Annotated in this window: 54 protein-coding genes and 1 pseudogene (2 of these 55 only partly in view); 30 read left to right on the top strand and 25 right to left on the bottom strand. The window is 72.6% G+C overall.

What is annotated here, in order from left to right; genetic code table 11:
* The 4 genes from ACFYPJ_RS11960 to ACFYPJ_RS11945 all read left to right on the top strand — a co-directional run.
* Positions 1–405, top strand: partial view of a gluconokinase gene (locus ACFYPJ_RS11960; protein WP_389014311.1) — the 3' portion only. The gene continues 114 nt to the left of window position 1, outside the view; only the last 405 of its 519 coding nucleotides appear in the window; its start codon lies beyond the left edge, outside the window; its stop codon occupies positions 403–405.
* 78 nt (positions 406–483) lie between these two features.
* A complete protein-coding gene (locus ACFYPJ_RS11955) occupies positions 484–1,881 on the top strand; it encodes a GntP family permease (protein ID WP_389014309.1) in 1,398 nt (465 codons plus the stop codon).
* Positions 1,882–1,894: 13 nt separating this feature from the next.
* A complete protein-coding gene (locus tag ACFYPJ_RS11950) occupies positions 1,895–2,659 on the top strand; it encodes an SDR family oxidoreductase (RefSeq protein ID WP_389014306.1) in 765 nt (254 codons plus the stop codon).
* 13 nt (positions 2,660–2,672) lie between these two features.
* A complete protein-coding gene (locus tag ACFYPJ_RS11945; RefSeq protein WP_389014303.1) occupies positions 2,673–3,698 on the top strand; it encodes an L-idonate 5-dehydrogenase in 1,026 nt (341 codons plus the stop codon).
* 103 nt (positions 3,699–3,801) lie between these two features.
* Here ACFYPJ_RS11945 and ACFYPJ_RS11940 read toward each other — a convergent pair whose 3' ends face one another.
* The 3 genes from ACFYPJ_RS11940 to ACFYPJ_RS11930 all read right to left on the bottom strand — a co-directional run bounded on the left by ACFYPJ_RS11940 (position 3,802) and on the right by ACFYPJ_RS11930 (position 6,496).
* Positions 3,802–4,437, bottom strand: coding sequence for a cytochrome b/b6 domain-containing protein (locus ACFYPJ_RS11940; RefSeq protein ID WP_389014300.1), 636 nt, complete (start codon positions 4,435–4,437; stop codon positions 3,802–3,804).
* On the bottom strand, positions 4,421–5,287 hold the full coding sequence (locus tag ACFYPJ_RS11935) for a molybdopterin-dependent oxidoreductase (RefSeq protein WP_389014298.1): 867 nt from the start codon (positions 5,285–5,287) through the stop codon (positions 4,421–4,423). Before ACFYPJ_RS11935 ends, ACFYPJ_RS11940 begins: the two co-directional genes overlap by 17 nt.
* A 201-nt stretch (positions 5,288–5,488) precedes the next feature.
* A complete protein-coding gene (locus ACFYPJ_RS11930; RefSeq protein ID WP_389014295.1) occupies positions 5,489–6,496 on the bottom strand; it encodes a hypothetical protein in 1,008 nt (335 codons plus the stop codon).
* Between the two features lie 375 nt (positions 6,497–6,871).
* Here ACFYPJ_RS11930 and ACFYPJ_RS11925 point away from each other — a divergent pair, with 375 nt between their 5' ends.
* From ACFYPJ_RS11925 to ACFYPJ_RS11895, 7 genes are all read left to right on the top strand, one after another.
* Entirely contained in the window at positions 6,872–7,765 is an 894-nt protein-coding gene (locus ACFYPJ_RS11925) for a DMT family transporter (protein WP_389014292.1), read from the top strand.
* Positions 7,766–7,843: 78 nt separating this feature from the next.
* Positions 7,844–8,365, top strand: coding sequence for an NUDIX hydrolase (locus ACFYPJ_RS11920; RefSeq protein ID WP_389014289.1), 522 nt, complete (start codon positions 7,844–7,846; stop codon positions 8,363–8,365).
* A 122-nt stretch (positions 8,366–8,487) separates the two neighbouring features.
* Positions 8,488–8,880: a YidH family protein gene (locus tag ACFYPJ_RS11915; RefSeq protein WP_389014287.1), complete on the top strand. Its 393-nt coding sequence runs from the start codon at positions 8,488–8,490 to the stop codon at positions 8,878–8,880.
* Entirely contained in the window at positions 8,877–9,188 is a 312-nt protein-coding gene (locus ACFYPJ_RS11910; RefSeq protein WP_389014284.1) for a DUF202 domain-containing protein, read from the top strand. The genes ACFYPJ_RS11915 and ACFYPJ_RS11910 overlap by 4 nt, the downstream gene beginning before the upstream one ends.
* Before the next feature lie 211 nt (positions 9,189–9,399).
* Positions 9,400–9,699: a hypothetical protein gene (locus ACFYPJ_RS11905; RefSeq protein ID WP_389014281.1), complete on the top strand. Its 300-nt coding sequence runs from the start codon at positions 9,400–9,402 to the stop codon at positions 9,697–9,699.
* 155 nt (positions 9,700–9,854) lie between these two features.
* On the top strand, positions 9,855–10,877 hold the full coding sequence (locus tag ACFYPJ_RS11900; protein WP_389014279.1) for a phosphotransferase family protein: 1,023 nt from the start codon (positions 9,855–9,857) through the stop codon (positions 10,875–10,877).
* A 6-nt stretch (positions 10,878–10,883) separates the two neighbouring features.
* Positions 10,884–12,101: an acyl-CoA dehydrogenase family protein gene (locus ACFYPJ_RS11895; RefSeq protein WP_389014276.1), complete on the top strand. Its 1,218-nt coding sequence runs from the start codon at positions 10,884–10,886 to the stop codon at positions 12,099–12,101.
* Between the two features lie 132 nt (positions 12,102–12,233).
* Here the strand turns inward: ACFYPJ_RS11895 and ACFYPJ_RS11890 are convergent, their stop codons facing one another.
* From ACFYPJ_RS11890 to ACFYPJ_RS11880, 3 genes are read right to left on the bottom strand one after another with little or no spacing between them, the layout of a single operon-like run.
* A complete protein-coding gene (locus ACFYPJ_RS11890; RefSeq protein WP_389014273.1) occupies positions 12,234–12,827 on the bottom strand; it encodes a TetR/AcrR family transcriptional regulator in 594 nt (197 codons plus the stop codon).
* A gap of 27 nt (positions 12,828–12,854) precedes the next feature.
* Positions 12,855–14,522 (bottom strand): class I adenylate-forming enzyme family protein, encoded by a 1,668-nt coding sequence (locus ACFYPJ_RS11885; RefSeq protein ID WP_389014270.1) that lies wholly within the window; start codon positions 14,520–14,522, stop codon positions 12,855–12,857.
* Positions 14,519–15,283, bottom strand: coding sequence for an SDR family oxidoreductase (locus ACFYPJ_RS11880; protein WP_389014267.1), 765 nt, complete (start codon positions 15,281–15,283; stop codon positions 14,519–14,521). Before ACFYPJ_RS11880 ends, ACFYPJ_RS11885 begins: the two co-directional genes overlap by 4 nt.
* A gap of 235 nt (positions 15,284–15,518) precedes the next feature.
* On the opposite strand from ACFYPJ_RS11880, the gene ACFYPJ_RS11875 reads away from it, so the two are divergent.
* Positions 15,519–16,784, top strand: coding sequence for an exo-beta-N-acetylmuramidase NamZ domain-containing protein (locus ACFYPJ_RS11875; RefSeq protein ID WP_389014264.1), 1,266 nt, complete (start codon positions 15,519–15,521; stop codon positions 16,782–16,784).
* A 125-nt stretch (positions 16,785–16,909) separates the two neighbouring features.
* On the opposite strand, the gene ACFYPJ_RS11870 is transcribed toward ACFYPJ_RS11875, so the two are convergent.
* The gene (locus tag ACFYPJ_RS11870) at positions 16,910–19,714 is read right to left on the bottom strand and encodes a penicillin acylase family protein (RefSeq protein WP_389014261.1); all 2,805 of its coding nucleotides are present in this window, start codon (positions 19,712–19,714) and stop codon (positions 16,910–16,912) included.
* 253 nt (positions 19,715–19,967) lie between these two features.
* On the opposite strand from ACFYPJ_RS11870, the gene ACFYPJ_RS11865 reads away from it, so the two are divergent.
* Both ACFYPJ_RS11865 and ACFYPJ_RS11860 read left to right on the top strand, forming a co-directional pair.
* The gene (locus tag ACFYPJ_RS11865) at positions 19,968–20,570 is read left to right on the top strand and encodes a hypothetical protein (RefSeq protein WP_389014259.1); all 603 of its coding nucleotides are present in this window, start codon (positions 19,968–19,970) and stop codon (positions 20,568–20,570) included.
* Between the two features lie 254 nt (positions 20,571–20,824).
* Positions 20,825–21,562, top strand: a complete 738-nt coding sequence (locus tag ACFYPJ_RS11860) for a 3-keto-5-aminohexanoate cleavage protein (protein WP_389014256.1) — start codon at positions 20,825–20,827, stop codon at positions 21,560–21,562.
* A 201-nt stretch (positions 21,563–21,763) separates the two neighbouring features.
* Here the strand turns inward: ACFYPJ_RS11860 and soxR are convergent, their stop codons facing one another.
* Positions 21,764–22,225 carry a redox-sensitive transcriptional activator SoxR gene (gene soxR, locus ACFYPJ_RS11855; protein ID WP_389014253.1) on the bottom strand — a complete coding sequence of 154 codons (462 nt, stop codon included), beginning with the start codon at positions 22,223–22,225 and terminating at the stop codon, positions 21,764–21,766.
* 120 nt (positions 22,226–22,345) lie between these two features.
* Here soxR and ACFYPJ_RS11850 point away from each other — a divergent pair, with 120 nt between their 5' ends.
* Complete coding sequence (locus tag ACFYPJ_RS11850; RefSeq protein WP_389014251.1) at positions 22,346–22,807, top strand: MaoC family dehydratase; 462 nt, start codon at positions 22,346–22,348, stop codon at positions 22,805–22,807.
* Positions 22,808–22,856: 49 nt separating this feature from the next.
* On the opposite strand, the gene ACFYPJ_RS11845 is transcribed toward ACFYPJ_RS11850, so the two are convergent.
* The 3 genes from ACFYPJ_RS11845 to ACFYPJ_RS11835 all read right to left on the bottom strand — a co-directional run bounded on the left by ACFYPJ_RS11845 (position 22,857) and on the right by ACFYPJ_RS11835 (position 25,182).
* Positions 22,857–23,480, bottom strand: a complete 624-nt coding sequence (locus ACFYPJ_RS11845; RefSeq protein ID WP_389014248.1) for a TetR/AcrR family transcriptional regulator — start codon at positions 23,478–23,480, stop codon at positions 22,857–22,859.
* A 74-nt stretch (positions 23,481–23,554) separates the two neighbouring features.
* Complete coding sequence (locus tag ACFYPJ_RS11840; protein ID WP_389014245.1) at positions 23,555–23,842, bottom strand: YiaA/YiaB family inner membrane protein; 288 nt, start codon at positions 23,840–23,842, stop codon at positions 23,555–23,557.
* Positions 23,843–24,030: 188 nt separating this feature from the next.
* Complete coding sequence (locus ACFYPJ_RS11835) at positions 24,031–25,182, bottom strand: acyl-CoA dehydrogenase family protein (RefSeq protein WP_389015072.1); 1,152 nt, start codon at positions 25,180–25,182, stop codon at positions 24,031–24,033.
* A 135-nt stretch (positions 25,183–25,317) separates the two neighbouring features.
* Between ACFYPJ_RS11835 and ACFYPJ_RS11830 the strand changes: the two genes are divergently transcribed.
* Entirely contained in the window at positions 25,318–25,962 is a 645-nt protein-coding gene (locus ACFYPJ_RS11830; protein WP_389014243.1) for a TetR/AcrR family transcriptional regulator, read from the top strand.
* A 175-nt stretch (positions 25,963–26,137) separates the two neighbouring features.
* Entirely contained in the window at positions 26,138–26,932 is a 795-nt protein-coding gene (locus ACFYPJ_RS11825) for an ArsR/SmtB family transcription factor (RefSeq protein WP_389014240.1), read from the top strand.
* 53 nt (positions 26,933–26,985) lie between these two features.
* Here the strand turns inward: ACFYPJ_RS11825 and ACFYPJ_RS11820 are convergent, their stop codons facing one another.
* The 4 genes from ACFYPJ_RS11820 to ACFYPJ_RS11805 form a co-directional block, all read right to left on the bottom strand.
* Entirely contained in the window at positions 26,986–28,068 is a 1,083-nt protein-coding gene (locus ACFYPJ_RS11820) for a Zn-dependent alcohol dehydrogenase (protein WP_389014239.1), read from the bottom strand.
* 15 nt (positions 28,069–28,083) lie between these two features.
* Positions 28,084–29,472: an aldehyde dehydrogenase family protein gene (locus tag ACFYPJ_RS11815; protein WP_389014236.1), complete on the bottom strand. Its 1,389-nt coding sequence runs from the start codon at positions 29,470–29,472 to the stop codon at positions 28,084–28,086.
* Between the two features lie 199 nt (positions 29,473–29,671).
* Complete coding sequence (locus ACFYPJ_RS11810) at positions 29,672–30,289, bottom strand: TetR family transcriptional regulator (RefSeq protein WP_389014233.1); 618 nt, start codon at positions 30,287–30,289, stop codon at positions 29,672–29,674.
* A gap of 191 nt (positions 30,290–30,480) precedes the next feature.
* Complete coding sequence (locus ACFYPJ_RS11805; protein ID WP_389014231.1) at positions 30,481–31,122, bottom strand: hypothetical protein; 642 nt, start codon at positions 31,120–31,122, stop codon at positions 30,481–30,483.
* A 199-nt stretch (positions 31,123–31,321) separates the two neighbouring features.
* Here ACFYPJ_RS11805 and hmgA point away from each other — a divergent pair, with 199 nt between their 5' ends.
* From hmgA to ACFYPJ_RS11790, 3 genes are read left to right on the top strand one after another with little or no spacing between them, the layout of a single operon-like run.
* Positions 31,322–32,638, top strand: a complete 1,317-nt coding sequence (gene hmgA / locus ACFYPJ_RS11800) for a homogentisate 1,2-dioxygenase (protein ID WP_389014229.1) — start codon at positions 31,322–31,324, stop codon at positions 32,636–32,638.
* 26 nt (positions 32,639–32,664) lie between these two features.
* Positions 32,665–33,414, top strand: coding sequence for a GntR family transcriptional regulator (locus tag ACFYPJ_RS11795; RefSeq protein ID WP_389014226.1), 750 nt, complete (start codon positions 32,665–32,667; stop codon positions 33,412–33,414).
* 42 nt (positions 33,415–33,456) lie between these two features.
* Positions 33,457–34,629 (top strand): type ISP restriction/modification enzyme, encoded by a 1,173-nt coding sequence (locus tag ACFYPJ_RS11790; protein WP_389014224.1) that lies wholly within the window; start codon positions 33,457–33,459, stop codon positions 34,627–34,629.
* A gap of 85 nt (positions 34,630–34,714) precedes the next feature.
* Here the strand turns inward: ACFYPJ_RS11790 and ACFYPJ_RS11785 are convergent, their stop codons facing one another.
* The gene (locus tag ACFYPJ_RS11785; RefSeq protein ID WP_389014221.1) at positions 34,715–35,428 is read right to left on the bottom strand and encodes a TetR/AcrR family transcriptional regulator; all 714 of its coding nucleotides are present in this window, start codon (positions 35,426–35,428) and stop codon (positions 34,715–34,717) included.
* A 64-nt stretch (positions 35,429–35,492) separates the two neighbouring features.
* Here ACFYPJ_RS11785 and ACFYPJ_RS11780 point away from each other — a divergent pair, with 64 nt between their 5' ends.
* Together ACFYPJ_RS11780 and ACFYPJ_RS11775 are read left to right on the top strand one after the other, a co-directional pair.
* On the top strand, positions 35,493–36,506 hold the full coding sequence (locus ACFYPJ_RS11780) for an ATP-binding cassette domain-containing protein (protein WP_389014219.1): 1,014 nt from the start codon (positions 35,493–35,495) through the stop codon (positions 36,504–36,506).
* Positions 36,503–37,285, top strand: coding sequence for an ABC transporter permease (locus ACFYPJ_RS11775; protein WP_389014216.1), 783 nt, complete (start codon positions 36,503–36,505; stop codon positions 37,283–37,285). Before ACFYPJ_RS11780 ends, ACFYPJ_RS11775 begins: the two co-directional genes overlap by 4 nt.
* Positions 37,286–37,544: 259 nt before the next feature.
* Here the strand turns inward: ACFYPJ_RS11775 and ACFYPJ_RS11770 are convergent, their stop codons facing one another.
* Together ACFYPJ_RS11770 and ACFYPJ_RS11765 are read right to left on the bottom strand one after the other, a co-directional pair.
* Positions 37,545–37,820 carry a hypothetical protein gene (locus ACFYPJ_RS11770; RefSeq protein ID WP_389014213.1) on the bottom strand — a complete coding sequence of 92 codons (276 nt, stop codon included), beginning with the start codon at positions 37,818–37,820 and terminating at the stop codon, positions 37,545–37,547.
* A gap of 495 nt (positions 37,821–38,315) precedes the next feature.
* Complete coding sequence (locus ACFYPJ_RS11765) at positions 38,316–39,122, bottom strand: SGNH/GDSL hydrolase family protein (protein ID WP_389014210.1); 807 nt, start codon at positions 39,120–39,122, stop codon at positions 38,316–38,318.
* Positions 39,123–39,492: 370 nt separating this feature from the next.
* Here ACFYPJ_RS11765 and ACFYPJ_RS11760 point away from each other — a divergent pair, with 370 nt between their 5' ends.
* Both ACFYPJ_RS11760 and ACFYPJ_RS11755 read left to right on the top strand, forming a co-directional pair.
* Positions 39,493–40,587, top strand: coding sequence for a DUF5925 domain-containing protein (locus ACFYPJ_RS11760; RefSeq protein WP_389014208.1), 1,095 nt, complete (start codon positions 39,493–39,495; stop codon positions 40,585–40,587).
* A gap of 185 nt (positions 40,588–40,772) precedes the next feature.
* On the top strand, positions 40,773–41,543 hold the full coding sequence (locus ACFYPJ_RS11755) for a DUF72 domain-containing protein (protein ID WP_389014205.1): 771 nt from the start codon (positions 40,773–40,775) through the stop codon (positions 41,541–41,543).
* A 78-nt stretch (positions 41,544–41,621) separates the two neighbouring features.
* Here the strand turns inward: ACFYPJ_RS11755 and ACFYPJ_RS11750 are convergent, their stop codons facing one another.
* Positions 41,622–41,993, bottom strand: a complete 372-nt coding sequence (locus ACFYPJ_RS11750; RefSeq protein WP_389014203.1) for a GntR family transcriptional regulator — start codon at positions 41,991–41,993, stop codon at positions 41,622–41,624.
* A 70-nt stretch (positions 41,994–42,063) separates the two neighbouring features.
* Here ACFYPJ_RS11750 and ACFYPJ_RS11745 point away from each other — a divergent pair, with 70 nt between their 5' ends.
* Positions 42,064–42,993, top strand: coding sequence for a GNAT family N-acetyltransferase (locus ACFYPJ_RS11745; RefSeq protein WP_389014199.1), 930 nt, complete (start codon positions 42,064–42,066; stop codon positions 42,991–42,993).
* A complete protein-coding gene (locus ACFYPJ_RS11740; RefSeq protein ID WP_389014196.1) occupies positions 42,974–43,474 on the top strand; it encodes a DUF402 domain-containing protein in 501 nt (166 codons plus the stop codon). The genes ACFYPJ_RS11745 and ACFYPJ_RS11740 overlap by 20 nt, the downstream gene beginning before the upstream one ends.
* Before the next feature lie 190 nt (positions 43,475–43,664).
* Here ACFYPJ_RS11740 and ACFYPJ_RS11735 read toward each other — a convergent pair whose 3' ends face one another.
* Complete coding sequence (locus ACFYPJ_RS11735; RefSeq protein WP_389014193.1) at positions 43,665–44,282, bottom strand: class I SAM-dependent methyltransferase; 618 nt, start codon at positions 44,280–44,282, stop codon at positions 43,665–43,667.
* 138 nt (positions 44,283–44,420) lie between these two features.
* On the opposite strand from ACFYPJ_RS11735, the gene ACFYPJ_RS11730 reads away from it, so the two are divergent.
* On the top strand, positions 44,421–44,555 hold the full coding sequence (locus ACFYPJ_RS11730) for a hypothetical protein (protein ID WP_376536971.1): 135 nt from the start codon (positions 44,421–44,423) through the stop codon (positions 44,553–44,555).
* Positions 44,556–44,729: 174 nt separating this feature from the next.
* Here ACFYPJ_RS11730 and ACFYPJ_RS11725 read toward each other — a convergent pair whose 3' ends face one another.
* Entirely contained in the window at positions 44,730–45,629 is a 900-nt protein-coding gene (locus tag ACFYPJ_RS11725) for an esterase/lipase family protein (RefSeq protein ID WP_389014190.1), read from the bottom strand.
* A gap of 359 nt (positions 45,630–45,988) precedes the next feature.
* On the opposite strand from ACFYPJ_RS11725, the gene ACFYPJ_RS11720 reads away from it, so the two are divergent.
* The 3 genes from ACFYPJ_RS11720 to ACFYPJ_RS11710 all read left to right on the top strand — a co-directional run bounded on the left by ACFYPJ_RS11720 (position 45,989) and on the right by ACFYPJ_RS11710 (position 50,856).
* The gene (locus ACFYPJ_RS11720; protein WP_389014188.1) at positions 45,989–49,441 is read left to right on the top strand and encodes a DNA polymerase III subunit alpha; all 3,453 of its coding nucleotides are present in this window, start codon (positions 45,989–45,991) and stop codon (positions 49,439–49,441) included.
* Entirely contained in the window at positions 49,438–50,454 is a 1,017-nt protein-coding gene (locus tag ACFYPJ_RS11715) for an ImpB/MucB/SamB family protein (protein ID WP_389014185.1), read from the top strand. Before ACFYPJ_RS11720 ends, ACFYPJ_RS11715 begins: the two co-directional genes overlap by 4 nt.
* Positions 50,455–50,517: 63 nt before the next feature.
* A complete protein-coding gene (locus ACFYPJ_RS11710; RefSeq protein WP_389014182.1) occupies positions 50,518–50,856 on the top strand; it encodes a hypothetical protein in 339 nt (112 codons plus the stop codon).
* A 166-nt stretch (positions 50,857–51,022) separates the two neighbouring features.
* Here the strand turns inward: ACFYPJ_RS11710 and ACFYPJ_RS11705 are convergent, their stop codons facing one another.
* From ACFYPJ_RS11705 to ACFYPJ_RS11690, 4 genes and pseudogenes are all read right to left on the bottom strand, one after another.
* Positions 51,023–52,102, bottom strand: a complete 1,080-nt coding sequence (locus tag ACFYPJ_RS11705; RefSeq protein ID WP_389014179.1) for a S1 family peptidase — start codon at positions 52,100–52,102, stop codon at positions 51,023–51,025.
* Between the two features lie 230 nt (positions 52,103–52,332).
* A pseudogene (locus ACFYPJ_RS11700) lies at positions 52,333–52,847 on the bottom strand (SPFH domain-containing protein).
* Between the two features lie 145 nt (positions 52,848–52,992).
* On the bottom strand, positions 52,993–53,895 hold the full coding sequence (locus ACFYPJ_RS11695) for a S1 family peptidase (protein ID WP_389014176.1): 903 nt from the start codon (positions 53,893–53,895) through the stop codon (positions 52,993–52,995).
* A gap of 534 nt (positions 53,896–54,429) precedes the next feature.
* Positions 54,430–54,907 carry the 3' portion of an amino acid ABC transporter ATP-binding protein gene (locus ACFYPJ_RS11690; RefSeq protein WP_389014173.1) on the bottom strand. 284 nt of this gene lie beyond the right edge of the window, so only the last 478 of its 762 coding nucleotides appear in the window; its start codon lies off the right edge, out of view; it ends in the stop codon at positions 54,430–54,432.

Raw genomic sequence — 54,907 nt, 5'->3', positions numbered from 1 at the left:
CATCCGTCCGCCAGCATCGCCAAGATGTCGGCCGGTGTCCCGCTCGACGACACCGACCGGTGGCCGTGGCTCGACGCCATCGGCCGCTGGGCCCACGGGCGGGCCGGACTCGGCGGGGTGGTGAGCAGCTCGGCGCTGAAACGGTCGTACCGCGACCGGCTCAGGGCCGCGGCCCCCGGAATCGTGTTCGTGCACCTGACGGGCGACCGCGCGCTCGTCGAGGAGCGCATGTCCCGCCGTCAGGGCCACTTCATGCCGACCGCGCTGCTCGACTCCCAGTTCGCGACGCTCCAGCCGCTGGAGCCGGACGAGACGGGTGTCGTCGTGAACGTCTCCGGCAGCCCGCAGGAGATCACCGAACGGGCCGTCGAGGCGCTGGCCACGCTTCCCGACAGCACGCGGTAGCGCTCCCCAGGAGCGCTACCGCCGCTCAGCAAGGTCCTTCCTGTCCCCCGTCCCCGTCCACCTGGAAGGGAACCCCCCGTGACCAGACTCAGCGTCGAGATGCTGGCAGCGGACACCGTCCAGCCCATCACCTCGGCCGGACACGCCCAGCTCGGCATAGCCGTCCTGGCGGGCATCGCCGTCATCGTCCTGCTCATCACCCAGTTCAAGCTCCACGCCTTCCTGGCGCTGACCATCGGCTCGCTCGTGCTGGGCGCGTGCGCCGGGGCACCGCTCGACAAGGCGATAACCAGCTTCACCACCGGCCTCGGCAGCACGGTCGCCGGCGTCGGTGTGCTGATCGCCCTCGGTTCGATCCTCGGCAAGCTGCTCGCCGACTCCGGCGGCGCCGACCAGATCGTCGACACCATCCTGGCCCGCGCGGGCGGCCGGACGATGCCGTGGGCGATGGTGCTGATCGCCTCGGTGATCGGTCTGCCGCTGTTCTTCGAGGTCGGCATCGTGCTGCTGATCCCAGTGGTCCTGATGGTCGCCAGGCGCGGCAACCACTCGCTGATGCGCATCGGCATCCCGGCGCTCGCGGGCCTGTCCGCGATGCACGGGCTGGTGCCGCCGCACCCCGGCCCGCTGGTCGCGATCGACGCGGTCAAGGCCGACCTGGGCGTCACGCTGGCGCTCGGCGTGCTGGTCGCGATCCCCACTGTGATCATCGCCGGGCCGCTGTTCTCGAAGTTCGCCGCGCGCTGGGTGGACGTACCGGCTCCCGAGCGGATGATCCCGCAGCGTCCCGCCACGGAGTCCGAGAAGCGGCCCGGCTTCGGTGCGACGCTCGCCACGATCCTGCTGCCGGTGGTCCTGATGCTGGCCAAGGCGCTGGTGGACATCGTGGTCGACGACCCGGAGCACATGGTGCAACGCGTCTTCGACGTGGTGGGCTCGCCGCTGATCGCCCTGCTGCTGGCCGTGCTCGTCGGCATCTTCACGCTGGGCCGTCCGGCCGGGTTCTCCAAGGACCGGATCGCGCAGGCCGTCGAGACGAGCCTGATGCCGATCGCCGGCATCCTGCTGATCGTCGGCGCGGGCGGGGGCTTCAAGCAGACGCTCGTCGACTCCGGTGTGGGCCAGATGATCCTGGACGTGTCCAAGGACTGGTCGATCCCGGCGCTGCTGCTGGGCTGGCTGATCGCGGTGGCGATCCGGCTGGCGACCGGTTCGGCGACCGTGGCGACCGTCTCCGCGGCCGGTCTGGTCGCCCCGCTGGCCGCCGACATGTCGACCACGCACGCGGCCCTGCTGGTCCTCGCCATCGGCGCCGGCTCACTCTTCCTGAGCCATGTGAACGACGCCGGGTTCTGGCTGGTGAAGGAGTACTTCGGACTGGGTGTCGGCCAGACGTTCAAGACCTGGTCGGTGATGGAGTGCATCATCTCGGTGGTGGCCGGCGCCCTGGTCCTCCTGCTGTCCCTCGTGATCTAGGAGCGGTACGGCCATGACGGCTCACCCCCTCTTCGACGTCAGCGGCCGTACGGCCCTGGTCACCGGCTCCAGCCGGGGCATCGGACACGCGCTGGCCCGCGGCCTGGCCGAGGCCGGCTGCACGGTCGTGCTCAACGGACGCGACGGAGCCCGGCTGGCCGAGGCCGCCGCAGCCCTGCCCGCGGACCGGGTGCACACGGCGGTGTTCGACGTGACCGACGGGCCGGCCGTGGCCCGGGGCGTCGCGGACATCGAGGAGCGGGTGGGCCCGCTCGACATCCTGGTCAACAACGCGGGCATGCAACTGCGCGCTCCGCTCCTGGAGTTCACCGACGAGGACTGGCACCGGATCCTGCAGACCAATCTGACCAGCGCGTTCCTGGTCGGCCGGGAGGCCGCCCGGCGGATGACGGCACGCGGCCACGGCAAGATCGTCAACATCTGCTCGCTGCAGAGCGAGGTGGTGCGCCCCGGCATCGCGCCGTACGCGGCGGCCAAGGGCGCGGTGAAGATGCTCACCAAAGGCATGTGCGCGGACTGGGGGCCGTACGGCGTCCAGGTGAACGGGCTCGGGCCCGGCTATGTCGAGACCGAGCTGACCCGGCCGCTCGTCGAGGACGAGGAGTTCACCGCCTGGGTGCGCCGCCGTACCCCGGCCGGGCGCTGGGGCCGGACCGCGGACCTGGTGGGCGGGGTGCTGTTCCTCGCCTCTCCGGCCGCGGACTTCGTCAACGGGCAGGTGCTCTATGTGGACGGCGGCATGACCAGCGTGCTGTGAAGGAGGCCGGGGAATGTTCGGTTGTGTGCTCCATGGGCGCGGTGACCTGCGCGTCGAGGAGCTGCCGGTGCCGCTGCCCGGTCCCGGGCAGGCGCTGGTCGCCGTCCGCTACGGCGGGGTGTGCGGGTCCGATCTGCACTACTGGCAGCACGGCGGCGTCGGTGACTTCCGGCTGCGGGAGCCGCTGGTGCCGGGGCACGAGGTGGTGGGCACGGTGACCGGGTACGGGGCGGGCGCCTCGGGGCCGGCCCCGGGCACGGCCGTCGCCGTGCACCCGGCGACCCCGTGCGGGGCGTGCCCGGAGTGCGCGGCCGGGCGGCGCACGGTGTGCCGGGACGTCCGTTACCTGGGCAGCGCGGCCCGATTCCCGCACGTCCAGGGTGCTTTCGCGGGCCGGGTGGCCGTACCGGCCCGGCAGTTGCGGGCCCTGCCCACCGGTCTGGAACCGCGCCGGGCGGCGCTCGCCGAGCCGCTGTCGGTCGCCTTGCACGCGGTGCGGCGGGCCGGAGCGGTGACCGGGCGGCATGTGCTGGTGACGGGTGCCGGACCGATCGGGTGCCTGGTGGTCGCGGCGGCGCGGGCGGCGGGCGCGGCCCGGGTGACCGCGACCGACCTGCTGACCGAGGCGCTGCGGTACGCCGCCGCGGCGGGCGCGGACTCGGTCGTACGGGCCGGCGATCCGGGCGGGACCGGGTGGCCGGACGAGGTCGACGTGGCCGTCGAGGCTTCGGGGACGGCCGCCGGGCTCGACACCTGTCTGCGGCTGGTGCGGCGTGCCGGGACCGTGGTGCAGCTGGGCATGCTGCCGCCCGGGCCGAGCCCGTTCGCGGGGAACCTGGTGGTGAGCCGGGAGATCGAGTTGCTGGGGTCGTTCCGGTTCGACGCCGAGTTCGATGCGGCGCTCGACCTGCTGGCGGCCGAGCCCGCGCTCGACGGCCTGATCAGCGCGGTGGTTCCGGTGGCCGAGGCGGAGCGGGCCTTCGCCCTGGCGGCGGATCGCGCTCGCTCGTGCAAGGTGCTGCTGGACTTCGACGGCTGACGGGACACGGGAACACCTGGTGGGACACGAGAACAGCTCGCGGGACACGGGAACAGCCGGTGGCAGACGAGAACAGCTCACGGGACACGGGAAAAAGGACGGGTCAGCGCCGCCACAACGGATGTTCCCGCTCCGCCCAGTCCCGGCGCACGGTGCCCGTGCGCAGACCGCGGCGGGCCTCCGGGTCGGCCAGCGCCATGCCGATGTGCCCGGCGAGGACGACGCCCATGGTGAGGGCGAGCCAGTCGTGCACGAAGGTCGCCGAGGTGCGCCACATCAGCGGGGCGAGGTGGGTGAACCACATCATGAGACCCGTGCCGAGCATCACCAGCGTGGCACCGGCGATCCAGGCGGCGTAGATCTTCTGGCCGGCGTTGAACTTCCCCGCCGGACGCGCGGCGGGCCGCCGGTCGCGGCGCAGCGCGGCGCGCAGCCAGATCCCGTCGTGCGGGCCGAAGCGGTTGAGGAAGCGCAGGTCGGCGCGGAACGCCCGGGAGGCCAGACCCAGCAGGACGGGCACCGGCAGCGCCAGGCCCGCGCACTCGTGGACGCGGACGACGAGGGCGCGACGGCCGACGAGCACGGCGAGTTGGGGGAGGTAGAGGCAGGCCGCGGTCAGTACGCACAGGCCCATCAGTGCGGCGGTCGCGCGGTGCACCCAGCGCTCGGCCGCGGTGAAGCGCCGTAGCCGGGTGCCGGCGGTGGCGGTGCCGGCGGCGGTCTCAGCTCGTGGGCTCATCGGTCCGTCCGTTCGAGCGGCCGACCCAGGCGTCGACGTCGTATCCGAGCTGTTCCCAGTAGCCGGGCCGGACCCGGTCGGTGACCGTGATGCCGGAGAGCCACTTCGCCGACTTGTAGAAGTACATGGGAGCGACGTAGAGGCGGACCGGGCCGCCGTGGTCGTGGCCGATGTCCTTGTCCTGCATGCGCAGCGCGATCAGTACGTCGGATCGGCGGGCCTGGTCCAGGGTCAGGCTCTCGGTGTACGTGCCGTCGAAGCAGGTGAAGCGGATCGCGCGGGCCGTGCCGCCCACACCCGCCGCGTCCAGCAGCCGGGACAGCCGGACCCCCTCGAACGGGGTGCGGAGGACGCGCCAGCCGGTGACGCACTGGACGTCCCTGACCATGCGCGTCTGGGGCAGGGCGCGCAGGTCGGCGAGGGTGTAGCTGCGGGGGCGGTCGACGAGTCCGCCGATCGTGAGCCGGTAGTCGGCGGGGCCCTGGTCGGGTACGGAGGCGGCGACCGAGTAGTAGCGGAAGCCGCCGCCGTTGGGCAGCAGGCCCGTCAGCCCGGTGGGGTCCTTGCCGGAGGCGGCGCCGAGGAGTGCCTCCGTACCGCGCTGGAGGGCGGGCGCGGCGGCCACACCGAGGGCGCCGAGGGCGAGGGTGCCGAGCAGGATCCGGCGGCCGACCGGGCGGCCGGCCGCCGCGGGCGCGTTCTCGGTCCGCGCTTCCCGGGTCCGTGCATCCCGGGCTCGCGGATCCCGGGTCCGTGCATCCCCGGCATCCCCGCCGGACGTGTCTGCGCCGGACGCGCCCCCGGCAGGCGGGTCCTCGCCCGGCATCCCCTCAGGTGATTCGAAGTTCACGTGGTTCATTCGAGCACCGCCGACGCGACGGGACCAGGGGACCGGGCGACAAGTCAGCGTTCCGTAATGACTTCTCACTTCCACTTCTCACTTGCGCGGCGTCGGGAACGGCTGCGCACGCACGCCGCGCGTCCGGAACAACCGCTCACCTGCGCCGCGGCCGGAACGGCCCCTCACGCACGCCGCATCCCGGGCGGCTGCTCACACGCGCCGGACGCGGCCGTATGCGTACGGCTCCGGGAGCGCCCCGTCGGAGGCGGCCCGGGCGGCGCCGAGCGCACACGCGCGGGCGGCGCGGAAGGCGGTGCACGGATCGCGGTCCGGGTAGCACCACGGCCTCGGCGTGAGGTGCCGGCCGATCCGCCCGAACAGCGCGGCGGCTTCCGCGACGCGGCCGGCGCAGGACACGGCGTGGGCGAGGAAGTTCAGGTCGACGTGGCGGCGCGGGTGCTCGTCCTGCTCCCACTCCAGCCACCAGTCGAAGGCGGCCCGAAGCACCTTCCCGGGCCGCGGTCCCGACCAGTGCCCGGAGGCGGCGGGGTCGGCGGGCAGCAGGCCCGCGGCGGCCAGCACCCGGTAGCGCTCGGCGTGCGCGACGACGGGCAGGATGGCGAGCGGGGAATCGGCGGGAGCGCGGGCGGCGCTCCGGCAGGCGAAGGCGTACGCCTCGTGGCCCGGGTCGGCGTGCTCGGGTCGGTGCTCGGCGAGGCGGGCCGTCATCAGATGGTGGGCCTGGTGGTGCTCGGGGTGCCGGTGGCACACCTCGGCGAAGGCGTCCGCCGTCTCCTGGTCGGTGCCCAGGTGGCGGGCCAGTTGGAGCAGGCCGAGCCAGGGGGTCGGGTCGGCGGGCGCGAGGACGGCCGCCGCGCGGCAGGCGGCGCGGGCCCGGGCGGGCTCCGCCTTGCCGCGCAGCGTGCGCCGCACCAGGGACAGCGCGAGCAGCACGGCGGCGTCGGCGGACGCCGGCTCGGCGGCCAGCCAGTCGCGGGCCCAGGCGGAGGTGTAGGACTCCCGGGCGAGCACGCAGATCCGGTGGCCGCGGCGGTCCCAGTCGTCACCGGTGCGCTGGAGCAGCGCCCGGACGGTCTGCCGTCGGCCCTGGGCCAACGCGGTGCGCGCGGCTGTCAGGCCGGTGTCGTCGAAGGCGTCGTCGAAGACCCCCAAGGGGCGCTCGCGGCGCGGGTGGAGCACAGACGAGGGTAAGGGCACCGCGAAACTTCCTGGTTGTCGAACGCCATCGACTGATCACTCACAGCAAATCCCCACCCCGTGGTTTACGTCAAGTTCACAGTTACCGGTTTGGTGATCAACTACCCCTTGCATACCGGGAGTTGACCTTCACGGGGCGGCCCGTCGACGGTCCGGACCCGGCGCGCGACAAGCCCGTTCCTGTGGTATGCGCCGTGGCGCTGCCCTTCCGGGCAGCGGACCATGGCGGTAAGGTCGCGCCCTTGTGGCCGACCGGGCGTCGTGGCTGATTCGACTGACTGGTTCTGGGCACTCCCGAGGGCACGGACGGCTCCGGGGCGCTACAGTCGGCCACTACGCAGCCCGTGACCCGGCCGGATGATCGAGGTACGCAGCGTGTCGGTTCTGGTTCTGATCCTCGCCGTGAGCGCGGCCTGTTGCGTGGGCTTCGGGTTCGTACTCCAGCAGAACGCCGCCAAGGACGCACCCCTCAGCGACTTCCTCTCGCCACGGATCCTGCTCGACCTGATGAGGGTGCCCCGCTGGCTCGGCGGCATCGCCCTGATGATGGCCGGAATGATCCTGGGCGCGGTCGCTCTGGGTGACGGTGAGATCTCCCTGGTCGAGCCGCTGCTCGCCACGAACCTGCTGTTCGCCCTCGCGCTCTCCCGGCACCAGACGAAGCAGCCGCTGGGCCGCCAGGGCTGGGCGGGTCTCGCCCTGCTCGCCGGCGGGGTGACCGCGTTCATCGTGGCGGGCCAGCCGCACAGCGGGCACGCGGTCACCGATCCGGTCCGCCACTGGCTGATCATCGGCGCGATGGTGGGCCTGGCCCTGCTGCTGACGACGTACGCCAAGCGCTCCCGGCTGAGCAAGGCCCCGGTGCTGCTGGCCCTCGCCGCGGGCGTCCTGTACGGGGTGCAGGACGCGCTGACCCGGATCAGCGGGCAGCGGTTCGCCGCGGGCGGCCTGACCGAGGTGTTCACCGGCTGGCAGCCCTACGGCGTGCTGGTGCTGGGCGTCACCGGGCTGATCCTGGTGCAGAGCGCGTTCGAGACCGCGCCGCTGCGCATGTCGCTGCCCGCGCTCACGGCCGCCCAGCCGCTGGCCGGGATCCTGTGCGGGGTGGGCTTCCTCGGCGACCGGCTGCGCACCGACACCGGGGCGCTGGCGTGGGAGGCGGCCGGGCTGGCCGCCGTGGTCGTGGGCATCGTGCTGCTCGGGCTGCATCCCGCGATGCCGCGCGGTACGGCGCAGCCTGAGCCACGGCACGACCTCCAGCCGCACTGAGCCCCCGGGCCCGGACCTCCGGCCCGGCCCCCTCGGCCGCGTGGGCGGCCCGGAGAGGTGCCCTGCTTGGATGGGGCCATGAGCGCTGCTGACGAAATCCTCGACATCGTCGACGAGCACGACCGGGTCATCGGGCAGTCCCCGCGGGGCGAGGCGTATGCGCGCGGGCTGCGCCACCGCTGCACCTTCATCCTGGCCCGCGACGCGGCCGGCCGGATCTTCGTGCACCGCCGCACGGCGACCAAGCTGGCCTTCCCCTCCCACTACGACATGTTCGTCGGCGGAGTGGTCGGCGCGGGCGAGTCCTACGACGACGCGGCCCTGCGTGAGGCGGAGGAGGAGCTGGGGGTGTCGGGACTGCCCCGCCCGTCGCACCTGTTCACCTTCCTTTACGACGACGACGCAGGTCACAGCTGGTGGTCCGCGGTGTACGAGGTCCGCTGCGACCTTCCGGTCCGGCCCCAGCAGGAGGAGATCGCCTGGTACGACTTCCTGACCGAGGACGAGGTGGAGCGGCGGCTCGGGGAGCGGGAGTGGGAATGGACGCCGGACGGCCTCGCGGCGTACCGGCGCCTGCGGGAGCACCGGGGCGAGGGATGACCGCGAACGACCCGCACAGCCCGAACGGTCCGAACGGTCCGAACGGAGCGCACGGTCCGGACCGTGCGGAGGGTTCGCACGGTTCGGAGAAGCAGGGCGGCCCGCCCGGTAGGGTCCTCCGCGTGAGCGAATCCCTACGTAATGTCCGGTTCTGGTTCGCCCCGGAACGGATCCGGGACGAAGGCGCCACGCCCGACTACCGGTTCTCGCTGGCGAACGAGCGCACCTTCCTGGCCTGGGTGCGCACCGCGCTCGCGCTGATCGGCGGGGGTTTCGCGGTGGACCAGTTCCTGCCGCACCTGCGCTGGGCCTGGCGAGTGGGCCTTGCGCTCGCCCTGCTCGCGGCCGGGGTGCTGTGCGCGGTGCGCGCGGTCAACCACTGGGTGCGCTGCGAGCGGGCCATGCGGCGGGGCGAGGACCTGCCCGCGTCCCGGTTCCCGACGCTGCTGAGCCTCGTGGTCGCGGTGGTGGCGTTCGCCATGGTGGTCGTCGTGTTCCTGGGGCGGGGCGGATGACCGCGGACCGGGATCCGGGGCTGCAGCCCGAGCGGACCCGGCTGGCCTGGGTGCGCACGACGCTGTCCTACACCGTGGCCACCGTGCTCGCCGCGCGTACCGCCCTGCGCGGCGGCGCGTCGCCCGCCGGGATCGCCGTGTGCGTGCTGTGCTTCGGGTTCTGGCTGGGGTTCGTGTGGGTCGCCCACCGGCGCGTCCAAGTGCTCGCCACGGCCGACCGGCCCGCGGCGCTCACCTCCCGGCACGCCGCGGCGGCGGTGCTGTGCGCGGCGGCGACCGCGGCGTGCGCGGTGGCGATAGTCCTCTGAAATCAGCGGTATAGCCTCCGGCGGCCTCGTGCGGGTTCCTCCGGCGTGGCCGCGGTCTTCGGGCGTGGTGCACGCTCCCGGTAGGGCGAGGTACACACTCCCGGTACGGCGAGGCACGCGGACGCCACGCACATCCAGAATGTCCGGATATACCCCTTATGCATGGCAGCCTGTCCGTCGTCAGCACCCCGCACCCCCGAAGGTGAGCACCATGACCGCCCTCCATCAGGAACACGCCGCCCACGACTCACACCGCCACGGCCCCGGCTGCGGGCACACCCAGGTACCGCACGGCGACCACGTCGACTACGCGCACGACGGCCATCTGCACCGCGAGCACGCCGGGCACTGGGACGAGTGCGAGCCCGCCGGGCACACCGCCCACGAGGGCCACGACCACGAGCACGGCGCCGACTGCGGGCACGCGCGCGTGCAGCACGGCGACCACGTCGACTACCTGCACGACGGCCACCGGCACGCCGCGCACGCCGGGCACTGGGACGACCACTGACCCTTACCCGGCCCCGTCCGACGGCCCCCGGCGCGGCGCGCGGGGGGCCGTCCGCCCCTCGTGGCCCAGGTCACGTTCGCCCCGCGCACTGGACGGCATACCGACCGGTCGGCATCATGAGTCGCATCCTGTTCGCCTGTCCGTAGGAGCGACGCATGAGTCCCGACCACCCGCCCGGACTCGATCTCGACCGGCTGCGCGGCCTGCTCGACCGCGAGCGCCCCGGACTGGTCGACGGCCCGCTGACCGGCCGGCTGATCGAAGGGGGAAGGTCGAATCTCACCTACGCCGTCACGGACGGCACGGGAACCTGGGTGGTACGGCGCCCGCCGCTCGGTCACGTCCTGGCCACCGCGCACGACATGACGCGCGAGCACCGCGTGATCGACGCGCTGCACCCCACGCGCGTGCCGGTGCCCCGCGCGCTGCTGCTGTGCACGGACCCCGAGGTTCTCGGCGCACCCTTCTACGTCATGGAGTTCGTCGAGGGCACCCCGTACCGCACCGCAGGGCAGCTGGCCCCGCTGGGCCCGGAGCGCACCCGCGGCACGGTGCTCTCCCTGGTCGACACCCTCGTCGACCTGCACACCGTGGAACCCGCCGCGGTCGGCCTCGCGGACTTCGGCCGCCCCGAGGGCTTCCTGGACCGGCAGTTGCGCCGCTGGGGCAAGCAACTGGACGCCTCCCGCACCCGGGACCTGGCCGGCATCGACGAACTGCACGCCGCCCTCGGGCGCTCGCTGCCCGCCTCCCCCGCGGCCACCGTCGTGCACGGCGACTACCGGCTCGACAACGTCCTGATCGGCGCCGACGACCGGATCACGGCCGTCCTCGACTGGGAGATGTCCACCCTCGGCGACCCGCTGACCGACCTGGGCCTGCTGGTGATGTACAGCCTGCCACTGGGCATGCCCGACTCCCCCGTCAGCACCACCGCCGAGGCCGCCGGGCACCCCGCGCCGGCCGAGCTGATCGAGCGGTACGCCGCCCGCTCGGGACGCGACGTGTCGGCCGTCTCCTGGTACACGGCGTTCGCCTGGTTCAAGCTCGCCGTGATCCTGGAGGGCATCCACTGCCGGTACACGCTGGGCCGGACGGTCGGCCCCGGCTTCGACCGCATCGGGGACCTCGTCCCCGTCTTCATCGACCACGGGCTGACCACCCTTCAGGAAGGCTGACGGCCAATGGACTTCGCGTACGACGAGCGCACCGAGGAACTGCGGGCCCGGCTGCTGGCCTTCATGGACGACCACGTCCGTCCGGCCGAGCCGGTGGCCCGGGAGCAGCGGGCGGCGCTGGCCTCCCCCTGGGACACCCCGGCCGTGGTCGGGGAGCTGAAGGCCGAGGCGCGCAGGCAGGGGCTGTGGAACCTGTTCCTGCCGGACTCCGGGTACGGGGCCGGGCTGACCAATCTGCAGTACGCCCCGCTGGCCGAGATCACCGGCCGCTCCCCGCAGCTCGCGCCCACCGCGCTGAACTGCGCGGCCCCGGACACCGGCAACATGGAGGTGCTGGCGCAGTTCGGGGACGAGCGGCAGAAAAAGCAGTGGCTGGAACCGCTGCTGGCCGGCGAGATCCGCTCGGCCTTCGCGATGACCGAGCCGGAGGTGGCCTCGTCCGACGCCGCCAACATCACCACACTCATCGAGCGGGACGGCGACGACTATGTCATCAGCGGCCGCAAGTGGTACATCTCCGGAGCGATGAACCCGGACTGCCGGATCTTCATCGTGATGGGCAAGAGCGACCCCGACGGGGCCGACCCGCGCCGCCGGCAGTCCATGGTCCTCGTCCCCCGGGAGACGCCGGGGGTCACGGTGCGGCGGGCGCTGCAGGTCTTCGGGTACGAGGACCACGCCCACGGCGGGCACGCCGAGGTGGTCTTCGACCACGCGCGCGTGCCGGTGTCGAACCTGATCGGCGAGGAGGGCGGCGGTTTCGCCATCGCCCAGGCCCGGCTCGGACCCGGCCGCATCCACCACTGCATGCGGCTGATCGGGATGGCGGAGCGGGCGATCGAGCTGATGTGCCGGCGGGCCGTGTCCCGTACGGCCTTCGGCAAGGCGCTGGCCCAGCAGGGCGTGGTGCACACCTGGATCGCGGACGCCCGGGTGACGGTGGAGCAGTTGCGGCTGCTGGTGCTGAAGACGGCGTGGCTGATGGACACCGTCGGCAACAAGGGCGCGCACACGGAGATCCAGGCCATCAAGATCGCGACGCCCCGGGCGGTCGTCGGCATCATCGACCGGGCCATCCAGTTGCACGGAGCCGGCGGCTTCAGCCAGGACTTCCCGCTGGCCGAGCTGTACGCCGCCGCGCGCACGCTGATGATCGCGGACGGCCCGGACGAGGTGCACCAGCGGTCGCTGGCACGCCGGGAACTGAAGAAGTACCTTCCGTAGCCGCGCGCCGCGGGTCCGCAACCGGTTCGGGCGGGGCCGGACCCGTGGTCGTTCCCGCCGTACGCGCGGCGGGTGCCGCGTCGTACGGCGGCACCCGCGCCGCTTCGTCCGCGGCTTCGGCGCCGCGTCGGCTCACGGACGCAGCGCCCGCAGCAGCAGGTCGGCGAGGTGGTCGGCGAGTTGCTGGGAGGTGAGCGGGCCGTCGGGCCGGTACCACGTCGACAGGTGGTGGACCGAGCCGAAGTGGTAGTCCACCACCAGGTCGGCCGGGGTCGCCGTGGCGAAGACGCCGGTCCGCTGCCCCTCCTCCACGAGTGCGCGGAAGCGTTCGTGGTAGCGCCGCCGCTCGGCCCGTACCTGCTTGTTCTTCTCGGGGCTGAGGTGGTGCATGGACCGGAAGAAGATCATCGCGTCGTCGAGGTTCTCGATCGTGGTGACGACCACGTCGGCCGCCGCCGCCCGCAGCCGTTCCTCGACCGGTGCGTCGGCGTCCGCGAAGGCGTCGAGCCGCTCCTGCTGCACGCGCAGCACCCGGGCGTAGACCTCGTGCAGCAGGTCGTCCTTGGAGCCGAAGTAGTGGTAGAGGGCGCCCTTGGTGACGCCTGCCGCCTCGACGATCTCCTGTACGGAGGTGCGGTCGTAACCCTGCTCGGCGAACAGCCGAGTGGCGGCGGCCAGGAGCCGCCGCGGGACGGGAGTCCCGTCGCCGTCCGTCGTCCTGGGCACTGCCGTCACCTGCCTTTCCGTGGTGCTTCACTGACCGTCGCGCGCCCGGGAACGCAGGTCCCGGCGGAGGATCTTCCCGCTCGCCGTCTTGGGCAGGTCGGGCAGGATCTCCACGTGGCGCGGGTACTTGTACACCGCCAGTCTCTCCTTGCAGTACGCCGCCAGTTCGGCCGGGTCGGCCGTGGCGCCCGGGCGGAGGCTGATGTATGCCTTGACGCTCTCACCCCGGTAGTCGTCGGGCACCCCGACGACGGCCGCCTCGCGCACCGCCGGGTGGGTGTAGAGCACGTCCTCGACCTCGCGCGGCCACACCTTGAAGCCGGAGGCGTTGATCATGTCCTTCTTGCGGTCGACGACGTACAGCCAGCCCTGCCGGTCCATGAACCCGATGTCGCCGGTGCGCAGTTCGCCGTCGGGGAAGGTCTCGCCGGTGGCCTCGGGCAGCCGCCAGTAGCCGGGCACCACCTGCGGGCCGCGTACGGCGATCTCGCCCGGACGGCCGAAGGGGACCTCCGCGCCCTCGTCGTCGACGATCCGGATGACGGTGTCGGCGCCGGGCACGCCGACGGCCAGCGTCCCGGACCCGGGGTCGACCGGTGCCTCCAGGTCGGGCGGTACGACGGCGCAGGGCGCGGTGCACTCGGTCAGTCCGTAGCCGTTGCGGATGTAGGGGCCGAAGTCCGCGCGGAACTTCTCGACCAGGGCGGGCGGCAGCGGTGCGCCGCCGGAGGAGACGTGCACCAGGGAGGCGAAGTGGTCCGGGGCGGCGTCGGGGTGGGCGGCGAGCGCCATGAAGGCGGTGGCCGGGCCGACCGTGTAGTGCGGGCGGTGCTCGGCGAACGCCTCCAGGACGACGCCCGGCTCGAAGCGGTACGTCAGCACCAGCGTGCCCGCGCTGTTCAGGCAGGCGCCGAACTGGCAGACCATGCCGGTGATGTGGAACAGCGGGGCGAGGGCGTGGTAGACCGGCGCCGCTGGCAGGTCGAGGCCGGTCCGCTGGCGCTCCGCGTTGTACATGATGTTGCCGTGCGTGTTGGTGGCGCCCTTGGGGATGCCGCTGGTCCCCGAGGTGTAGCTGATCAGCGCGACGTCACCGGGGCCCGGGGCACGGCCGGCCGGGGCGGCGGCGGCGCGGCGGGCCACGGCCACGAGGTCGTCGGTGTCCGCGGGCTCGGGCAGCGGCTCGAAGTCCAGCACCCGCGCGTCGTGCCGGGTCTGGAAGTCCAGCTCGCCGGTGGTGAGCACGATCCGTACGGGCGTGTCGGCGGCCGTGGTCCGCAGGTATCCCGCCCAGGCCCGCTCGGCGCAGATCAGCGCGGTCGCCCCGGAGTCCCGCAGGAGGCGGGCGACCTCCACCGACTTGTACATGGGGTTGACGGGGACGACGATCGCGCCCGCCTTCCAGGCGCCGAGCACGGCGAGCACGAAGTGCGGGGAGTTCTGGAGCTGGACGGCCACCCGGTCGCCGGGCTCAAGGCCGCGCTCGGCGAGGTGGGCGGCGACGGAGTCACTCAGCTCGTCGGTCTCGCGGTAGCTGATGCGGGCGTCGAAGTAGCGGAGGAAGGTGCGGTCCGGGGCCTCGGCGACCACCCGGCGCAGGGCGTGCACGAGTGAGTCCTCCGGGTCGACCGGGGCGCGCTGGGCGGCGCCGAGGAGGGCCAGCCAGGGCCGGTCGGCGTAGCCGGAGCCGGTCATCGGTTCTCCTCCCAGGTCCGCTGGAGGTGGTTCATGCCGGCCAGCCAGCGGTCCGGTTCCGTGGCCCGGTGCCGGTAGAACCCGGCGACCTCCGGGTGCGGCAGGATCAGGAAGCGGTCCTCCTCGATGCCCTTGAACAGCGCGTCCGCGACGTCCTGCGGTTCGATCGCGGTCGGCCCGAGCACCAGGTCGCCCGCGCTGCCGGCGGCGGCCAGCATGTCGGTGCGGACGCCCTGCGGGCAGATCGCGTGGACCTTGAGCCCGCGGTGCCGGTAGGTCAGCGACAGCCACTCGGCGAAGGCGTAAGCGCCGTGCTTGGTGACGCTGTAGGGGGCGGCGCCGATCATGGTGAGCAGTCCGGCCGCGGAGACGGTGGAGACGAAGCGGCCGGCGCCGCGTGCCAGCCAGTCGGGCAGCAGCACCTGGGCCGCGCGGACGTGCGCCATGACGTTGACGTCCCAGGCCCGGGCCCAGACGTCTTCGGGGGCCGTCTCCGAGGAGGCCGAGCCGAACCCCGCGTTGGCGCAGTAGACGTCGACCCTCCCGCCGAGCGCGTCGCGGGCGGCGGTGACGGTGGTGGCCGCGTCGCCCGGGACGGCGATGCCGCCGATCTCGTCCGCGACCGCTTCGGCACGCTCCGCGTCCAGATCGTTGACGACGACCCGGGCCCCCTCGGCGGCGAAGCGGCGAGCGAGTGCCGCGCCGATCCCGGCGCCCGCTCCGGTGACCACGACTGACGCGTCCTGCACGGCTCCCACCATCGGCCTCCTTCGACACGAACCGGCTTCCGGGGTGCCACACTAACCGGTCGGTATGTTTGCGGGAAGGGTCGACCGCGACACCTGGAGGGGCGCAGGGCCGCGTCCGGGGAAGGTTCCGCCGGCGGCCCGGACGGGTCGTGCGGGCCGCCCGCCCGCATCTGTCGGACCACACCAGGACGCGCATATCGTGCCCATGCCCATGTCGCCCACGTCCCCTCGCTCACGGAGGTCGCCCATGCACCTGTCCAGACGGAGTCTCCTCGCGGCGGCGACCACGGCGGCGGCCGGACCCGTCACCCCCGCCGCGACCGCCCCGGCCGCCACGAACACCCCGGCCGCCGCCGAACCGCACGGGCGGCTGCGCACCGGTTTCGAACGCCTCGCCGACGACGGCTACGCCCTCCTCGCCGGCCGGCGTGTCGGCATCGTCACCAACCCGACGGGCATCACCCGGGACGCCCGGCACATCGTCGACGTCATGCACGCCGACCCCCGCGTGTCGCTCACCGCCGTCTTCGGACCCGAGCACGGCTTCCGCGGCACCGCGCAGGCCGGCGGCTCCGAGGGCCGCCATGACGACCCGGCGACCGGCCTGCCGGTCTACGACACCTACCAGACGAGCGGCCGGCCGCTCGCCGACGTCTTCGCCGCCTCGGGCGTGGACACGGTCGTCTTCGACATCCAGGACGTGGGCGCCCGCTTCTACACGTACATCTGGACCCTGTACGACTGCATGGAGGCGGCGGCGCTCGCGGGCAAGCGGTTCGTGGTGCTCGACCGGCCGAATCCGGTGACCGGGCGGTCCGCCCAGGGGCCGGTGCTGCACCGGGAGTTCGCCACGTTCGTCGGCCGGCAGCCGATCGCCCAGGCGCACGGGATGACGGTCGCGGAGCTGGCGCGGTTGTTCGACGCGGAGTTCCTGGATTCCCGGGTGCCGCTGGAGACGGTCCTGATGACCGGCTGGCGGCGCACGGACTTCTACGACGCGGCCGGTCTGCCCTGGGTGCCGCCGAGCCCGAACATGCCGACGCCCGACACGGCGCTGGTGTACTCCGGGACCTGCCTCTTCGAGGGGACGAACCTGTCGGAGGGACGCGGCACCACCCGGCCCTTCGAACTGCTCGGCGCGGAGGGCATCGACGGACGGTGGGCCGCCGCGGCCGACGCGCTGGAGCTGCCGGGGGTGCGGTTCCGCGAGGCGTACTTCGCGCCCACCTTCTCGAAGTTCCAGGGCACGACCGTCGGGGGTGTGCAGATCCACGTCCACGACCGGGCCGCGTACGACCCGGTACGGACCGGGATCGCGCTGCTGGTGACCGCCAAGCAGGTCTGGAGCGGCTTCGCCTGGCGCTCCGACAACTGGATCGACAAGCTCACCGGGTCCACCGTGGTCCGCACGATGATCGACGCGGGCGCGGGTCCGGACGAGGTCGCCCGCGCCTGGCAGGACGACCTGGCGGCGTTCCGCACGGTGCGCGGAAAGTATCTCCACTACCGGTGAGCCGGGCGGCCGGTGCGCACGGCGTCGTGCGCACCGGACCGTCCGCGTCCGGCAGGACCGGCGGCGGGCCGCGCGAGGCGGCCCGCCGCCGTCACCGTCACCGTCGGGTCGCCGTCACCGCCGGGTCACCGGTGCGAGGTGAACTCCACCACCTGCTGGTAGGTCGGACGGTTCTGCCAGCTGATGGTGCCGTGCTTGATGCCGCCCAGGGTGCGCTGGTTGATCGAGTCGGCGCACCACTGGTCGCCCGCCGAGCACAGGTCGTCGCCCGGGTAGACCTGGGCCGCGGTCAGGCCGGCCGCCTGCTTGAGCGTGCTGATCAGGGCGTCCCGGCAGGCGCTGAGGCTGCCGCCGCCGCAGTACTTCTGGGCGAGCGGCCCCTGCACGGGCTCACCGAGCACCGCGCGGATGTCCTTGTCGACATAGCTCCACCAGCCGTACTGGAAGGCGCTGCCCGCGTGCGATCCGGTCGGGCCGTGCCCGGCCGACGGTGCCTCGTCCACCGCGAGGTTGTTCGTGAACGCGGTGTACAGGTCGCTGCCCAGAGCGGGTTCGAACTCGGCCTTCACCAACAGCGGCCACCAGGCGTCCAGGGTCCGGACGGCGTCGGCGTTCGCGTACTTCTTCGAACCCGCGGACGTCTCGGTGCGCTTGGCGCCCGCCGTCAGCCACGCCTGGAGGTTGTTCACCGCCGCCGCGGCCGTGGAGTCCGTGACCGGCGAGCTGTTGATCACCTTCAGCAGGTCCGGCAGCACGTCCTCGGCGCGCAGATCGGCGAGCGCCGCGTCCGCCATCGCCTTCACCAGGGACGCACGGGTGACCCCGCCGGCCTGGACCAGCTTCTTCACCCGGTCGTCGAGGAGGTTGCCGCGGTGCACCGAGCCCTCGCCCCAGGGCGCGGCCGCGTAGTCCTTGGCCTGCTTGTTGTTCCAGGAGATGTAGTAGTCCTGGTCGACGGAGTTGGGGTGCTGGGCGGGCGGGGTGTAGTCGGCGGTGTTGCCCGCCGGGTTCCAGCCCCGCCACTCGTACGCGGGCTGCGCCCACACCGGGAACTCGCCGTCCACGCCGCTCGCCCGCACCGGGTTGCTGCCGCTGTTGTAGTACGCGGTGTGCTGGGAGTCGGCGTAGAACCAGTTGAAGGTGTAGTTGATGTGCTGCGCCGCGGTCTGGAAGTCCGCCGGGCCCTTGACGTAGTCCGGGTCGTTCAGCATCTGGAAGCCGATGATCGAGTCGACTTCGTGCCGGTAGGAGGAGCGCAGGCTGGTGTAGGCGACCTTCTTGCCGCCGACGGTCGCCCGGTACTCCACGGGCCCGTACTTCGTGCGCCAGACCCGCATCGTGTACGACCCGGCCGCGGTGCCGTCGGCGACGGTCGGTTTCCAGGAGTTCTTCTGCTCGATCTTCTCCATCGCGGTGCAGGTGCCGCGGTACAGGTAGTGGTAGTCGTCCTGGCAGAGTTCGACCGCGTAGCTGTCGATGATGTCCTGGCCCGAGGTCGTGGCGCTCCACGCGTAGTCCTGGCCGCGGCCCAGTTCGACGTACATGCTCAGACCCGCGAAGGAGGCGCCGCGGGCGCTGATGCCGGGGCCCTGGATCTCCTGGAGCATGAGCAACTGGGGCGCGAAGTAGCCGGTCTGCGGTCCGAAGACGGCCACCGGGTTTCCGCTCGCCGTGTGCTTGCCGCTCACCACCAGCGCGTTGGACATGCCGCGCCGGGCGGAGCCGAGCACGGTGTCGGCGGCCTTGGCGGAGGTGCCTTGGGCGCTCGCCGAGGCGGCGCTGCCGGTACGGTCGTAGACCAGCGGTTCCTGGACGACCGAGCCGGCGTCGGGCAGGGCCCGGCCCTTCGCGTCGGCGGGCTTGCCAGCGTACGGGAAGCTCTCGCCGTTGTGCACGGTGAGGACGGCCTCGGGGTCATTGCGCTCCCGGAAGGACTCCCAGACCCGGGTGCCCTCCTCGACGCCGTACTTGGACTGGGCCGCCATCAGCGAGAGCGCGTTGTTGACCTCGCCGCCGCCGCCCGCGCCGAACAGCGAGCCGATGACGGAGGCGAGCGCCACCATGTCGGTGACCTTGAAGTGGTCGATGGTGCCGGCGTTGGTGATCGCGTCCTTGTGGCCGGTCAGCACGTACTCGCCGGGGAAGTAGCGGCCGCTGTCGGAGGCGTCGATGTAGGCGTTGATACCCGCGATGTAGGCGTTGACATCGTCGAGGGCCTGCCGGCCCCGGTCGCCGTTCTGGGCGACGGCGCTGTCGATCTGGGCCTGGAGGTCCGCCTCCGTGTAGGAGGCGTTGCGATAGAACTGCTGCTCAAGGCCCTGGTTGGCGGCGGCGCCGCCCGCGAAGGAGGTCAACTGGCCGCGGCCGACGTGCCGGAAGAGGTCCATCAGCCACAGCCGGTCCTGGGCGGCCGCGTAGCCGGCTCCGAACTCGGTGCCGTAGCGGGTGGTGCCGGTGATGTGCGGTACGCCGGTCTTCTTGTCCCGGACGATCGTCACGTCGGTGCGGCCGGCCGGCTTCTCGCTGGAGGCGACCTGGTCGGCGGCGACCCCGAACGACGCGTCGTTGAAGAAGGTGTTGATCTTCGCGTCGGTGAGCCCCGAGTAGCCCGTGGCCAGGTTGGCGTAGGGGCCGAGCTGGTCCTCGGCGTGGTCGGGTTGGGTACCGAATGCCTGGTTGAGAAGGATTTGAGCGAGGGTCGCGTTGCCGTTCTGGCCGGGCGGCAGGATGTCGGAACACCGTCCGCCGCAGTGGTCGTCGGCAGCCGCCGCCCGGGTCACCGCCGGCTCCGCCGCCGCCACCTGCTGGGTGAGCGGGGAGAGCAGACCTGCGATCAGAGCACATACGGATGCCGTCTTCAGGAACCCGGCGCGTCTGCCGGGAGTTCTCAGTTTGTCGAACAACACGTTGTGTGGGGTGCGCCGTGCCATGGCAGCTCCTCCCGACGGGGGTTGGCCGGACGTTACCGCCGGTATCCCCGAGAGTGAAGATGAACATGCGTCACTTTTCGGAGTCGCCGCAGCCGTTGTCCGCCGTCAACCGGGGGCGCCTTATGGCGGGCATCGGAAATCGGATGGAGCCGAATCGCGCATCGATACGTCTATTCGGCGACGTCGCGCGAGTTTCGACCACGACGCCGAAACGACCGAAATACAGGTGCAGGTGTGACGGAGGTGCAGAGCGATGGCTGGTTTTCGGAGTCTGGCGAGACAGGTGCGCGACCCGAGGTGCGACCTGGCGCTGAGGCGCTATTCGCTACGCAAGTGCCTTGAGCGTTTCGCCCCTTATGGGCACAGAGCGACCTGGGACCATCTGTGCTCCCGGGCCGGATTCGACCCGGAGGACCGATCACCCGATCCGGCGCGCCTGGTGGCCGCGCTGGAGGAACTGGAAGAGGCGCGCGCGGTCTGGCTGGGCTACGAGGGGGAGTTCGCCCAGCGCCGCAGGAGGGAGAAGCAGGACGGGCTGCGCCGGCCGGGCAGCGTGGACGACTGGCACCGGCTGACCTGGGGCGGATTCGGGGTCGCCTGGTGCGACGACCCGCGGGTCCACCCCCTTGAACCACTGGCCGAAGTGCTGCGGCGGCTGATCGCCGCACTGAACCGCGCACCGGGATCGACCTGCCCGGTGTGCGCCGGAGAACGTCTCGTCTGGAAATACGACCTCGACCACGAACCCTCATCGGGCCCGGTCTGCACGGAGTGCGGGATTCTCGTGCCGCGGCCGGTGCTCACGCCCGAGGCGCTGGCGTACGCGCGGCGCGGGCGGCTGCTCATGTCGGCGTGACCGACCGGGGGGTGCGCCGGGGATGCCGCACCCCCTGCCCTGGCCCGACCCGTACCACCCTTGCCCCGTCCGCCATTTCACTCCCAGCACATTCCATGCATTCCACCCCAAATCACCAAACACCTTCATTTGACACTATTTGTCTCTCCAGATCCCGTTCCCGGCGTGCTTTTTCGGCCAGTTCGTCGCCGGACCGCACGGTGTCGGCGTGACCGTGCCGGGACTCCGCCGGTGCCGACCGGCATCATCGAGGCATGGTGCAGGTGTGTCTCAACGGGCGCCGCGGGAGCGCCGACGGTGCCGGTGTGCCGCTGTCCCCGGAGGCGATCGCGCGCTCCGCGGCCGAGGCGGTCGCGGCCGGAGCGACCGACGTCCATGTCCACCCCCGGACTCCGTGCGGCCGGGAGAGCCTGTCGCCGCGCGTGCTCGCACCGGTCCTCGACGCGCTGCGGGCGCGGGTGCCGGGGCCGGTGCCGGTCGGGGTGGGCACCGGCGCATGGGCCGAACCCGGTCCGGCGGCCCGGCGGAACCGGGTGCGCACCTGGTCGGTGCTGCCGGACCACGCCTCCGTCAACTGGCACGAGGAGGGCGCGGAGGAGATCGCCGGACTGCTGATCGACCGGGGTGTCGGCGTCGAGGCGGGCATCCGGTCGGGGACGGACGGTGCGGCCCGGTTCGCGGCCTCGCCCCTAGCGTCGAAGGTGCTGCGGGTGCTGGCGGAGGTGACCGACCCGGACCCGGACACCGCCCAGGAGTCCGCGCGTACGTTCCTCGCCGACCTGGGTTCCGCGCACGGCCGGCCCGTGCTGCTGCACGGCGAGGATCTGGGCGCCTGGCCGGTGCTGCGGCTGGCCGGACGGCTGGGACTGGCCACGCGCATCGGACTGGAGGACACCCTGCTGCTGCCGGACGGACAACCGGCCCGCTCCAACGCCGAGTTGGTCACGGCCGGCCTCGCCGAGTACCGCAGCGGCCGGACCGAGGGCGGGTGACTCACCCCCGCTCGAACGCGGAAAGCCCCACACCCCGCTCGGACGCGGGGAAGCCACAGGCCCGCCGCCCGGACGCGGGAAGCCACAGGCTCGCCGCCCGGGAGCGAGGAGTCACACACCCGCCGCTCGGGAGCGGGCGGTGTTGGTCACGGCGACGTGGCCAGCGCAAGAGGCCAGGTGGCGCCCCCGACCGCGAAGCACTCAGTGTTCGGGTTCCGCCATCAGACGGGAGCCGGAACCGCGGGCGCCGAAGGCGTCGTCCGGGTTCGACAGGACACAGCCCTCCAGGGAGAGGCAGCCGCAGCCGATGCAGTCGGTGAGGTGGTCGCGGAGCCGGTTCAGCTGCCGGATCCGCTCGTCCAGTTCGGAGCGCCATGCTTCCGAGAGCCGGGCCCAGTCCTCGCGGGTGGGGGTGCGCTCCTCGGGGAGTTCGGCGAGGGCCTGGCGGATCGTGGCCAGCGGGATGCCGACCCGCTGGGCGGCCCGGACGAAGGCGACGCGACGCAGCGTGTCACGGGTGTAGCGGCGCTGGTTGCCCGAGGTCCGGCGGCTGCTGATGAGCCCTTTGGACTCGTAGAAGTGCAGGGCCGAGACGGCGGCGCCGCTGCGCGCGGACAGCTGGCCGACGGTCAGCTCGTGGATCCTCTCCGAGATCTGGGGCACCCCACAGAGCCTACCCACCGCTCCGGCCGGGCGGTCCGTTGACATCGCCCGCCGACCCGACCATGCTAAGCAGTTGCTTAGAGGTGAGCGATGTCGACAGGAGAGGCCGGGACGAGGAACATGGCAGAACCGAGGATCTTCACCTCCCCCGACGAGCTGAAGGCGGCCGTGGGCGAGCAGCTGGGACCCACCGGCTGGCTGGAGGTCGACCAGAAGCGGATCGACCTGTTCGCCGAGGCCACCGGCGATCATCAGTGGATCCACGTCGACCCGGAGAAGGCCGCCGCGGGGCCGTTCGGCAGCACCATCGCGCACGGGTATCTGACCCTGTCGCTGCTGCCCCTCTTCGGCCCGCAACTGCTCCGGGTGGACGGCGCGACGATGGGCGTCAACTACGGCACCAACAAGGTGCGGTTCCCCGCGCCCGTCCCGGTCGGGTCCCGGCTGCGCGCCACCGCGCGGATCACCGGTGCCGAGGACGTCACCGGCGGCGTCCAGCTGACCGTCGCCTTCACCGTGGAGCGGGAGGGCGGCGACAAGCCCGTCTGCGTGGCGGAGTCGGTCTCCCGCTACTACCTCTGAGGCCGGCGCGAGGTTCGGCGCCGCCGCGCGCCGTCCGGCGGACCGGGGGCTACTCGGCCCCGACCATCCGCAGCACGAGGTCGGCGTAGAGCGCGCCGACCTCCTCGGGGGTGCGGGGGCCGTTCACGTTGAACCAGCGGGCCACGTCGATGCACAGGGACAGCACCGCGAGGGTCGTGCCCTGCACGTCGAGGACGTCGAACTCGCCGGAGGCCACGCCGTCCTGGACGATCCCGCGCACCTCGGCGTCGACCTGGCGGCGCAGCGCGAGGATCTCGCTGCGGGCGTCCGGGCCGAGCGCGTCCAGTTCGTACTGCACGACCCGTGCGGTGGTACGCCGGCCCGCGTGCCAGCGGACGAAGGAACTCACCGCGTCGGCGAGCCGCTCCGTGGCGCTGCCGGGGCCGCGCGCGGCCGTGCGCAGAATGTCCAGCGCCTTGTCGTGACCGATGCGGCTGATCCGGTGGAGGAGTTCTTCCTTGGTCTTGTAGTGGATGTAGAGCGCGGCCGGGCTCATGCCGGCGCGGCCCGCGATGTCACGGGTCGTCGTCGCGTGGTAGCCCCGTTCGGCGAAAGCCTCCACGGCGGCGACGAGCAGCCGCCGGGCCGCGTCCGGGCTGACCTCGCCCCACGGCTCGACCTCGCCGCCGGCCGTTTCCTCCGCCGCACTCATCGCTTCTTCGCCCCTCTCGGTGACAGGAGCTCCACCATACCGCCCGGAGATGAGCGAGCGCTTAGCATGCCCGCTCAGAGCTTCTCGAAGGGGTCGTGCTCGGCGAGCAGCTTCTCCAGCCGGGCCTGGTCGACCCGGTTGACGATCCGCCCGGCCTCCTGACGGTCCCGGATCACCTTCGCCAGGGTGAAGGCGGAGGTCACCAGGTACAGGACCGCGATCCCCAGGAAGGCACGCACCCAGACGTCGGTGTGCAGGTTGTAGATGCCGGCGGAGGTCGCCGCCAGGGCCACGGCGAAGGAGGCCACGGCCTGACCGTAGAACGCGGTCGTGCTCTGCTGATCGCGCGGTGTGTCACTCATGGGGACCAGCTTCGGCACGCCCGGCACGCGGCGCATCCGTCCGGATACGCAGACGGCACAGTGACGGCATACTCAGACGGCTGCTCAGGCAGCGGCGCCCGCGGCCCACCGGTACCCCGCACTTGCCGGTACCGGGCTCATTGACCTCCAGGCCGTCGGCATCCGGGCCGGTCGGCGCCCAGAGGCGCTCAGAACGCCGAAACCCCCGTCAGTGCCCGGCCGATGAGGAGTTTCTGGATCTGGCTGGTGCCCTCGTAGAGGGTCATCACCCGGGCGTCGCGCAGCAGTTTGCCCGCCGGGAACTCGTCGATGTAGCCGTAGCCGCCGAAGACCTGCAAGGCGTTGCCGGCGGCACGGACGGCCGCCTCGGAAGCGAAGAGTTTGGCCTTGGAGGACTCCACGGCGAACGGCAGACCGCGGTCGACCAGGTCGGCCACCCGCCAGGTCAGCAGCCGGGCCGCGTCCACGTCGACGGAGATGTCGGTGATCAGCTCCTGGACCAGTTGGTGGCGGGCGATGGGCACGCCGAACTGCTCGCGCTCGCCGGCGTAGCCGACGGCCGCGTCCAGCGCGGCCTGGGCTATGCCGACGCAGCCCGCCGCCACCGACATCCGTCCCTTGGCGAGCGCCGACATCGCGACCGCGAAGCCCTTGCCCTGTGGCCCCAGCATCGCCGAGGCCGGGACACGGACGTCCGCGAGGACCAGTTCGGCCGTCGCCTGGCCGCGCAGGCCGAGCTTTCCGTGGATGGCGCGGCGGGTCAGGCCCGGCGTGTCGGTGGGCACCAGGAAGGCGGAGACGCCTTTGTGGCCGGGTGCGTCCGTGGAGCGGGCGAAGAGCAGGACGACATCGGCCCAGGTGCCGTTCGTGATGAAGGTCTTGGTGCCGTTGACGACGTAGTGGTCGCCGTCGCGCACCGCCCGGGTGGTCAGGTTGCCCGCGTCGGATCCGGTGCCCGGTTCGGTCAGGCCGAAGCAGCCGAGGTACCCGCCGGAGGTCAGCCCCGGCAGCCAGCGGCGCTTCTGCTCCTCGCTCCCCCAGGCCGCCACCGACTTCGCGACGAGTCCGAGGGAGACGGACACGATGCCGCGGACCGAGGAGTCGCCGCGTCCCAGCTCCTCCGTGACCAGGCAGTACGCCAGGTGGTCACCGCCCGAGCCGCCGTACTCCTCGTCGACGGTGAGCCCGAGGAAGCCGAGCTCGCCGAGCTTCTTCACGATGCCCCGGTCCACCTCCTCGGCCCGGTCCCAGGCGGCGGCGTGCGGGGTGATCTCGCGCTCCACGAAGTCCCGCGCGAGCTGCCGGACGGCGGTCTGCTCCTCGCTGAGTCCCAGGTTCACCACGAGATCACCCCTGCCGAAGACGGATTCCTGAACGCCACGGCCCTGTCCCGGACGCCACGTCCACGGCAGCGCAGCGGGCCGTCTTTTAAATTACCACTGCTAGTTTTCTGTCGCAGCCCTACTATGTGCGCCATGGCCCGACCGCGCAAGCCCCTCCTCAGCACCGAACGGATCGTCCGGAAGGCACGGGAACTCGTGGACGCGGAGGGCCTCGCGGCCGTCTCGACCCGCCGGCTCGCCGCCGAACTGGGCGTGAGCGGACCCTCGCTCTACAACCACTTCCGCACCAAGGACGAGATCCTGGAGGCGGTCGCCGACTCGGTCAGCGGCCAGGTCGACCTGTCGATGTTCGAGGACGGCCGGGACTGGCGGGCCGCGCTGCACGACTGGGCCGCCTCCTACCGGGCCGCCCTGCGCGAGCATCCCAACCTCGTCCCGGTCTTCGCACGCGGTCCCGGCCGCCGGCCCGCGGCGCTGCGCCTCGCCGACGCCGTCTACGGCGCGATGGTCGACGCCGGCTGGCCGCCCGCGCAGGCCACCTCCATCGGCGCGCTCATGCGGTACTACGTCATGGGCTCGGCGCTCGGCTCGTTCGCCGGGGGATTCGTGGACGACGCGAGCGCCTACGACCCCGCCGACTACCCGCACCTCGGACAGGCCCACCGCCTCGCCGAGCAGCAGGAGAAGATCGACGAGCGGGCCTTCGAGACGGGTCTGACGGCGCTGCTGGACGGACTGGCGCAGCAGTACGAGCGGGTCGCGCGGCCGGTGCGGTGACGGCCTGCCCGGTGCCGTGACGGCCTGCCCGGTGCGGGTCCTGCGGAACCGGTGCGGGCGGCTGCGGTCCCGGTGCGGGGACCGCGGAGCCGATGCGGTCGGCCCCGGACCCAGCGCGGGCCGCTGCGGGGACGGTTCGGCGGCGGCCGAATCATCCATGGGCAATCCTGGGGACATGACCGTCGAAGACCCTCGTGCCGCGGGGCTCGCGGCGCTCGCCGGGCTGCTCGCCGACGAGACCAGGGCAGCCTGTCTGCTGGCGCTGCTGGACGGACGGGCCTGGACCAACGGCGAACTCGCCCGGCACGCCGGGGTCGCCGCGTCCACGCTCAGCGAACACCTGGGCAAGCTGGTCGCGGGCGGGCTGCTCACCGAGGAACGGCAAGGGCGGCACCGGTATGTGCGGCTCGCCGACGAGCGGGTGGCCCAGCTCGTCGAGGAGCTGACCGCCCGGGTCGACCCGGAGGCAGCGGTACGGCGACCGCGCACGCTGCGGGAGGCGGGTGCCGGATCCGCGCTGGCCCGCGGGCGCACCTGCTACGACCACCTCGCCGGGCGGCTCGGCATCGCGATCACCGACGCGCTCACCGCGCGCGGGGTGCTCGGCGTCACCAACGGGCCGACGGGCACCGCCGCGGCCGGTCTCCGGGTACCGGCCGCGGCGCCGCCACGACCGGCGCAGGCGGAGCGGACCAGTGCTTTCACGCTCACGGACGCGGGACGTGAGTGGTTCGACGGCGCCGGCATCGGGCTGCCGCGCACCGGCCGCCGGCCGCCGGCCCGTGCCTGCCTCGACTGGACCGAGCGCCGCCCCCATCTGGCGGGCGTCGCGGGCGCCGAACTGTGCCGGCACGCCCTGCGCACGGGCTGGTGCGTGCGCATCGGCTCGGGACGCGCTGTGAAGGTGACGGCCGCCGGCGCCGACGCGCTGTCCGACCTGCTGGGCATCGACCCCGGCACGCTGCGCTGAGCCGGTCCGGCTGCGCGTCGCCGGGCGGCCCCGTCAGCGCGGCACCGGCGCTCTCACAGCAGGACCAGGGCCCGGCCGCCCCTGCCCGTCAGCATGTTGTCGAAGGCCGCCGGGATGTCCGCCAGGGCGATGCGGTCCGTCACCAGCGCGGCCAGGTCCAGCCGGCCGGCACGTACGTGCTCGGCCAGGACCGGCAGGTCACGGGCGGGGTCGCTGTTGCCGTAGACGCAGCCGGTCAGGGTGCGGCCCCAGTGGAAGATCTCCAGGGCGTTGAAGGTGACCTGCTCGTCCTTGCCGCCGATGCCGACCACCGTCGTCCGGCCGCCGCGGCGGGTGGACTCCCAGGCGGCTCGGATGGTGGCCGCGCGGCCCACGCACTCGATGCCGACGTCGACCCCCTGTTTGTCGGTGAGGGCCCGGATCCGGCGCGGAGCCGTGGCGTCGGCGAGGAGGAAGTCGGTGGCGCCCGCGCCGCGCGCCAACTCCTCCTTGTGCGGGGAGGCATCGACGGCGACGATCCGCTCGGCGCCCACGATCCGTGCCGCCTGGAGTGCGGCGAGACCGACTCCGCCGGCCCCGAACACCGCGACCGTCTCCCCCGGCCGCACCCGCGCCGCGTGGTGCACGGCGCCGTAACCCGTCAGGACGGCGCAGCCGAGGAGGGCGGCCTCGGCGAGCGGAACGCCGTCGGGCACGGGCAGCACGCAGGCGGCCGGGACCACCGTCTCCTCCGCGAACGCGGCCACGTTGAGGCCGGGATACAGGTCGGTGCCGGTCACAGTGCGGGCGTAGACCTCGGCGGCACCGTTCAGGGCGTTGGCGCAGAGCCAGACCTCGCCGAGCGCGCAGGCGTGGCAGCGGCCGCAGGCCGGGGCCCAGTTGAGGACGACGGGGGTGCCGGGTGCGACCCCGGTGACCCCTTCGCCCACGGCGACGACCGTGCCCGCGCCCTCATGGCCGAGGACGGCCGGGACCGGTACCCGCATGGTCCCGTCGGACAGGGACAGGTCGGAGTGGCAGACGCCGACGGCGGCCAGGCGCACCCGGACCCGGCCGGGCCCCGGGTCCGGCAGGTCGATCTCGGTGATCTCCAGCGGGGCCCCGACGGCGGGCAGGACGGCGGCTCGTACGGCCATGGTTGCTGAACTCCCTCAGAACTGGAGCGACTTGGTCTGGAGATACTCGCTGAGCCCGTGCGCGCCCAGTTCCCGGCCCACTCCGGACTGCTTGTAGCCGCCGAAGGGGGCGAGCGGATTGAACCGGCCGCCGTTGATGTCGACCTGTCCGGTCTCCATGCGCCGCGCGAAGGCGACCGCCTGTGCCTCGTCGCCCGCCCAGACGGCGCCGGCCAGGCCGTAGACCGTGCCGTTGGCGATGCGCAGCGCGTCCTCCTCGTCGGCGTAGCGGAGGATCGTGAGGACCGGGCCGAAGATCTCCTCCTGCGCGATGCTCATCTCCGGTGTCACGTCCGCGAACACCGTGGGGCGCACGAAGTAGCCCTTCTCGCGCGGGGCGTCGGCGCCGCCGGCGACCAGCCGGGCGCCCTCGGCGGTCCCGCGCTCGATGTGACCGCGCACCCGGGCCCGCTGCTCGGCGCTGACCACCGGGCCGATGCGGTCGCCGTACTTGGCCGCCGCGGTCGTGGCCAGCGCCACGGCTTCGTCGTACTGGTCGGTGTGCACGAGCATCCGCGTCCAGGCGCTGCACGTCTGTCCCGAGTTGGCCATCACGTTGGCGACGCCGACGGCCACGGCCCGGGCGAGGTCGGCGCCGGGCAGGATGACGTTGGCGGACTTGCCGCCGAGTTCGAGGGCGACCTTCTTGACGGCGCCGCCCGCGACGGCGCCGATCCGGCGGCCCACGGCGCTGGAGCCGGTGAAGGAGACCAGGTCGACGCCCGGGTGCTCGACGAGGGCCTGGCCGGCGACCGGGCCGAGCCCGGTGACCAGGTTGAACACGCCCGCGGGCAGGCCCGCCTCGTGCACCGACTCCGCGAACAGCTGGGCGACGAGCGGGGTGTTCTCGGCCGGCTTGAGGACCACCGTGCAGCCCGCGGCCAGCGCCGGGGCGACCTTGGCGACGATCTGGTGGAGGGGGTAGTTCCAGGGGGTGATCGCGCCGACGACGCCGACGGGTTCGTGGTGCACGACCGAGTTGCCGACCCGCTCCTCGAAGACGTGGGTCGCGGCCAGTTCGGCGTACGTGCCGGCGACCGAGACCGGCAGGCCCGCGTGGACGGCGCGGGAGAACTCCAGCGGTGCGCCCAGTTCAGCGGTGACCGTCTCAGCGATCTCCTCCTTGCGGGCGGTCAGGACGTCGCGCAGGGCGGCCAGCCGGGCGGCGCGCTCGGCGGGCGCGGTCGCCGCCCACCCCGAAAGGGCGGCCCGGGCGGCGCGTACGGCGGTGTCGACGTCCGGGGCGGTGCCCGCCGGGACCCGGCCGACGACCTGTTCGTCGACGGGGTTCACCACCTCGATCACGTCCCGGCCCGCGGCGGGGCGCCAGGCACCGTCGATGTACAGGGCGTCATGTGCCTTCATGGTGCGTCCTCCTGGCGGGCCGGGTCGTCCGACCACAAACTAGCGACGTTAGTTTTCCGGCGCCAGGGGTTGCGGGGTCCCACCCGGGCCTCACCCGGGACGGGACCTGTACGACACCGGGCCGGGACCTGGACGGCACCGGCACGGACGGCGGCCGGTGGCGGAACGTGAACCGGAGCCCGTCCGCACGCCCCGGCCGTCAGTCCAGCACCCGCGCCAGATACGCGCGCAGCAGGTCCCGGGTCTCGGCGATGATCGCCTCGTCGCCCTCCGGGGACACCCGGAAGGCGAGGTGGACGAGGGTGTCGGCGGTCTCCACGGCGACCAGGAACATCCGTCGCAACTCCGCGTCGGGATCGCGGCCGAGATAGCCGGAGAGCAGGGCGGTGAGGTTCTCGGCGACGCGGTGGTTGGGCTCCGCGAGCCGGTCGCCGACCGGGATCTGGTTGCCGAAGTCCACCAGGGAGAAGCCGGGTGCGGTGCGCTTCATGGCCAGGTACTCGTCCAGCACGGCGTCCACGGCCGCCCGCCAGCCGCCCGGCCGGGCGCCCTTCAGCCGCCGGGTGACGCGCTCCGCGTAGCGTTCGAGGTTGCGCTGCGCGAGGGCGTCCACCATCTGCCGTTTGTTGCCGAAGAAGCGGTACACGGAGCCGATGGGCACGCCGGCCCGCGCCGCGACGGCCCGGGTGCTGAGGGCGTCGTAGCCCACCTCGTCGAGGAGGCCGGCGCAGGCGTCCAGGATTCTGGTCAGCCGTTCGACGCTGCGCCGCTGGACGGGGGCGCGGCGCAGCGATGTCGCATCGGGCACGGGCTTCATGATGCCTTTCAGGCGGAATCCGGTGAACCTCTCCCCACAGTACGGAGGCCGGCGGCCGGTGCGTCCCCCTCACCCGCGCCATTCCGGACGACCATCGCCCCGCCCCGCCCCCGCGCAGCGCCCGGCCCGGCCACCCCTCCCCCGGACCGCCCCCGCCCCCCGGCCGCGCCCGCCCGCCGTATCCGCCGGGTTCACTTGCCGGCGCCACTCCCCGCGGCCGGTGCGCCCGGCGAGGCAGTCGGGGCCGGTGCGGTCCCGGCTCCCGGCGAGGCGGCCGGGAGGGAACCTGAACCTGACCCGGACCCTGACCCTGACCCGGTCCCGGATCCGGTCTCCGCCCCCGACGCGGTGACGTCGGCGGTGCTCTCGACCGCCTTGCCGTGCACCGCCCACACCGTGCCGTCGTCGGCGTACAGGCGCGCGGTGACCTGGTGGGTGCCCTGCGGGACGAGCCGGGCGGCGAGGTGGTGGCGCGGGGTGCGCAGCCGGGCGACCGGTTCGCCGTCCACGAACAGGGCGGCGAGACCGCGGCCGGCCCGCGCCCGCCCCGCCGTGCCGTCCGCCGAGAAGCGGAAGCCGCGGACGGTCAGCCGTACGTCCCAGCCGTCGGCGGGGTCGGGGGTGACCTCGACTCCGACACGGGGTGCACCCGCCTCGGGCACCTCGCGGTAGCGCCGGTCCTGTTCGTCCCGCTTGTCGAGCAGCCGGCCCGCGGGCGCGGACGGTTTCGCACCGCCCCCGTCGTGCGCCGCGCCGGTCCCGCATCCCGCCGCCCCGGCCAGCAGCAGGACGCAGACGGCGAGCGCGCTGAACGTTCCCCGGGTCCACGGCATGCAGGGAGCGTAGAACACCGGTCCGGACCCCGGATCCCCCTTGGGTCGGGGGTTTTGGCCGGCGCCCTGCCATTCCTGGAGCAACTGGTCCGACGGCAGCCGCTGCGCGCCCGAAACCCTTGTGCCCGCGCAGCCATATTCCTATGGTGATCAACAGGAATGGCGAGGGCAGCGGATCCGGGTTCACGAGGGAGCGAACATGGGTGAGGACGCACGCAAGACCGCCGAGGTACTGACCTATCTCTCCGGCTTCGGCAACGAGCACACCTCGGAGGCGGTGCCCGGCGCCCTGCCGGAGGGCCGCAACTCCCCGCAGCGCGTCCCGCTCGGGCTGTACGCGGAGCAGTTGAGCGGGGCGGCGTTCACCGAGCCGCGGGCGCGCAACCGCCGCTCCTGGCTGTACCGCATCCGGCCGTCCGCCGCGCATCCGGCGTTCACCCGCGCCGACAACCGCGGGCTGCGCACGGCGCCGTTCGCGGAGACGGCGCCCGACCCGAACCGGCTGCGCTGGAACCCGCTGCCCGAGCCGCCGGCCGGGACGGACCTCCTGGCCGGGCTGTGGACCCTCGGTGGCAACGGCGACGCCACCGTGCGCAGCGGTATGGCCGTGCACCTGTACCACGCCAACGCCTCGATGGAGCGGGTCTTCAGCGACGCCGACGGAGAGCTGCTGATCGTGCCGGAGCGCGGCGGGCTGCTGCTGCGCACGGAGCTGGGGCTGCTGCGTGCGGAACCCGGTGAGGTCGCACTGATTCCGCGCGGGGTGCGCTTTCGCGCGGAGCTGCTGGACGAGACCGCCCGCGGCTACGTCTGCGAGAACTACGGTTCGCCGTTCCAGTTGCCGGACCTCGGCCCGATCGGTGCCAACGGGCTGGCCAACGCCCGGGACTTCCGGGCGCCGGTCGCCGCGTTCGAGGACGTCGAGGGGCCGGTGGAGGTGGTGAACAAGTTCTGCGGCAACCTGTGGACGGCCGTCTACGACCATTCGCCGCTCGACGTGGTCGCCTGGCACGGCAACCATGTCCCGTACGTCTACGACCTGCGCCGTTTCAATGTGATCGGGTCCATCTCGTACGACCACCCGGACCCGTCGATCTTCACGGTGCTCACGTCGCCGTCCGACACCCCCGGACTCGCCGGTGTCGACTTCGTGGTGTTCGCGCCGCGCTGGCTGGTGGGCGAGGACACCTTCCGGCCGCCGTACTTCCACCGGAACGTGATGAGCGAGTACATGGGCCTGATCGAGGGCGCGTACGACGCCAAGGCGGAGGGCTTCGTGCCGGGCGGCGGCTCGCTGCACAACATGATGTCCGCGCACGGCCCGGACCGGGCCACGTTCGACCGGGCGAGCGCCGCCGAGCTGAAGCCGCAGCGGATCGACGACGGCCTTGCGTTCATGTTCGAGACCCGCTGGCCGGTCACCCTCACCGGGCAGGCGGCCCGCGCGGACCACCTCCAGCAGGACTACGACGGCGTCTGGAGCGGCCTCGAACGGCACTTCCGCCCGTTGCGCTGAACGGTTGGGACAGGTACGGATAGCCGGTGACATCTTTCGCCCCAGACTCGATCGTCCTGAACCGCAAGCTGCCGCTCTGGTATCAGGTGTCGCAGTCCCTCCGTGCCTCGATACTCGGCCGCTCACCCCAGGACTCGCTGCGACTGCCCACCGAGGAACGGCTGGCCGAGCACTACGGGGTGAGCGTGCTGACCATGCGGCAGGCCCTGAAGGAACTGGAGGGCGAGGGGCTGATCAGCCGGCACCGGCGGCGCGGCACGTTCATCGAGCCCGGCGCCCGGCGGGGCACCCCGGTGCGGCTGCTCGGCTCGGTGGACGCGATCGTGGCCCAGCAGTCCGGGATGACGACCGAGCTGCTGGACCGCGGTCGGGCGTCCGTGCCGGGCGGACTCACCGAGTACTTCCCGGACCTGACCGAGGTGGAGACGTACCACCGGCTGCGGTTCGACGAGGGCAGCGGCGAGCCGACCAACCACGCGCGCAACTACGTCCGTCCCACGCTGGCCCGCTGCTTCGCCCCGGAGGACCTGGTCCGCTGGCCGATGACGAAGGTGCTGCGGGACGTCGCGGGCGCGGACATCAGCCGCATCACGGACACCGTCGAGGCCCGGCTCGCCGACCCGGAGACGGCACGGCTGCTCCAAGTGCCGCTGCTCAGCCCGATCCTGCACTACACCGGCGTGACGTACGACGCGGCGGACCAGGTGCTGGACGTGGCGGTCATCCACTACCGCGGGGACCGCTTCTCCTTCACGGTCACCCTCGAAGCCACCTGACCCCACCGGCTCCGGGCCCGCCCGCGCACGGAAGGTCGTACCATGCCCAGCGTGACGCACGACGACGCTCCGCTGCTCGCGGACCTCATGCCGTGGTCCGTCGCACCGCCGCGGATCGGCCGGGGGTGGCCGGCGGCCCCCGACGCGGCTTCCCTGAAGGCCCGCTGGGACGCCCTGGTGGAGGCCGCGGGTCCGGACCGGGAGGCCCTGTTCGAGCCGACTCGTTCGCGCACGCTGCACTCGGCCGTCGGTCAACTGCCCGGCCAGCCCAGCGGCACGGAACGGCTGGCGCGGGCGGCGGGTCCGTGCCCGGAACCGGTCCGCGTGCTCGCCGCGCCCTTCGACGAGCAGTGGCTGATCCCCGACCAGCGGCTGATCGACTCGGCCCGCCCGGAGCTGTGGCGGGTGGCGGACGACCACCAGGTGTTCGCCGTGGAGACGGCCGAGGAGGGACCCGGCCCGCTGCTCCTCGCGACGTCGCTGCTGCCCGTCCTGCACCCGGGCCGCATCCGGCCGCTGTACCGGCGGCCGGGCGGCCGGGAGCCCAATCTGGCGCCCGGCCTGCTGGACCACCTGGGCGCCCGGCTGGGCCTGTCCCCCACGCCGCTGGACGTGCTGGCCTGGGCGCTGGCCGCGACCCGTCCGGGCCCGGCGGTACCGCTCACGGAGGACCCCGGGCTGTGGTCGCGGGGGGTGGCGCTGGGCCGTCGCCTGCTGTGGCTGATGCGCCGCGACGGCGACCGCCCCAAGCTCCCCGGCGGCCGTCGCCCCTACGTCCGCGCCCCGCTTCCGCCCCGCCCGAGCACCGTCGGCTACGACCGGGACAAGGAGTGCCTGCGGTTGGACGAGGGCCGCATCGCGCCGGTCCCGCCCGGGGCCTGGGACTTCGAGGCGGCCGGAGTGCGGGTGCTGGAGGAGTGGTTCGCCGCGCGGACGGCGAAGGCCGCGCCCGGCACCCTGGCCGCCGTCCGCCCGGCGGCCTGGCCGCAGCCCTGGACGTCGGAACTGCTCGAACTGATCACGGTGCTGGCGCTGCTGGCGGAACTGCGCGCGGAGTGGTCCGGGTTGACGTCGGAGCTGACGGTGACCTCACCGGTCACGGCCGCGGAGCTGCGGGCGGCGGCCGTGCTGCCGCCGCCGGACTCGTCCCGCCGGCCGGCCTCCGTCCTGGACCATCACGAGGAGGGCCCGGAGGGCCAGTTCGCGCTGATCTGAGCGGGCCGGGCGAAGCCCCCGGCGGAACACCTGGACAGCCCCGCCGGACGCCGCGCCCGGTGCTCCCACCCGGTCGGCAAAGCGCTCAGGCGAGCGCCTCGAAGGCGTCGAGGACACGGTCCAGGGCGCGCTGGAAGACGGCCTCCAGGTCGATCGGCCCGGGATCCTCCGCGAACGCCGCGGCCAGGTGCGGATAGTCACCGGAGGCGATCCGGCCGCCGAGGTAGGCGATGCGGACCGCGTCCTCCTGTTCCTGGGTCCAGGGCAGCGAGCGGGTGCGCTCCGCGGTCTCCAGCTCGTTCCTGACGTAGGTCGTGACGACGCCGTTGAGCATCGCGATCAGTTCCAGCTTCGCGCCGGCGGGCGCGTCGAGCGGTTCCAGGCAGGCCAGGCAGTGTTCGAGATAGCGCAGGGCGTTGGGGCTGAAGCCGTAGACGGGTGACATCAGCCGCGGCAGCCACGGGTGCCGGTGCATCAGGGCGCGCGTCTGCCGTGCCACCTGGTTCATGTCCGCGCGCCAGTCCCCGGCGGGCCGCCACAGCTCGTGCTCGCCGCTGACCGCGTCCACCATCAGCTCGTACAGGTCCTCCTTGCGGGGGACGTAGTTGTACAGCGACATGGTGCCGCAGTCCAGTTCGGCCGCGACGTGCCGCATCGAGACCGCGTCGAGTCCGCGCGCGTCGGCGATCCGCACGGCCGCGCCCGCGATGTCCGCGCGGGTGTACGCCGGTCTGGGACCGCGGCCCGTGCGCTCGGGACGGGCCCAGATCACTTCGGGAACGGCCGCTCGGGCTGCCATTGATCATCACCTCGCGTCCCCATCCTAGTTACGTACGGCGTACGTAGTGCGCTATGGTCGACCCATGGATACTACGTACGCTGTACTTAGTGAGGGTCTGGAGAAGCGCTACGGCGCTGTGCACGCCCTGCGCGGGCTGGATCTGGCCGTCGCGCGGGGCACGGTCTGCGGGCTGCTCGGCCCCAACGGGGCGGGGAAGACGACGGCCGTACGGCTGCTCGCCACACTGCTGCGGCCGGACGCGGGTTCGGCCCGGGTCGCGGGCCACGACCTGGTACGGGAGGCCGCGGCGGTACGCCGCCGGATCGCCGTCACCGGGCAGTACGCGTCGGTCGACGGCGACCTCACCGGACGGCAGAACCTGCGGCTGTTCGCGCGCCTGCACCGGGTGCGCGGCCCGGCCGAGCGCGCCGCGGACCTGCTCGAACAGTTCGGCCTGACCGAGGCCGCCGACCGGCGGGCGGCCACCTACTCGGGCGGCATGCGGCGCCGGCTGGACCTGGCGGCGAGCCTCGTCCGCCGCCCCGACGTGATCTTCCTGGACGAGCCCACGACCGGTCTCGACCCGGCCGGCCGGAACCGGATCCAGGACGCGGTGCGCGAGCTGGCGGCCGAGGGCACCACTGTGCTGCTTACCACCCAGTACCTGGAGGAGGCCGACCGGCTGGCCGACCGGATCGCCCTGCTGGACCGGGGCCGGGTCGCGCACACCGGTTCACCCGCCGAACTCAAGGCCGTCATCGGCTCCTACGCCGAGGTCGTCGTCGCGCACACCGACGCGATGGCGCGGGCGGCCGGCGTCCTCGACCGGCTGACCGGTCACGAACCGGCGCTCGACCACGAGCGGCACACGGTGGGCGCGGTCACCACCGACGCCACCCTGACCCTGCCCCGCCTGGTGCGCGAACTCGATGCGGCGGGCGTGCCGTTGCTGGACGCCCGGTTGCGCCCGCCGACCCTCGACGACGTCTTCCTCCGGCTGACCGGCGCGACGACGGGGAGTCAGGCCGGCGAGCGCACCGGAGCCGGCGAGCGGACGGCCCCCGACGGCAACCGGCAGAAGGAGCGTGCGGCATGAGCGCGCTGCTGCACGACGGTGCCGCGATGGCGGGCCGGCAACTGCGCCGGGTCCGCAACAGTCCGGGGGTCACGGTCCTGACCCAGGTCATGCCGGTGAACATGCTGCTGTTCTTCGGCTACGTCTTCGGCAGCGCGCTCGCCATGCCCGGCCGGGAGTACCGGTCCTTCCTGCTCCCGGGGCTGCTGGTGGCGACCGCCGCGGGCGGGATCATGACGGGGATGTTCCAGGCCGCCCAGGACTGGCACCGGGGCGTGACCGACCGCTTCCTGACGATGCCGGTGAGCCGGGCCGCCGTGCCGCTCGGCCAGGCCGTGGCGGACCTGGCCGTCTCCGCACTCGGCACGGTGCCACTGCTGCTGGTCGGGCTGGCGGTCGGCTGGCGGGTCGAGGGGCCGGCGTCCGGGGTGCCGGCGGCGGTGGGCCTGTTGCTGCTGTTCCGGTTCGCCTGTACGAGCATCGGGATGCTCCTCGGCCTGCTCACCCGGAGCGAAGAGGCCGCCGGGCAACTCGGCGCCGCGACCTTCGTCCTGCCCCTGCTGTCCAACGCCTACATTCCCACCGGCAATCTGCCGGGCGTGCTGCGCACGCTCGCCGAGTGGAATCCGATCAGCGCGGTGACCACCGCCCTGCGGGACCTGTTCGGCAATGCTCCGGTCCCGTCGGGCGCCGCCTGGCCGGTCGCCCATCCGGTCGCCGGGTCACTGCTGTGGAGCCTCGTGCTGATCGCGGTGTTCCTGCCGCTCGCGGTACGCCGGTACGCGCACGGCGAGCGGTGAACGGCGCACGCCCCCGCCGGCCGCGGGGTCCGACCACCGACTGCCGGGAACGGTGGTGGGAGGCGGGGATGCCGAGCGGGCCGGGGGCGCGATCGTCGGTGCCGCCCCCGTCGCTGCCGGGCGGGTACGGGGCGCGGACGAGGGACGCACGGACACTCGGACGGCACGCCGCGGCGCCGCTGCGTGCCGTGGGGATGACGGACGACTAGATCGCAGCGGTACGCCGAGGCGGCTTGCGGTCCGGGCAGGTGCCCGTCGGTCAGTGCTTGTTGCCGCCGAACAACGAGCGGCGCAGCCGCCGCAGCGGCGCGAAGAGGGAGACACGACGCACACGCGTGTCCCGGTCACTGCGCTCCTGCCTGGAGTCACGCGCGGTCAGCTCACGCATCAGCAAGGTCGCTTCGGCCGCCTTCTGCTGCGGTATGGCGGGACCCGCCAGCACCGAGAGATGGCGGTCGAGGCGCGAACTGCTCGCGCTGCTCCCGCAGGTGATCGCAGGGACCCTCGCCCTGCTTCGCACTGTTATCTGCTCCATGTCACTCCCCACCCGTAACGAGTCCACCCGGCGCGGGCAGAGTAACCCTATCGCCCCATGTGGCCACTCGGGTATCACGCCCACAGTATTCACCTTCCCCGCAAGGAGGTTGGCGATTACTCTCCGAATCCGACCGGTTTCAGGGCGAGTTACGCAACCGGCTGACTGGTGGGCCACGCAGTGCGGTCGACCGGCCTGACAGTCACGGCGAGTGACTGCATGGAGGCGGTGAGTGCGGTTCTGCCCGGGGGCGTGTCGCCGAGGGCCGGGCCGAGGGAACGCGGCGCCACACAGAAGCACTGTCACCACAACGGTCGCATGGGCGTCCGGGCCGCGAGAACGTGGGCTATCTCACGCAGAGGGACACGCTCCGCTGCGGGCGGGTCCGACTCGGTTTCGCCCCCGGTGACGGACACGGCGACGGAGACCCCGACGGACGGGGCCTCCGCTTCGCCTTCGGACTCACCGCCGAATCCGTCCTCGTGCGCTGACGGATCAGTCGTTGTTGTTGAGCACCGGCAGGTAGCCGCCGGACTGGCCGGTCGCGGTGGGGTGGTACGAGGTACCGATGTCGAGCCAGTTCACGCTGTGCAGCCAGGAGTCGCCGGAACAGATCTCGTGGCCGGTGAAGGTGGTGCGGACGTCGCCGAAGACGAAGCCGTGGGCGGCGGCGCGCTGGGAGATGACGCTGTTCATGTAGTCGGCCGCGTCATTGATGGCGGACCGCTTGGTCTCGGAGAGACCCACGCACGTCGCGCCCAGCTTGTAGAAGCGGGGGTAGCCGATCACGACGACACGGGCGGACGGGGCCTTGGCCCGGATCGTCGAGTACGTGGTGTCGAGCTTGCCGGGCAGCGTCGAGGCGACGTAGGACCGGGCGGTGTTGATCCGGGACAGACAGGTGCTGTCGGAGTTGAGCACACAGGTCGTCATCACGTCGGCGAAGCCTGCGTCGTTGCCGCCGATGGTGATGGACACGAGGCCGGTGGAGGAGTTGAGCGAGCCCAGCTGGCCCGCGAGGACGTCGTCCGTGGTGGCGCCGGAGCAGGCGTTGAACGCGAACGACGACGGGGAGTGGGCGGCGTTGTACAGGTAGGGGTAGGCGTTGGTGCTGCGGTCGCAGTCACCGCTGGAGCTGATGTAGCTGCCCGCCCCGACCCCGGAGGAGTAGGAGTCACCGAGGGCCACGTAGCCGCCGGCCGCGGCGAGTTGGGACGCCTGCGCGGTGGCGGCCCCGGTGAGGACGGCACCTACGGCGAAGAGGGTCGAGATGAGATATGCGGTAAGTCGGGAACGTCTCATGGAACCTCCCTTTAGCAGCATCTCTGCCTCAACTTTGGTACCAGCTACGCGTGTTGACTGGAAGTGTTCATGCCAATTCTTTTCCAGTCCGGACCTGATCGACTCCGCCCGTTCACCGATCGAGTGATTCCGCGTTCACGACAGCTTTGTTGACAGCTTGTCAACAGCCTTGCCTCGTGACGCCCCGTCAAGGAGACCAGCGGGGGCCGGGAAACGGGCACAGGCGTACGGCAGGTGTGGGAGACACACGACTTCGGCACGGGAGGGAAGGGGTGACGGGGGCGCTCCGGGAAGCGGTCGCGCATCCGACACTCCGCGCCCACCACGGAAAGCGGGTGCGCACGGGGCCGCCGTGCCGGATCATGGCGGCATGTCCGCGAACCCACACGACGCTCTGCCGATCCGGCTCAACGTCGACGACTCCGACTCGCCGTCCGACGTCGTCGACGCGTTGTTCCTCGGCCGCTTCGCGACGGGCGAGCAGCCGTACTCGCACGCGGTCAACATCGAGCGGGTCCGCTCCGGTGCGACCCTGCTGCCGCGGGACGCCCGGGTGCTGCGCGTCGCCCGGGACGAGGACCGCAGCGCGACGCTCGCCGAGGGCGACGGCTGGACCCTGCTGGTCTCCCGCTGGAACCGGGGCGCCGACGTCACGGTCACGGCCACCAGCGCGGAACTGGCCGAGAAGGTCCTGGACCTGGCCACGGAGGGCGCGGCGGACGAGCCCGAACCGCAGCCGGAGAACGTGACCATGGGCTTTTGGTACGTGTCCCCGAGGCGCGGCCCGTACCGCACCACCCGCCAGATCTCGGCGGGCACCTGGGAGGAGGTGCGGCCCAACTACACGGCGCCGGTGGCGGAGGCGATGGACCACCTGATGAAGACGACCCCGGAGGACATCGCGGGCCGTCTGCTGCTGCTCCACGGCCCGCCGGGCACCGGGAAGACCTCGGCCCTGCGCACGCTGGCCCGTGCCTGGCGGGACTGGTGCCAGGTCGACTGTGTGCTGGACCCGGAGCGGCTTTTCGGCGACGTCGGCTATCTGATGGACATCGCGATCGGCGAAGAGGACGCGGCGGGCAAGGGCCGCTGGCGGCTGCTCCTGCTGGAGGACTGCGACGAACTGATCCGCGGCGAGGCCAAGCACACGGCGGGCCAGGCGCTGTCGCGGCTGTTGAACCTGACCGACGGGCTGCTCGGCCAGGGCCGCAACGTCCTCGTCGGCGTCACCACCAACGAGGATCTGGAGCGGCTGCACCCCGCCGTGGTCCGTCCCGGCCGCTGCCTGGCCCGCATCGAGGTGGGCCCGCTGACCCGCCGGGAGGCGGTGACCTGGCTGGGCACGGAGGAGGGGATCGGCCACAACGGGGCCACCCTGGCCGAGCTGTACGCACTGCGCCGCGGCACGACGCCGACCTCGGTACCGGGCGCGCGCGACGGGGCGGACGCCGGCCTGTACCTGTGAGGGACCCGGGCGGACGGCAGCCGGTCCGGGGGCAGTGACCGACGGCGGACCGTGCGGGACCATGGCGGGCGGCGGGCCGTACACGCACGTGGCGGACGGCAGCCGGTACGGGGCCGTGACCGGCAGCGGCTCGCCGCCCGCCCTGGCCACGGCCACGGAGCCGCCGCCGGTGCTTTGATGGAGGTATGACCCTGTTCGTCGGGACGTCGGGATGGCAGTACCGGGACTGGCGGGGCGTTCTGTATCCGGCCGACCGGCCGGTCCGGCTGTGGCTTGAGGAGTATGCGGCGCGGTTCGCCACGGTGGAGATCAACAACGCGTTCTACCGGCTGCCGACGCGGGAGAACTTCGAGAGCTGGCGGGAGCGCGTGCCCCGCGACTTCGTGGTCGCGGTCAAGGCCAGCCGCTACCTCACGCACATCAAGCGGCTGCACGATCCGCAGGAGCCGGTGCGGCGGCTGACCGGCTGCGCGGCGGGGCTCGGCGACCGGCTCGGCCCGGTCCTGCTGCAACTCCCGCCGACCCTGCGCGCCGACCCGGACCTCCTGGACGACTGCCTCGGATGCTTCCCGCCCGGCGTCCGGGTGGCGGTCGAGCCGCGTCACGACTCCTGGTGGACGCCTCGGGTCCGCGCGGTCCTGGAGGCCAGGGGCGCCGCGCTGTGCTGGGCCGATGTCCAGGCCCACCCGGTCACCCCGCTGTGGCGCACCACCGACTGGGGCTACGTCCGCCTCCACGAGGGCCGCGCCCGTCCCTGGCCGCGCTACGGCCGGCGTTCCCTGGAGACCTGGGCCGACCGCATCGCCACCACCTGGTCCGACGCGGACGACATCCACACGTACTTCAACAACGACCCTGGCGGGGCGGCGGTTCAGGACGCGACGGCCTTCGCCGGGGTGGCGGCGAAGGCGGGCCTGACGGTCACCCGCACCCCGGACCTCGCGGCACAGCGCTGAGCGACGCGCTGCTCCACGCGCCGCTCGGCCGCGCACCGACGGGCCGCGGACTGCGCCGACCCCGCAGTTCGAACGGGCTCAGTCCGCCCCGTAGGCCGCGCGCAGCGCATCGCGTACCGCCGCCAGCGCCTCCGTCTCCGCAAGCCCGAGCCGGCGGGCCCGCTCGGCGTAGGTCTGCGCGGCGGTCGCGGCCTCGCGGGCCGCGGCCGGGCCGACGGCCGCCACGAACGTCCCGTTGCGGCCCCGCGTCTCGATCACCCCGTCCGTCTCCAGCGCCCGGTACGCCTTGGCCACCGTGTTCGCCGCAAGTCCCAGCGACTCGGCCAGCCCCCGCACGGTCGGCAGCCGGTAGCCCACCGGCAGCACCCCCGCCCGCGCCTGCTCCGAGATCTGGGCCCGCACCTGCTCGAACGGCGGTGCGCTGTCGTCGATGTGGATCTTCAAGGTCACACCGCGATTCTCCCGCACCCACCGGAAAATGGCGGGCACCAGGTCCCCTGCCCCCGTAGCCTGCGGCCCCATGACTGTGCTCGTGCGCGATCTGCGTCCCGGCACGCGTGCGGACCTCGACGGCTTCGTCCAGGTCCGGCACCGTGCCCTCCCCTACATGCTGTTCACTCCGGAGTCCGTCGCCCACGACATCTCCCACGCCCACCCGGACGCCGGGCTGCGCCGGCTCGTCGCCGAGGAGGACGGCGAGATCATCGGCACCGCGCAGGTGGGCATCGCCTACGACAGCCCGGAGCCCGGCCAGGGCTGCCTCAATGTGTACGTCGATCCGGAGCGGACCGGGCGCGGCGCGGGCGGGCTGCTGATGCGTACCGCCGAGGAGCACCTGGTGGCCCGGGGCGCGCACCGGCTGCTGACCTGGGTGCTGGACGAGCCGGGAAACCGGGCCTTCGCCGAACGGCACGGCTACCGGGCCCTGCGCTCCGCGTACTTCCTCCGGCTGGATCTGGCGCATGCGGCGCTGCCCCCGTTGCAGGACCCGCCGCCGGGCGTCGAACTGCGCACGGCCGCGGACTTCGCCGACGACCCGCGCCCGCTGTTCGCGCTGGACGCGGAGACGATGGCGGACGAACCGAGCGACCTCGACACCGAGTTCACCGACTACGCGGCATGGCTCGCCGAGACCTGGCGGCACCCCCTGTTCAGCCCCGAGCTGACCTCGGTCGTGCTGGTCGACGGGCGCCCCGCCGCGTTCAGCGCGGCCCGTACGGACGGCGGGCACCGCTACGGCACCGTGATGACGGGCACCGCGCGCGCCTTCCGCGGACGTGGTCTCGCCAAGCTCGCCAAGAACGACTCCCTGCACCGCGCCCGCGCCGCCGGGTTCACGGAAGCGCTCACCGGCAACGACGCCGGCAACGGCCCGATGATCGCGATCAACAAGTGGTTCGGCTACCGGATCTGTGCGACGGAGGTGCGCCATGCCCGCGAACTCGGCTGACGGCGGCCGCGTGCTGGACGTCGTCCTCGTCAAGAGGGGCCGCACGAAGATCCGTTACCCCGCCGAACTGCTCCAGGACGACGGGACGCGGATCGTCGTGCGTGCCCCGTTCGCGGGCGGCACCGTCCGTGACTTCGGCTTCGTCCGCTTCGAACCGGGCGACGTCTTCACCGAGTACTACTGGCGGGACCGCTGGTACGCGGTGATGGAGGTCCGCGACCCCGCGGGCACGCTCAAGGGCTGGTACTGCGACATCGCCCGGCCGGCCGTGCTGACCGGCGCGGAGCTGGTCGTGGAGGATCTCGATCTGGATCTGTGGCGCTCCGCGGACGGCACGGACGTACGGCGTCTGGACGAGGACGAGTTCGCCGAGAGCGGGTTGACACGGACGGATCCGCGGGCCGCGGCCGCCGCCGCGGCCGCACTCGACGAACTGGAGGCGCTCGCTCGCACGGAACGCTTCGCGGCGCTGCTGGCCTGATCCCTCACCGGACGGGACAGCAGCATCATCCGGATTCGCATCGTCGCGACCGCCACCCACCGATCGTCGGCACACCGTCGCGACCGCCACCTACCGATCGTCGGCACACCGCCACGTACCGAACGTCGTCGCATCATCGCGTACCGCCCGTCATCACACCGCCGCGGCAACCGCCGCGTATCGATCGTCATCACACCGTCGCAACCACCGCGTACCGCTCATCGGTCACGGGTCCGCCCCACAGGACGGGGTCGTCCGACAGCGGCTCCACGCGCATGTGGGAGGCGATCGGTTCCAGGAGGGCGGTCAGCCGGCCGGCCGGTATGCCGACCGGAGAGCTGGTCCCCCACACGCCCTCGACCAGCACGAGCCGCCCTTTTCCGGGCCGCAGCAGCCCGGCCCAGTGCCGCAGCACACGGGCGGGCTCGGGCAGCGTCCACAGCACGTGACGCACCAGGACGACGTCGAAGCGCCGCTCCCCGACCGGCGGGGCCGCCGCGTCGCCGAGCAGGAACACCACGTCGCGCCCGGCCGTCTTGGCGCGGGCCCGCTCCACCATCGCCGGGGACAGGTCGACTCCGGTGACACGGTGTCCCTGCTCGGCGGCCAGGAGCGCCAGGCTGCCGGTGCCGCAGCCGAGGTCGAGCACGTCGGCGGGGCGCCCGGGCAGCCACGACCGGAGTCCGGCAGCCCAGGCCGCGCGCACCTCGGGGGCGCGCAGGCCGTGGTCCGGCTCGTCGTCGAAGGTCGGGGCCGCGGCGTCCCAGTCGACACGCACCGCAGTCGTGCGGTCACTCTCGTTCGTCATGCCCCCAGAGTGACACCCGCCACTGACACTCCGACCGTGACAGCCGCCACTGACAAACCACCGCAGATGCGGAACTCTCGCCGAAAGGGTCTGCCTCCGCGGAATCGCGGATTCCGGTAGGCACTGGAGGAGGCAGCCATGCGCCGCACGACCGTGCAGAAGCCCCTGAAGAAGACGGACACCCGAAGGGTCCGCGAGGAAGCCGAGGAGCGCCCCGCGAGACGCCCGGAGATCCGCGAGGACATCGCCCGCACCTGGTGGCCGGACGCCTGAGCCCCCGGCCCCGGCCAGCCCAGGCCAGCCCCAGCCAGTCCGGCCCTGGTCAGCCCGGCCACGGCTCCAGTTGCTTGCGGCAGTGAATGCGGCCGCTCACGGCAGTGAATGCGGTCGGCCGTCGGGCGGGGCTCCGGGGCCCGGCCGGCGGCTTCGGCCGGCCCCGGGCCGTGCTCAGCTGAACGCCGACGCGCAGGTGGTGGGGGTGGCGTGCGCCGGGTCGAGCGCGCCCGCCACCTCGTGGAAGGCGATGCGGTCGAAGAGTGCGATCGCCAGGTGCTCGGAGAGGTCGAGCGGGCACAGGTCCTGGAGCAGGACGTTGCGGACGTCCGGGCCGCTCAGGTACTGGGTGCGCCAGGGCGTGACCACCTCGTCGTACTGGGTGGCGATGACCGTGTAGCGGACTCCGGGGGCGGTGTCGCCGCCCGCGTTGAGCTTGGTGAGGAAGTCGGATCCGACGATCTGGTCGGCGAGGCCGGGGGTGGTGGCCTTGAGCAGGTCGGCGGCGCCGGGGAAGTACGGCAGCAGGTTGGTGAGGCCGTCCAGGTCGGTGCCGTGGTTGTCGGGCGCGAGGCCGACGAGGGCGTTCACCTTGGCGGCTCCGCCGAGGAACTTGAGGTAGTAGCGGGGCATCATGCCGCCCTGCGAGTGACCGACGATGTCGGCCTTGGCGGCACCGGTCGCGGCGAGCACCTTGTCGACAAAGACGGAAAGCTGCTCTGCCGATGCGTCGAGGGGGCCGAGGCCGTAGAAGACCGGGACGCCGGGCAGTTGGCCGTAGTCGAGGGAGTAGACGCAGTATCCGCGGTCCTTCAGATACGGCGCGAGGGACAGCCAGTTGTCGATGGAGTTGCCCAGGGTGCCGTGGACCAGGACGACCGGGCGGGGGTGGGCGGCAGACGGCTTGCACGAGTAGTCGTTCCAGCCTCCCGCGCCCGCGGCCTGGACACTCGCGGTCCGGGCGCCGGCGGCCCCGGCAGTGGCGGCTTGGGCGGTGGCGGCGGGAACGGTGGCGACGGCGGTGATCAGGAGCAGCGCGGCGAGGGGCCTGAACACTCGCTTCCAGGGCAGCATCGGGGGATCTCCTTGCGGCTCAAGGGAGGTACGACGGCCTTAGCCCTGTGATCCGGATCACGAGGATGCTGTTCACCCGTCAAGTTACGGGCGAGTAGCACAGCTGTGAAGTTACGCGTCAGCAAAAACTTCCAGCGGTAACTGCCGCCACCCCCGCACCGACTGACAGGCCGTCACCGCCAGGCGGCCGCAAAGCGCCCCACCAGCACCCCGCCCCGGCCCTGCCCCCACCCGAGAATCACTCATGCGTTCGAATCCAACCCGCCGCCCCCACGGGGCGGAGTTAGAGTAATCGAACGAGCGTACGATGAACGTATCGGGCATATCGTTAAAAAGGGGCGAGTGGATGGAGGTGTGGCATGGCGAGGTTCGCCCAGCTGCACGTCGCGTCCGGTTACTCCGTCCGCTACGGCGCCTCCCCTCCCGAACAACTCGTCCGGCGCGCGGCCGAGCGCGGCCTGCCGGCGCTCGCGCTGACCGACCGGGACACGGTCACCGGTGCCGTGCGGTTCGCGCAGGCATGCGCGAGGGACGGGGTCCGGCCGGTCTTCGGCGTCGACCTCGCGGTGGAGGCCGTCGCACCCCCTCCCCCGGCACAGCGCCGCCGCACCCCGGCACGCGGCGGCGCGCACGTGATCGAGCCGCCGCTGCGGTTCGTGCTGCTCGCGCAGGACCGGACGGGCTGGGCCCGGCTGTGCCGCATCACCTCGGCCGCGCACGCCGGCGCCCTGCACGGCAGGGCGCCGGTGGTGCCGTGGAAGGCGCTGCGCGAGTACGGCGGTCCCGGTCTGACCGTGCTGCTCGGACCGCTCTCGGAGCCGGCGCGGGCGCTGTCGGCGGGACGGGAGGACGTCGCGATGAAGCTGCTGGCGCCCTGGAAGGAGGTCTTCGGAAGGGGCGTCCGGCTGGAAATCGTCGCGCAGAAACGTTTTGGCGTGGGTCCGGGCTCCCTTCGGCTGGCCGCTCGGACGCTGGCGCTGGCCGACCGCACCGGGACCACCGCCGTCCTCTCCAACGCCGTCCGCTACGCCGACCCCGACCAGCACCGCCTCGCCGACGTCCTGGACGCCGCCCGGCTGCTGCGCCCGATCGACCGGCGCCGCCTGGACAGCGGGCAGCGCTGGCTCAAGGGCGAGAGGGAGATGGCGAGCGTGGCGCGGCTGGTCGCCGAGTGCGCCGGAGCGGACGTCCGGCAGGCGCGTCGGCTGCTGACGGACACCGCCGCGACAGCGGCCGAGTGCGCCGTCGACCCGGAGGCGGACCTCGGGCTCGGCACACCCCACTTCCCGGAGCCGTCCCTGTTCGGTGCCGAGCCGGATGCGGGCGGGGCCGCGCGCCTGCTGCGCCTGCGGTGCGAAGAAGGTCTGGCCCGCCGCGGCCTCGACCGTGACCAGGCGGCGCTCGACCGGCTGGACGAAGAACTCACCGTGATCTCCCGGCTGGACTACGACTCGTACTTCCTCGCCGTGGGCCAGGTCGTGGCCGACATCCGGGCGAAGGGCATCCGGGTCGCGGCCCGCGGCTCGGGCGCCGGATCCATGGTCTGCCACGCGCTCGGCATCGCCACGGCCAATCCGCTCGACCACCGACTGCTGTTCGAACGCTTCCTGAGCGTGCGCCGCAGGTCGCTGCCCGACATCGACATCGACGTGGAATCGGCCCGGCGCCTGGAGTGCTACGACACGATCTTCGACCGGTTCGGCAAGGAACGGGTGGCGGTCACCGCCATGCCCGAGACCTACCGCGCCCGCCGCGCCCTGCGCGACACCGGCCTCGCCCTCGGCATCGCCCCTACGGAGGTCGACCGGATCGCCAAGAGCTTCCCGCACCTGCGTGCCTGCGACATCACCGGCGCCCTCGCCGAACTGCCCGAACTGCGGCAACTGGCGGCCGAAGCGGACCGGTACGGACCGCTGTGGGAACTCGCCGAAGGTCTCGACTCGCTGGTCCACGGCATGGCCATGCACCCCTGCGGTGTGGTCATCAGCGACGCCACCCTCCTGGACCGGCTGCCGGTGCAGCCCACCCCGCAGGGCGACTACCCCATGGCGATGGCCGCGAAGGAGGAGATCGAGGCGCTGGGCAACATCAAACTCGACGTCCTGGGCGTCCGGATGCAGTCCGCGATGGCCCACGCCGTCGCCGAGATCGAACGGGCCACCGGCACCCGCATCGACCTCGACGACCCGAAGCAGGTGCCGCTCGACGACGTCTTCGCCTTCAAGCTCATCCAGGAGAGCCAGACCCTCGGCCTGTTCCAGCTCGAATCGCCCGGCCAGCAGGACCTGCTGTCCCGGTTGCAGCCGCGCGATCCACAGGACGTCATCGCCGACATCAGCCTCTTCCGGCCCGGGCCGGTCGCCGGCGGCATGCCCGAGCGGTACATCGCCGCCCGCCACGGCGGCGCACCCGCGTACGCCCACCCGGACCTGGAACCGGTGCTCGCCGACACCTACGGCGTGACCATCTGGCACGAGCAGATCATCGAGACGCTGCATGTGATGACCGGCTGCGACCGGGCCCTCGCGGAACTGGCCCGGCGCGCGCTCGGCGACAAGGACCGGCTGCCGGGGATCAGGGACTGGTTCCACGGCCGGGCGGCCGCACGTGGCTACAGCGCGGCCGTACGGGACGAGGTGTGGAAGACCGTCGAGGCGTTCGGCGCCTACGGCTTCTGCCGCGCCCACGCGGTCGCGTTCGCCGTACCCGCTCTGCAGAGCGCCTGGCTCAAGGCGCACCACCCGGCGTTCCTGCTGGCCGGCCTGCTCGAACACGACCCCGGTATGTGGCCCAAGCGCGTCCTCGTCTCCGACGCCCGGCGCCGCGGGGTGCCCGTCCTGCCCGTCGACGTCAACCGGTCCGGGGTGCGGCACACCGTGGAGACGACCGACGCAGAACAGTGGGGCGTACGCCTCGCGCTGTCCGCGGTGCGCGGCATCGGCGCGCAGGAGTGCGCCCGGATCGAGGACGGGCAGCCGTACGGATCGCTGTCGGACTTCTGGCAGCGGGCCCGCCCCAGCCGGCCGACCGCCGAACGCCTCGCCGGGATCGGCGCCCTGGATCCGCTGCACGACGGCCGCCTCACCCGACGCGACCTGCTGCTCCAGATAGCGGAGTTGCACCGGGCCGCCCGGACCGGGGCCGCGGGCAGCGGCCAGTTGCCCATCGACGCGAACGCCGTGGGCGGGGCGGAGCCGAGCGGCCTGCCGGAGATGACCGGACGCGAAGCCCTGAGCGCGGAGCTGGGCACCCTCGGCATCGACGTCTCCCAGCACCTGATGGACCACCACCACCGGCTGCTGCGGGAGATCGGCGCGAGTGACGCGGCCCATCTGGCCGGGCTGCGCGCCGGTCAGCAGGTTCTCGTCGCCGGGGTACGGGCCGCCACCCAGACCCCGCCGATCGCCAGCGGCAAGCGCGTCATCTTCGTCACTCTGGAGGACGGTTCCGGCCTGGTCGACCTGGCCTTCTTCGAGGACTCCCACCCGGCCTGCGCGTACACCGTCTTCCACAGCGGTCTGCTGCTGGTGCGCGGCACGGTCCAGGTCCGGGGCACCCGCCGTACCGTCGTCGGCTCCATGGCCTGGGACCTGGACGAGATCGCCACCGCCCGCCGGGACAACGGCCCCGAGGCCGCCCTCGCCCTGCTCGGCCGGAGCCGTCCGCACCCGACCCCGGCCCAGCCGCGGCGCACCCTGGCCAACGGCACCACCGGCGCCCGCCTGCACCCGTACGCCGATCTGCAACCCGCCGGCACCCGCTCCGCGGACCTGAAGAAGTTCGGCTACACCAGCCCCGGGAGCGCGGGATGACCACCCGTCAGCGGCACATCGCCCACCTCCATCTGCACGCCGCACCGGCCGAGACCCCGTACGCCGGCGTGATCGAGCTGATGTCCGGCATCACGCCCCATGTGCAGGCCGTCCCGCCGGACGCCGTCCAACTGGATCTGACGTCGGCGCTCCGCTACTTCGACATGTCTCCCTACGCCGCCGTCCAGATGGTGATGCTCAGGCTGAAGGGCCTGTACGGCATCGACAGCAGCGCCGGACTGGCCGGCAACCGCATGCTGGCCGCCATGGCGGCCGACGCCTCCGCGCCCGGCGAGGTCACCTGGGTGCCCGCCGACCGGGCCGCCGAGTGGCTCCGCCCCCGTCCGCTCACCGCGCTGCCCGGGATCGGCCGCGCCACGGCGACCGCCCTCACCCGGTACGGGCTGCACACCATCGGCCAGCTCGCCGACCTGCCCCCGTCGACCCTGCAGCGCCTCCTCGGCACCGGGCAGGCCCGGTTGCTGGCCGAACGTGCCCGCGGTCACGACCCCCGCCCGGTCGCCCCCGCCGAACCGGTGACCCGGCTGACCGCCGATCTCGCGCTCGACCGGGACTGCCTGGACCCGGCGGGGCACCACCGGTCCGTCCTCGGGCTCGCCGACCGCATCGGCCGACGGCTGCGCGAGGAACACCAGGTCACCGGCCGTCTCACCCTCACGGTGCGGTACGCCGACCGCAGTTCGACCACCCGCACGCGTACGCTCCCGGAGCCCACCGATCATTCGCCCGCCCTCGCCGCCGCCGCGCTGGGCCTGCTGGACTCCCTGGGGCTGCAACGCGCACGGGTCCGCGGCTATGTGCTGCGCGCCGACGACCTGCGGCCGGCCGGCCGTGCCTACCGGCAGCTCTCCCTCGACCCCGGCGACACCCGGGCCCGTGCGGCCGAGGCCGCCGCGGACCGGGCCCGGCGGCGTTTCGGGGCGGCGGCCGCGGGTCCCGCGGCGCTGGCCGGCCGCGGCCGGGCGCGGGACCGCACCCCGGCGGAGCGCTGATTCCTGCGGCCGTCCCGCGCTCGAAGTACGTGACATTTCGGGCAGGATGGTCGTTCACCGGACATGAACCACCTGAAGCGGATCACCGCACTCGCCTCGGCCTGTGTGCTCCCCCTGCTCGCCGCGGCTCCCGCGCACGCCGAAGTCCACAGCCACTGCGGGAACTACGTCTGTGTCATGACCGCCCACCACGAGCGGTTCGTCCAGGACATCACCGTCAAGACCAAGGACGGGCTGCCCGGGACGCTGCGTGCCTACTGGGGCGACTTCCGTTCCCCCCGGGTCAACGCCGCCAGCCACCGCTGGGCGGTCAACCGTGACCAGCCGAACGCGAAACTCGTCTGCGCCGGGCTGGAACGCGACGGCCGCTCCATCGAGGACGGGGTCTGCACGACCATCTGAATCTCCCGGCGGCCCACCGCACGGGCCGCGCGCCCCGGGGCCGGCCGCCGTCCGGCCGGCCGCGGGGCGGCACACGCGAAAGTCCCGCCCCTCGCGCGCGGGGCGGGACTTCACCTGCGGCTCACACGAAGCGTGGCGCCACTCGGTCGATCAGCCGCTGGGCCGATCAGCCGATGTCGGTACCGGTCGCCGAGAGCGCCTCGGTGACCGGCTGGAAGAAGGTCGTACCGCCGGAGGTGCAGTTGCCACTGCCGCCGGAGGTCAGACCGATCGCACTGCTCCCGGAGAACAGCGAGCCTCCGCTGTCACCGGGCTCCGCACACACATCGGTCTGGATGAGACCGCTGACCGTGCCCTCCTGGTAGTTCACGGTGGCGTTCAGACCGGTCACCGTGCCGTCGTGCACCTGCGTGGTCGAACCGCTGCGGGACACGTCCATCCCCACGGTGGCCTCGGCCGCGCCGGTGATCTCCTGTGCGGATCCGTCGTAGAGGTCGACCTCGCTCGGGTGGTCGACGTCCGCGGTGTACTTCACCAGGCCGTAGTCATTGCCCGGGAAGCTGGACTGTGCGTTCTCGCCGATCACGGTGCCGGAGGAGTCCGACCACGTGGAGATGGCCTCGGTGCAGTGCCCGGCGGTCAGGAAGTACGGCTCTGAGCCCTTGACCACGTTGAAGCCGAGCGAGCAGCGCCCGCCCGAGCCCGTGATGGCGTCCCCGCCCGCGACGAAGGGCTTGAACTCCCCCTTCGAGCGCTGGAGTTCGGTGGTCGCACCGAGCCCGTCGACCACCTTGGCGAGCTTCGCCAGCGCGGCCTTCGGGACGGTCCGGTCGGCGGTGACGACGACCTTGTCGCTGATCGGGTCGACCGCCCACGAGGTACCGGGGATGGTGGCTTCCCGCTGCAGGGCCGAGCGGGCGCCGTCGAGTTCGGCTAGGGAGTTGGTGACGATTCTGGCCCTGGCGCCGGCCGCTTCGACGGTCCGGGCCGCGCTCTCGTCGAGCACGTTGACGACGAGGTGCTTCGCCCGGGCGTCGTAGTAGGAGCCCGCGGCGTCGCCGCCGAGGTCCTGGACGAGCGTGGAGGCGAGCTTTCCGGCCGTCGGAACCGACAGGATCCGGGGTGTGGAAGTCTCCGTCGGCTCGCTGGCATTCGCAGTCTGGAAGGTGACACCCGCGGTGACCAACGCGGCGATTCCCGCGCCCGTCACGGCGATCCGCCGCCTGGGTATGCGTCGGTGCTTCAACTCACGTCCTCCTGTGGGGGATGGCCCGGAAGGTTGTGGGGACCTCTTGGGCCGGAAGGCTGGTTGATGGGCGCCTACTATTCCGATGACTGCGGGGAGCACACAAGGTCGACTTCAGGACGCGCATGCGACGCTCTCGCACGCCCCTTTTCGTTGACCGCGTACAGTCACCGCAGGAGATTCGCGCTGCAAACACTGCGAGCGAGCGCATATGAGGCGGACAGTGACTTTCAGGACTGTCCTGAACTCGACCCTCCGGCCGCCGGGGGCAGTTGCTGCGCCTTCTCCAGGAACCGCAGCAGCTCCACCGGGAAGGGCAGCACCAGCGTGGAGTTCTTCTCGGCGGCCACCGCCACCACCGTCTGCAGCAGCCGCAGTTGGAGTGCGGCGGGTGTGTCGGCCATCTGCGAGACCGCGAACCGGTAGTCCTCGACCCGGACGACCGCGTCGGCCGGAGAGGCCACCTGGAAATAGACCACGGCGTCGACCCGTACGGTCACGTTGTCGCGGGTGATGCCCTCCTGGGCGGGCACGGGCATCGTCACGATCTGCATGTTCACCTTGCGCAGGCTGTCCACGAACGGGACGACCATGGTGAATCCCGGTCCGCGGACCTCGGGACGGAGCCGGCCCAGCCGGAACACCACCCCGCGCTCGTACTGCTTCACGACCCGCGCCGCTCCATCACGTACACCGCCGCGACGGACACGACAGCCGCCCCCGCCACCACCAGCTCCTCGACCATGCCGACCCCCACGGGTCCGAAGTGGGGGTGTCCGGGAGAGCGCCCCCGTCCCTCGAAGGTAACTCCGGCAGGCACTCAAGGGGCAGCCCCCGCACGCCGGTTGCGTGCGGGGGCCGGTGGTACGCGGGCCGTCACAAGGGCTACGTCAGAAGACGTGGACCCCGTAGGCGCTCAGGGCCTCGGTGACCGGCTGGAAGAAGGTCGTGCCGCCGGAGGAGCAGTTGCCGCTGCCGCCGGAGGTCAGGCCGTAGGCGATGCCGCTGTTGGAGTACAGCGGGCCGCCGGAGTCGCCGGGCTCGGCGCAGACCGTGGTCTGGATGAGGCCGGAGACGATGCCGTCGGCGCCGTAGTTGACCGTCGCGTTGAGCGCGGTGACCTGGCCGTTGTGGATGCCGGTGGTGGAGCCGCGGCGGTAGACGGTGGTGTTGACGGACGGCGTGGCCGCGCTGGTGATGTCCACGCTGCCGACGGTGCCCGACTTGGCCACCGAGCTGTTCGTGTAGCGCACGAGGCCGTAGTCGTTGCCCGGGAAGGACGAGCCGGCCGTGGTGCCGAGCGTGGTGCTGTGGCCGGAGTCCGACCACCAGGTGCCCGCGCCGCTGGTGCAGTGACCGGCGGTCAGGAAGTAGTAGTTGCCGCTGTTGTCCTGGACGTTGAAGCCCAGCGAGCAGCGCCAGCTACTCGCATAGATGGCGTCGCCGCCGGAGATCAGCTTCTTGAACGTGCCCGGGGTGTGCTTGATGGTCAGAGCACCGGCGGTGGCGCCGGCCTGCTCCTTGATCTTGGCGATCTCGGCCTGCGAGACGGTGCTGTCGACGGTGACGACAACGTTGTTGTTCTTGCTGTCCACCGCCCAGGCCGTGCCGGGGATGTCCGCCTTGAGAACGGCATCGCTCGCGCTGGTGAGCTGCGAGGCGCTGAACGTCTGGACGTCACTCGCGTTCGCGGTGGGGGCTGCGAACGCCGCCGCGGCCACGAATCCGGAGGCAAGGGCGATCAGCCGGGTCCGTCTCGCGACGCTGCGGGAAATGGTGCGCTCGTTCCTCACGTTTCGTTCCCTCCCAGGGGAAGTCGGGGGCCCGCGTGGGGTCGGGGCCCGTGAGGCGCAGTCAGGGGCACGAACGACCGGATTCCGGTCCGTCGTGCCCCTGACAAGCACTGTGGGGGAGTATTCGGCCGGACGGACAGTCGGCGCAAGGGTTCCTTTCGGCCGTCAGTTTTTGAACGGGCTTGGTGAGTTGTTGGCCCGTTCATGCCCGTACCGCCGGCTCCCGCCCGGCCGGCGAGAAGGCGCGTGCACCGGCGGGACCGAGGCCGCGCCGGATCCCGTCGGCGTTGTCGACGGGACGGCGGCACCCCGCACGGTCCGGGCCGGGTCGGAACGGCCGCCCGTCCAGGGCCGGCCCGTCAGCCTCGGCCCCGGTGCGGACGACCGCGTCACCGTCCGCCGCCCAGGTCCCGGGAATGTCCCGAAGTCGCCCCTGCGGATGGTCCTCGGTCCCCTGCCCGGCGGACACCCGCGCCACCACGGAACCGGCTCACGGCACCTCGGCGCGGACGCACGGCGCCGCATGGCACCGGCTCACAGCACCTTGGAGAGGAACGCCCGGGTCCGCTGGTGCCGCGGGGTGTCCAGCACCTCGGCGGGGCCGCCCTGTTCGACGATCCGCCCGTCGTCCATGAACACCACCGTGTCGGCGACCTCACGGGCGAATCCGATCTCGTGGGTGACGACGATCATCGTGGTGCCCTGACCGGCCAGGTCCTTGATGACGTCGAGAACCTCGCCGACCAGTTCGGGGTCGAGGGCGGAGGTCGGTTCGTCGAAGAGGAGCAGCTTCGGTTCCAGCGCGAGGGCGCGCGCGATGGCGACCCGCTGCTGCTGCCCGCCGGAGAGCCGTTTCGGATAGGTGTCGGCGCGGTCGCCGAGCCCCACTCGCTCCAGCAGGCCGCGGGCGGTGGCCTCGGCCTGTGCGCGGGGCCGCTTCAGCGCGGCCACGGGTGCCTCGACGACGTTCTCCAGCACGGTCAGGTGCGGGAAGAGGTTGAAGTTCTGGAAG

The organism is Streptomyces sp. NPDC006012, assembly GCF_042871185.1.
In the GTDB taxonomy this organism is placed as follows: domain Bacteria; phylum Actinomycetota; class Actinomycetes; order Streptomycetales; family Streptomycetaceae; genus Streptomyces.
Note: the sequence above shows the minus strand (reverse complement) of the source record. Positions and strands in the feature narration are given on the sequence as shown.

Bases quoted from the DNA above. Each gene is read 5' to 3' on its own strand.
- ACFYPJ_RS11950 (WP_389014306.1), top strand. From the start codon at position 1,895: ATGACGGCTCACCCCCTCTTCGACGTCAGCGGCCGTACGGCCCTGGTC.
- ACFYPJ_RS11945 (WP_389014303.1), top strand. From the start codon at position 2,673: ATGTTCGGTTGTGTGCTCCATGGGCGCGGTGACCTGCGCGTCGAGGAG.
- ACFYPJ_RS11940 (WP_389014300.1), bottom strand. From the start codon at position 4,437: ATGAGCCCACGAGCTGAGACCGCCGCCGGCACCGCCACCGCCGGCACC.
- ACFYPJ_RS11920 (WP_389014289.1), top strand. From the start codon at position 7,844: ATGAGCGCTGCTGACGAAATCCTCGACATCGTCGACGAGCACGACCGG.
- ACFYPJ_RS11910 (WP_389014284.1), top strand. From the start codon at position 8,877: ATGACCGCGGACCGGGATCCGGGGCTGCAGCCCGAGCGGACCCGGCTG.
- ACFYPJ_RS11905 (WP_389014281.1), top strand. From the start codon at position 9,400: ATGACCGCCCTCCATCAGGAACACGCCGCCCACGACTCACACCGCCAC.
- ACFYPJ_RS11900 (WP_389014279.1), top strand. From the start codon at position 9,855: ATGAGTCCCGACCACCCGCCCGGACTCGATCTCGACCGGCTGCGCGGC.
- ACFYPJ_RS11895 (WP_389014276.1), top strand. From the start codon at position 10,884: ATGGACTTCGCGTACGACGAGCGCACCGAGGAACTGCGGGCCCGGCTG.
- ACFYPJ_RS11885 (WP_389014270.1), bottom strand. From the start codon at position 14,522: ATGACCGGCTCCGGCTACGCCGACCGGCCCTGGCTGGCCCTCCTCGGC.
- ACFYPJ_RS11880 (WP_389014267.1), bottom strand. From the start codon at position 15,283: ATGGTGGGAGCCGTGCAGGACGCGTCAGTCGTGGTCACCGGAGCGGGC.
- ACFYPJ_RS11875 (WP_389014264.1), top strand. From the start codon at position 15,519: ATGCACCTGTCCAGACGGAGTCTCCTCGCGGCGGCGACCACGGCGGCG.
- ACFYPJ_RS11870 (WP_389014261.1), bottom strand. From the start codon at position 19,714: ATGGCACGGCGCACCCCACACAACGTGTTGTTCGACAAACTGAGAACT.
- ACFYPJ_RS11865 (WP_389014259.1), top strand. From the start codon at position 19,968: ATGGCTGGTTTTCGGAGTCTGGCGAGACAGGTGCGCGACCCGAGGTGC.
- ACFYPJ_RS11860 (WP_389014256.1), top strand. From the start codon at position 20,825: ATGGTGCAGGTGTGTCTCAACGGGCGCCGCGGGAGCGCCGACGGTGCC.
- ACFYPJ_RS11850 (WP_389014251.1), top strand. From the start codon at position 22,346: ATGGCAGAACCGAGGATCTTCACCTCCCCCGACGAGCTGAAGGCGGCC.
- ACFYPJ_RS11845 (WP_389014248.1), bottom strand. From the start codon at position 23,480: ATGAGTGCGGCGGAGGAAACGGCCGGCGGCGAGGTCGAGCCGTGGGGC.
- ACFYPJ_RS11840 (WP_389014245.1), bottom strand. From the start codon at position 23,842: ATGAGTGACACACCGCGCGATCAGCAGAGCACGACCGCGTTCTACGGT.
- ACFYPJ_RS11830 (WP_389014243.1), top strand. From the start codon at position 25,318: ATGGCCCGACCGCGCAAGCCCCTCCTCAGCACCGAACGGATCGTCCGG.
- ACFYPJ_RS11825 (WP_389014240.1), top strand. From the start codon at position 26,138: ATGACCGTCGAAGACCCTCGTGCCGCGGGGCTCGCGGCGCTCGCCGGG.
- ACFYPJ_RS11820 (WP_389014239.1), bottom strand. From the start codon at position 28,068: ATGGCCGTACGAGCCGCCGTCCTGCCCGCCGTCGGGGCCCCGCTGGAG.
- ACFYPJ_RS11815 (WP_389014236.1), bottom strand. From the start codon at position 29,472: ATGAAGGCACATGACGCCCTGTACATCGACGGTGCCTGGCGCCCCGCC.
- ACFYPJ_RS11810 (WP_389014233.1), bottom strand. From the start codon at position 30,289: ATGAAGCCCGTGCCCGATGCGACATCGCTGCGCCGCGCCCCCGTCCAG.
- ACFYPJ_RS11805 (WP_389014231.1), bottom strand. From the start codon at position 31,122: ATGCCGTGGACCCGGGGAACGTTCAGCGCGCTCGCCGTCTGCGTCCTG.
- hmgA (WP_389014229.1), top strand. From the start codon at position 31,322: ATGGGTGAGGACGCACGCAAGACCGCCGAGGTACTGACCTATCTCTCC.
- ACFYPJ_RS11790 (WP_389014224.1), top strand. From the start codon at position 33,457: ATGCCCAGCGTGACGCACGACGACGCTCCGCTGCTCGCGGACCTCATG.
- ACFYPJ_RS11785 (WP_389014221.1), bottom strand. From the start codon at position 35,428: ATGGCAGCCCGAGCGGCCGTTCCCGAAGTGATCTGGGCCCGTCCCGAG.
- ACFYPJ_RS11780 (WP_389014219.1), top strand. From the start codon at position 35,493: ATGGATACTACGTACGCTGTACTTAGTGAGGGTCTGGAGAAGCGCTAC.
- ACFYPJ_RS11775 (WP_389014216.1), top strand. From the start codon at position 36,503: ATGAGCGCGCTGCTGCACGACGGTGCCGCGATGGCGGGCCGGCAACTG.
- ACFYPJ_RS11770 (WP_389014213.1), bottom strand. From the start codon at position 37,820: ATGGAGCAGATAACAGTGCGAAGCAGGGCGAGGGTCCCTGCGATCACC.
- ACFYPJ_RS11765 (WP_389014210.1), bottom strand. From the start codon at position 39,122: ATGAGACGTTCCCGACTTACCGCATATCTCATCTCGACCCTCTTCGCC.
- ACFYPJ_RS11760 (WP_389014208.1), top strand. From the start codon at position 39,493: ATGTCCGCGAACCCACACGACGCTCTGCCGATCCGGCTCAACGTCGAC.
- ACFYPJ_RS11755 (WP_389014205.1), top strand. From the start codon at position 40,773: ATGACCCTGTTCGTCGGGACGTCGGGATGGCAGTACCGGGACTGGCGG.
- ACFYPJ_RS11745 (WP_389014199.1), top strand. From the start codon at position 42,064: ATGACTGTGCTCGTGCGCGATCTGCGTCCCGGCACGCGTGCGGACCTC.
- ACFYPJ_RS11740 (WP_389014196.1), top strand. From the start codon at position 42,974: ATGCCCGCGAACTCGGCTGACGGCGGCCGCGTGCTGGACGTCGTCCTC.
- ACFYPJ_RS11735 (WP_389014193.1), bottom strand. From the start codon at position 44,282: ATGACGAACGAGAGTGACCGCACGACTGCGGTGCGTGTCGACTGGGAC.
- ACFYPJ_RS11730 (WP_376536971.1), top strand. From the start codon at position 44,421: ATGCGCCGCACGACCGTGCAGAAGCCCCTGAAGAAGACGGACACCCGA.
- ACFYPJ_RS11725 (WP_389014190.1), bottom strand. From the start codon at position 45,629: ATGCTGCCCTGGAAGCGAGTGTTCAGGCCCCTCGCCGCGCTGCTCCTG.
- ACFYPJ_RS11720 (WP_389014188.1), top strand. From the start codon at position 45,989: ATGGCGAGGTTCGCCCAGCTGCACGTCGCGTCCGGTTACTCCGTCCGC.
- ACFYPJ_RS11715 (WP_389014185.1), top strand. From the start codon at position 49,438: ATGACCACCCGTCAGCGGCACATCGCCCACCTCCATCTGCACGCCGCA.
- ACFYPJ_RS11710 (WP_389014182.1), top strand. From the start codon at position 50,518: ATGAACCACCTGAAGCGGATCACCGCACTCGCCTCGGCCTGTGTGCTC.